Annotated in this window: 56 protein-coding genes (1 of these 56 running past the window's edge); 38 read left to right on the top strand and 18 right to left on the bottom strand. The window is 68.3% G+C overall.

Translation table 11 applies throughout. From position 1 onward, the window contains the following. Positions 1-39: 39 nt before the first annotated feature. Positions 40-1,053, bottom strand: coding sequence for a LacI family DNA-binding transcriptional regulator (locus ABZ004_RS12885; protein ID WP_355679992.1), 1,014 nt, complete (start codon positions 1,051-1,053; stop codon positions 40-42). A 173-nt stretch (positions 1,054-1,226) separates the two neighbouring features. Here ABZ004_RS12885 and ABZ004_RS12880 point away from each other — a divergent pair, with 173 nt between their 5' ends. From ABZ004_RS12880 to ABZ004_RS12855, 6 genes are all read left to right on the top strand, one after another. Continuing rightward, positions 1,227-2,132, top strand: coding sequence for an amidohydrolase family protein (locus tag ABZ004_RS12880; protein ID WP_355679991.1), 906 nt, complete (start codon positions 1,227-1,229; stop codon positions 2,130-2,132). A gap of 115 nt (positions 2,133-2,247) precedes the next feature. Next, complete coding sequence (locus ABZ004_RS12875; RefSeq protein WP_355679990.1) at positions 2,248-2,811, top strand: cysteine dioxygenase family protein; 564 nt, start codon at positions 2,248-2,250, stop codon at positions 2,809-2,811. A gap of 241 nt (positions 2,812-3,052) precedes the next feature. Further along, positions 3,053-3,811, top strand: coding sequence for a hypothetical protein (locus ABZ004_RS12870; RefSeq protein WP_355679989.1), 759 nt, complete (start codon positions 3,053-3,055; stop codon positions 3,809-3,811). Positions 3,812-3,967: 156 nt separating this feature from the next. Beyond that, entirely contained in the window at positions 3,968-4,780 is an 813-nt protein-coding gene (locus ABZ004_RS12865; RefSeq protein WP_355679988.1) for a class I SAM-dependent methyltransferase, read from the top strand. Between the two features lie 106 nt (positions 4,781-4,886). Beyond that, positions 4,887-5,393, top strand: coding sequence for a hypothetical protein (locus ABZ004_RS12860; protein WP_355679987.1), 507 nt, complete (start codon positions 4,887-4,889; stop codon positions 5,391-5,393). Between the two features lie 138 nt (positions 5,394-5,531). Continuing rightward, entirely contained in the window at positions 5,532-6,410 is an 879-nt protein-coding gene (locus ABZ004_RS12855; protein ID WP_355679986.1) for a MarR family winged helix-turn-helix transcriptional regulator, read from the top strand. A gap of 34 nt (positions 6,411-6,444) precedes the next feature. Here the strand turns inward: ABZ004_RS12855 and ABZ004_RS12850 are convergent, their stop codons facing one another. Beyond that, positions 6,445-7,554 carry a TIGR03118 family protein gene (locus ABZ004_RS12850; protein ID WP_355679985.1) on the bottom strand — a complete coding sequence of 370 codons (1,110 nt, stop codon included), beginning with the start codon at positions 7,552-7,554 and terminating at the stop codon, positions 6,445-6,447. Between the two features lie 153 nt (positions 7,555-7,707). Continuing rightward, on the bottom strand, positions 7,708-8,343 hold the full coding sequence (locus ABZ004_RS12845; protein WP_355679984.1) for a hypothetical protein: 636 nt from the start codon (positions 8,341-8,343) through the stop codon (positions 7,708-7,710). Between the two features lie 217 nt (positions 8,344-8,560). Here ABZ004_RS12845 and kdpF point away from each other — a divergent pair, with 217 nt between their 5' ends. The 7 genes from kdpF (at position 8,561) to ABZ004_RS12810 (ending at position 17,226) form a co-directional block, all read left to right on the top strand. Further along, a complete protein-coding gene (gene kdpF, locus ABZ004_RS12840) occupies positions 8,561-8,650 on the top strand; it encodes a K(+)-transporting ATPase subunit F (RefSeq protein ID WP_355679983.1) in 90 nt (29 codons plus the stop codon). After that, the gene (gene kdpA / locus ABZ004_RS12835) at positions 8,650-10,311 is read left to right on the top strand and encodes a potassium-transporting ATPase subunit KdpA (RefSeq protein ID WP_355679982.1); all 1,662 of its coding nucleotides are present in this window, start codon (positions 8,650-8,652) and stop codon (positions 10,309-10,311) included. The genes kdpF and kdpA overlap by 1 nt, the downstream gene beginning before the upstream one ends. 62 nt (positions 10,312-10,373) lie before the next feature. Continuing rightward, complete coding sequence (gene kdpB / locus ABZ004_RS12830) at positions 10,374-12,392, top strand: potassium-transporting ATPase subunit KdpB (protein ID WP_355680023.1); 2,019 nt, start codon at positions 10,374-10,376, stop codon at positions 12,390-12,392. Positions 12,393-12,404: 12 nt separating this feature from the next. Further along, positions 12,405-13,052: a potassium-transporting ATPase subunit C gene (locus tag ABZ004_RS12825; RefSeq protein ID WP_355679981.1), complete on the top strand. Its 648-nt coding sequence runs from the start codon at positions 12,405-12,407 to the stop codon at positions 13,050-13,052. A gap of 12 nt (positions 13,053-13,064) precedes the next feature. After that, the gene (locus ABZ004_RS12820; protein WP_355679980.1) at positions 13,065-15,638 is read left to right on the top strand and encodes a DUF4118 domain-containing protein; all 2,574 of its coding nucleotides are present in this window, start codon (positions 13,065-13,067) and stop codon (positions 15,636-15,638) included. Beyond that, on the top strand, positions 15,635-16,312 hold the full coding sequence (locus ABZ004_RS12815; protein ID WP_355679979.1) for a response regulator: 678 nt from the start codon (positions 15,635-15,637) through the stop codon (positions 16,310-16,312). Before ABZ004_RS12820 ends, ABZ004_RS12815 begins: the two co-directional genes overlap by 4 nt. A gap of 59 nt (positions 16,313-16,371) precedes the next feature. Next, positions 16,372-17,226: a hypothetical protein gene (locus ABZ004_RS12810; protein WP_355679978.1), complete on the top strand. Its 855-nt coding sequence runs from the start codon at positions 16,372-16,374 to the stop codon at positions 17,224-17,226. Here the strand turns inward: ABZ004_RS12810 and ABZ004_RS12805 are convergent. Then, positions 17,202-18,185 (bottom strand): DUF5937 family protein, encoded by a 984-nt coding sequence (locus ABZ004_RS12805; RefSeq protein WP_355679977.1) that lies wholly within the window; start codon positions 18,183-18,185, stop codon positions 17,202-17,204. The genes ABZ004_RS12810 and ABZ004_RS12805 overlap by 25 nt on opposite strands. A 57-nt stretch (positions 18,186-18,242) precedes the next feature. On the opposite strand from ABZ004_RS12805, the gene ABZ004_RS12800 reads away from it, so the two are divergent. Further along, the gene (locus ABZ004_RS12800) at positions 18,243-19,217 is read left to right on the top strand and encodes an NADP-dependent oxidoreductase (RefSeq protein ID WP_355679976.1); all 975 of its coding nucleotides are present in this window, start codon (positions 18,243-18,245) and stop codon (positions 19,215-19,217) included. 33 nt (positions 19,218-19,250) lie between these two features. Next, positions 19,251-20,498, top strand: a complete 1,248-nt coding sequence (locus ABZ004_RS12795) for an SGNH/GDSL hydrolase family protein (protein ID WP_355679975.1) — start codon at positions 19,251-19,253, stop codon at positions 20,496-20,498. Here the strand turns inward: ABZ004_RS12795 and ABZ004_RS12790 are convergent. The 4 genes from ABZ004_RS12790 to ABZ004_RS12775 form a co-directional block, all read right to left on the bottom strand. Further along, the gene (locus ABZ004_RS12790) at positions 20,495-21,916 is read right to left on the bottom strand and encodes an aromatic amino acid lyase (protein WP_355679974.1); all 1,422 of its coding nucleotides are present in this window, start codon (positions 21,914-21,916) and stop codon (positions 20,495-20,497) included. The two genes, ABZ004_RS12795 and ABZ004_RS12790, sit on opposite strands and share 4 nt — an antisense overlap. Before the next feature lie 234 nt (positions 21,917-22,150). Next, on the bottom strand, positions 22,151-22,669 hold the full coding sequence (locus ABZ004_RS12785; RefSeq protein ID WP_355679973.1) for a hypothetical protein: 519 nt from the start codon (positions 22,667-22,669) through the stop codon (positions 22,151-22,153). Between the two features lie 274 nt (positions 22,670-22,943). After that, the gene (locus ABZ004_RS12780; RefSeq protein ID WP_355679972.1) at positions 22,944-23,192 is read right to left on the bottom strand and encodes a type B 50S ribosomal protein L31; all 249 of its coding nucleotides are present in this window, start codon (positions 23,190-23,192) and stop codon (positions 22,944-22,946) included. Next, on the bottom strand, positions 23,189-24,295 hold the full coding sequence (locus tag ABZ004_RS12775; protein WP_355679971.1) for a GTP-binding protein: 1,107 nt from the start codon (positions 24,293-24,295) through the stop codon (positions 23,189-23,191). Before ABZ004_RS12775 ends, ABZ004_RS12780 begins: the two co-directional genes overlap by 4 nt. 138 nt (positions 24,296-24,433) lie before the next feature. On the opposite strand from ABZ004_RS12775, the gene rpmG reads away from it, so the two are divergent. Continuing rightward, a complete protein-coding gene (gene rpmG, locus ABZ004_RS12770) occupies positions 24,434-24,601 on the top strand; it encodes a 50S ribosomal protein L33 (protein WP_355679970.1) in 168 nt (55 codons plus the stop codon). A 3-nt stretch (positions 24,602-24,604) separates the two neighbouring features. Beyond that, positions 24,605-24,910, top strand: a complete 306-nt coding sequence (gene rpsN / locus ABZ004_RS12765; protein WP_355679969.1) for a 30S ribosomal protein S14 — start codon at positions 24,605-24,607, stop codon at positions 24,908-24,910. Positions 24,911-25,023: 113 nt separating this feature from the next. Here the strand turns inward: rpsN and ABZ004_RS12760 are convergent, their stop codons facing one another. Genes ABZ004_RS12760 through ABZ004_RS12750 form a run of 3 tightly spaced genes read right to left on the bottom strand, consistent with a single transcriptional unit; the run spans position 25,024 to position 26,897 of the window. Continuing rightward, positions 25,024-25,782, bottom strand: a complete 759-nt coding sequence (locus ABZ004_RS12760) for an IclR family transcriptional regulator (protein ID WP_355679968.1) — start codon at positions 25,780-25,782, stop codon at positions 25,024-25,026. Positions 25,783-25,803: 21 nt separating this feature from the next. Further along, complete coding sequence (locus ABZ004_RS12755) at positions 25,804-25,998, bottom strand: hypothetical protein (RefSeq protein WP_355679967.1); 195 nt, start codon at positions 25,996-25,998, stop codon at positions 25,804-25,806. Beyond that, complete coding sequence (locus ABZ004_RS12750) at positions 25,998-26,897, bottom strand: GNAT family N-acetyltransferase (RefSeq protein ID WP_355679966.1); 900 nt, start codon at positions 26,895-26,897, stop codon at positions 25,998-26,000. The genes ABZ004_RS12755 and ABZ004_RS12750 overlap by 1 nt, the downstream gene beginning before the upstream one ends. 75 nt (positions 26,898-26,972) lie before the next feature. On the opposite strand from ABZ004_RS12750, the gene ABZ004_RS12745 reads away from it, so the two are divergent. The 10 genes from ABZ004_RS12745 to hutI all read left to right on the top strand — a co-directional run bounded on the left by ABZ004_RS12745 (position 26,973) and on the right by hutI (position 38,289). After that, positions 26,973-27,710, top strand: coding sequence for a GNAT family N-acetyltransferase (locus ABZ004_RS12745; RefSeq protein WP_355679965.1), 738 nt, complete (start codon positions 26,973-26,975; stop codon positions 27,708-27,710). A 208-nt stretch (positions 27,711-27,918) separates the two neighbouring features. Further along, a complete protein-coding gene (gene hutH / locus ABZ004_RS12740; RefSeq protein WP_355679964.1) occupies positions 27,919-29,463 on the top strand; it encodes a histidine ammonia-lyase in 1,545 nt (514 codons plus the stop codon). A gap of 15 nt (positions 29,464-29,478) precedes the next feature. After that, positions 29,479-31,134 carry a urocanate hydratase gene (hutU, locus tag ABZ004_RS12735; protein WP_355679963.1) on the top strand — a complete coding sequence of 552 codons (1,656 nt, stop codon included), beginning with the start codon at positions 29,479-29,481 and terminating at the stop codon, positions 31,132-31,134. Between the two features lie 144 nt (positions 31,135-31,278). Beyond that, on the top strand, positions 31,279-32,283 hold the full coding sequence (locus ABZ004_RS12730) for an ABC transporter ATP-binding protein (protein WP_355679962.1): 1,005 nt from the start codon (positions 31,279-31,281) through the stop codon (positions 32,281-32,283). Next, on the top strand, positions 32,280-32,936 hold the full coding sequence (locus tag ABZ004_RS12725) for an ABC transporter permease subunit (RefSeq protein WP_355679961.1): 657 nt from the start codon (positions 32,280-32,282) through the stop codon (positions 32,934-32,936). The genes ABZ004_RS12730 and ABZ004_RS12725 overlap by 4 nt, the downstream gene beginning before the upstream one ends. A gap of 1 nt (position 32,937) precedes the next feature. Then, positions 32,938-33,588 (top strand): ABC transporter permease, encoded by a 651-nt coding sequence (locus ABZ004_RS12720; protein ID WP_355679960.1) that lies wholly within the window; start codon positions 32,938-32,940, stop codon positions 33,586-33,588. Positions 33,589-33,669: 81 nt separating this feature from the next. Then, positions 33,670-34,596 (top strand): ABC transporter substrate-binding protein, encoded by a 927-nt coding sequence (locus ABZ004_RS12715; RefSeq protein WP_355679959.1) that lies wholly within the window; start codon positions 33,670-33,672, stop codon positions 34,594-34,596. Then, positions 34,593-35,786: an allantoate amidohydrolase gene (locus ABZ004_RS12710; RefSeq protein ID WP_355679958.1), complete on the top strand. Its 1,194-nt coding sequence runs from the start codon at positions 34,593-34,595 to the stop codon at positions 35,784-35,786. Before ABZ004_RS12715 ends, ABZ004_RS12710 begins: the two co-directional genes overlap by 4 nt. Next, positions 35,783-37,096 carry a formimidoylglutamate deiminase gene (locus ABZ004_RS12705; protein WP_355679957.1) on the top strand — a complete coding sequence of 438 codons (1,314 nt, stop codon included), beginning with the start codon at positions 35,783-35,785 and terminating at the stop codon, positions 37,094-37,096. Before ABZ004_RS12710 ends, ABZ004_RS12705 begins: the two co-directional genes overlap by 4 nt. Continuing rightward, positions 37,093-38,289 carry an imidazolonepropionase gene (gene hutI, locus ABZ004_RS12700; protein WP_355679956.1) on the top strand — a complete coding sequence of 399 codons (1,197 nt, stop codon included), beginning with the start codon at positions 37,093-37,095 and terminating at the stop codon, positions 38,287-38,289. The genes ABZ004_RS12705 and hutI overlap by 4 nt, the downstream gene beginning before the upstream one ends. Positions 38,290-38,301: 12 nt before the next feature. Here the strand turns inward: hutI and ABZ004_RS12695 are convergent, their stop codons facing one another. Continuing rightward, positions 38,302-38,682: a hypothetical protein gene (locus ABZ004_RS12695; protein WP_355679955.1), complete on the bottom strand. Its 381-nt coding sequence runs from the start codon at positions 38,680-38,682 to the stop codon at positions 38,302-38,304. 292 nt (positions 38,683-38,974) lie between these two features. Between ABZ004_RS12695 and ABZ004_RS12690 the strand changes: the two genes are divergently transcribed. Together ABZ004_RS12690 and ABZ004_RS12685 are read left to right on the top strand one after the other, a co-directional pair. Next, on the top strand, positions 38,975-39,931 hold the full coding sequence (locus ABZ004_RS12690; RefSeq protein WP_355679954.1) for a sialidase family protein: 957 nt from the start codon (positions 38,975-38,977) through the stop codon (positions 39,929-39,931). Positions 39,932-40,240: 309 nt separating this feature from the next. Then, the gene (locus tag ABZ004_RS12685) at positions 40,241-40,411 is read left to right on the top strand and encodes a hypothetical protein (protein ID WP_355679953.1); all 171 of its coding nucleotides are present in this window, start codon (positions 40,241-40,243) and stop codon (positions 40,409-40,411) included. Here ABZ004_RS12685 and ABZ004_RS12680 read toward each other — a convergent pair. Further along, positions 40,408-40,794, bottom strand: coding sequence for a hypothetical protein (locus ABZ004_RS12680; protein ID WP_355679952.1), 387 nt, complete (start codon positions 40,792-40,794; stop codon positions 40,408-40,410). The genes ABZ004_RS12685 and ABZ004_RS12680 overlap by 4 nt on opposite strands. A 13-nt stretch (positions 40,795-40,807) precedes the next feature. Next, the gene (locus ABZ004_RS12675; protein WP_355679951.1) at positions 40,808-41,278 is read right to left on the bottom strand and encodes a GNAT family N-acetyltransferase; all 471 of its coding nucleotides are present in this window, start codon (positions 41,276-41,278) and stop codon (positions 40,808-40,810) included. A gap of 256 nt (positions 41,279-41,534) precedes the next feature. On the opposite strand from ABZ004_RS12675, the gene dnaK reads away from it, so the two are divergent. From dnaK to ABZ004_RS12650, 5 genes are all read left to right on the top strand, one after another. After that, positions 41,535-43,403, top strand: coding sequence for a molecular chaperone DnaK (gene dnaK / locus ABZ004_RS12670; protein WP_355680022.1), 1,869 nt, complete (start codon positions 41,535-41,537; stop codon positions 43,401-43,403). Next, positions 43,400-44,074, top strand: coding sequence for a nucleotide exchange factor GrpE (gene grpE, locus ABZ004_RS12665; protein WP_355679950.1), 675 nt, complete (start codon positions 43,400-43,402; stop codon positions 44,072-44,074). Before dnaK ends, grpE begins: the two co-directional genes overlap by 4 nt. A 24-nt stretch (positions 44,075-44,098) precedes the next feature. Next, positions 44,099-45,274 (top strand): molecular chaperone DnaJ, encoded by a 1,176-nt coding sequence (gene dnaJ / locus ABZ004_RS12660; protein WP_355679949.1) that lies wholly within the window; start codon positions 44,099-44,101, stop codon positions 45,272-45,274. Next, positions 45,274-45,729 carry a helix-turn-helix transcriptional regulator gene (locus tag ABZ004_RS12655; protein WP_355679948.1) on the top strand — a complete coding sequence of 152 codons (456 nt, stop codon included), beginning with the start codon at positions 45,274-45,276 and terminating at the stop codon, positions 45,727-45,729. The genes dnaJ and ABZ004_RS12655 overlap by 1 nt, the downstream gene beginning before the upstream one ends. Positions 45,730-45,993: 264 nt before the next feature. Further along, positions 45,994-46,530 (top strand): GNAT family N-acetyltransferase, encoded by a 537-nt coding sequence (locus tag ABZ004_RS12650; RefSeq protein WP_355679947.1) that lies wholly within the window; start codon positions 45,994-45,996, stop codon positions 46,528-46,530. Here the strand turns inward: ABZ004_RS12650 and ABZ004_RS12645 are convergent. From ABZ004_RS12645 to ABZ004_RS12635, 3 genes are read right to left on the bottom strand one after another with little or no spacing between them, the layout of a single operon-like run. Further along, on the bottom strand, positions 46,497-47,678 hold the full coding sequence (locus tag ABZ004_RS12645) for a glycosyltransferase 87 family protein (RefSeq protein WP_355679946.1): 1,182 nt from the start codon (positions 47,676-47,678) through the stop codon (positions 46,497-46,499). The genes ABZ004_RS12650 and ABZ004_RS12645 overlap by 34 nt on opposite strands. After that, the gene (locus ABZ004_RS12640) at positions 47,675-48,892 is read right to left on the bottom strand and encodes a glycosyltransferase 87 family protein (RefSeq protein ID WP_355679945.1); all 1,218 of its coding nucleotides are present in this window, start codon (positions 48,890-48,892) and stop codon (positions 47,675-47,677) included. Before ABZ004_RS12640 ends, ABZ004_RS12645 begins: the two co-directional genes overlap by 4 nt. Further along, complete coding sequence (locus ABZ004_RS12635) at positions 48,889-50,097, bottom strand: glycosyltransferase 87 family protein (RefSeq protein ID WP_355679944.1); 1,209 nt, start codon at positions 50,095-50,097, stop codon at positions 48,889-48,891. Before ABZ004_RS12635 ends, ABZ004_RS12640 begins: the two co-directional genes overlap by 4 nt. A 142-nt stretch (positions 50,098-50,239) precedes the next feature. Between ABZ004_RS12635 and ABZ004_RS12630 the strand changes: the two genes are divergently transcribed. From ABZ004_RS12630 to ABZ004_RS12615, 4 genes are all read left to right on the top strand, one after another. After that, entirely contained in the window at positions 50,240-52,162 is a 1,923-nt protein-coding gene (locus ABZ004_RS12630; RefSeq protein WP_355679943.1) for a sensor histidine kinase, read from the top strand. Continuing rightward, positions 52,159-53,934: an ATP-binding protein gene (locus tag ABZ004_RS12625; protein ID WP_355679942.1), complete on the top strand. Its 1,776-nt coding sequence runs from the start codon at positions 52,159-52,161 to the stop codon at positions 53,932-53,934. Before ABZ004_RS12630 ends, ABZ004_RS12625 begins: the two co-directional genes overlap by 4 nt. After that, complete coding sequence (locus ABZ004_RS12620; RefSeq protein ID WP_355679941.1) at positions 53,931-54,593, top strand: response regulator transcription factor; 663 nt, start codon at positions 53,931-53,933, stop codon at positions 54,591-54,593. Before ABZ004_RS12625 ends, ABZ004_RS12620 begins: the two co-directional genes overlap by 4 nt. 103 nt (positions 54,594-54,696) lie before the next feature. Further along, the gene (locus ABZ004_RS12615; protein WP_355679940.1) at positions 54,697-55,959 is read left to right on the top strand and encodes a hypothetical protein; all 1,263 of its coding nucleotides are present in this window, start codon (positions 54,697-54,699) and stop codon (positions 55,957-55,959) included. Positions 55,960-55,999: 40 nt separating this feature from the next. Here ABZ004_RS12615 and ABZ004_RS12610 read toward each other — a convergent pair whose 3' ends face one another. Then, positions 56,000-56,983, bottom strand: the end of a protein-coding gene (locus ABZ004_RS12610) for a S8 family serine peptidase (RefSeq protein ID WP_355679939.1). The gene runs 2,754 nt beyond the window's last position; only the last 984 of its 3,738 coding nucleotides appear in the window; its start codon lies off the right edge, out of view; the stop codon is at positions 56,000-56,002.

The following is a 56,983-nucleotide window of genomic DNA, read 5'->3' as shown; positions in this document are numbered from 1 at the left end:
TAGTTTCGAGGGGTGGATGCCGTCACGGGGAAGTCGTCGTCACGCCCGGCTGGGCGGGGCGGCGACCGAACCGCGCTCGATCAGGGTCGGCTCCACGGTGGTCCGGCGGACCCGGCGGTTCGTGTCGACGGCCGAGGTGACGCGGGCGACGACGTCGGCGACCAGCTCGTCGAGCGGCCAGTGGAAGGTGGACAGCGGCGGACAGAGCAGCTGGGACATCGGCTGGTCGTCGTACCCGAGCAGGGACAGCTCGTCGGGGAGCTTGATGCCGAGCTCCGCGCTCGCCGCGTAGACGCCGAAGGCCATCGAATCCGCCAGCGCGAGGATGCCGGTCGGCCGCGGCGTGCTGGTCAGCACCGTGCGGGCGACCTCGGTCGCGCCGGCCAGGTCGTGCGGGCACGGGACGATGCGGATCTTCAGCTTCAGCCCGAACGCGATCCGCTGGGCGATCTCCTCGGCCGGCCGCTCCACCTCGAACCGGCGCGACGGGCTGAGCACGGCGACGCTGCGGTGACCGGCCCCGGCCAGCCTGCGCAGCGCCGTACTGACCCCGGCCTCGTTGTCGAACAGGACCTCGGACTTCGCCTTCGCAGCCGGCAGCGCGTCGCCGATCGCGATCACGGCCGCCTGCTGAGCGATCTTGGCCCACTCCTTGGCGCCCGGGTCGATCGGGATCACCACGATGGCGTCGGCGCGATGGTCGACCAGGTGCTGGGCGAGCTGGAGTTGGCGGTCGGCGTCGCCGGCCGAGTCGATGATCCAGGCGTTCCGGTCGGGGGCGAGCAGTTCGCGGCCGAGGGCGGCCGCGAGGCGTTGCTGCCAGAGGTCCTCCAGCGACGCGCAGAGCACGCCGATCGAGCCGCTCCGCCCGGACGCGAGCGCGCGGGCCACGGGGTCGGCCTGGTAGCCGAGACGCTCGGCGGCTTCCTGCACCCGCGCCTGCGTCTCCGGCGTTCCTTGCAGACCTCGCAGCGCATACGAGACGGCCGCCATCGAGAGGCCGGTCTCCGCCGCGATGTCCTTGAGGGTCGGCCTGCGGCCTGTTCCGGACATGGGTTCGACCCTAGGGCACCGCGGGGACAAAATCCGGGCGCTGCTGGTTACGGGCTGCGGACGGGGTTGACAACCACGGCTTTGAAGCGCTTCACTACTGACATCTTGAAGCGCTTCAAAGTGGCGCTGACATCCAGTGTTGACCGAGTCAACCTCGAGCGGGAGGGCTGCCTGTGACCGGCGTGATCGACATCCACCAGCACCTGTGGCCGACCGAGTTCGTCGACCGCCTCCGGGCTCGCACCGAGCCGCCGTATCTGGCCGGCTGGACGCTGCACACGGCCGGCGAACCGGCGTACGAGGTCGATCCCGCGGCGCATGAGATCGGCAAGCGGGTCGCGCTGGAGCAGGACGCGCAGACCTCGCTGGTCGGCGTGTCGCTGTCGAGCCCGCTCGGCATCGAGCAACTCGGTGACGCGCTGCTGCTGGACGCTTGGCATCAGGGTGCGGCGTCGCTGCCCGAGCCCTTCAAAGCCTGGGCCGCTGTCGATCTGGTCTCGCCGGATCTCGAAGGCTTGGAATCCCTTCTGGGTAAGGGATTCATCGGACTGCAGTTGCCCGCACACCTGCTCGGTACGCCGGCTGCTTGGGCTGAGGTCAGCGAAGTGCTGGCCGTGGCCGAGCGGGCCGGGAAGCCGATCCTCGTTCACCCCGGTACTGCCTCGCCGGCCGGTGAGATGCCGGGGTGGTGGGCGCCGGTGGTCGACTACACGCTTCAACTGCAGGCGGCCTGGTGGGCCTGGCATGCCTTCGGCGGGCGCGCCTCCTTCCCGTCGCTGCGGTTGTGCTTCGTCGCCGCGGCCGGCCTGGCGCCGGTGCACCACGAGCGACTCGCGGCGCGCGGTGGGCGGCTCGGCACCATCGACCCGAATCTCTTCGTCGAGACCTCGAGCTACGGACCGCAGGGCATCGACGCGGTCGCCCGGGTGCTCGGAATCGACCAGGTCGTGCACGGCACCGACCGCCCGTACGCCGGGACGGTCGACCTCCGCCAAGGTGCCGCCGCGACCGCGGTGATCCGCTACAACAACCCGCATCGCCTGCTGTACGGCGTCGATCCGGCGGCGGCCGAGCGATGAACCAGCACAGACCTTCCGGCCGGAGTACGGCCGGAGACCCCGCGCTTCGTAGTACGGGGAACCATCCCATCCAGCTCTGCCGAGTGATCGGCGTCTTCTCCGAGAGGGGAGTGCAGTGACTGTTCAGCAAGTTTCCGACGCACCCGTCGTACCCGCGCGTCAGGCCAGCCGGCTCGTGGAGCTCAACGGCTGTCTGTCATTGGACAACCTTCCGGGACGTGATCTCGAACCGAGCGAGCTGGCCGAGCTGGCCGGCGGGATCGCCGCGCAGCCGCACCTGTGGGAGGACAAGGTCGCCTACAGCGACGAGGAGCGCGTCTTCGCCTCGCTGCACCGCGACGCCAACGTGGACGTCTGGCTGATCTGCTGGACCCCGGTCAACGACACCGGCTGGCACGACCATGACGTCTCCTCCGGCGCGGTCGCGGTCGCCCGCGGCAAGCTCGTCGAGCACAACCTGGCGATCGGCGTCGAGTCCGTCGAGACCGAGATCGAGGCCGGCGACGTCTACGGCTTCGGCCCCGACCACATCCACCGCGTGGTCGGCCTCGACAAGGGCAGCGTCACCGTCCACGCCTACAGCCCGCCGCTGTGGCGGATGGGCCAGTACTCCGTCAAGGACAACGTGCTGCGCCGCGTCTCCGTCTCCTACGCCGACGAACTCCGCCCCCTCGACTGACCTCGAGCTCGCGCTCCCAACGTCCGAAGAGCCTCCGGGTTCTTCGGACGTTGCCAGCCGTACTACGTACTGCCCGCTGGCCGGAAGCTGTCAGCCGGGACCTACAGACATTCTGTCCGTGGTTCGATCGATGATGCTCGCCTCTCAGTGCGCTGTCTGCGAAGCTCCGGCGGCGGTGTCCGTCGCCCTTCGCGACTACAGAACTGTCCCTGACTTCGGGGTCTGTGAGAAGCATGTCCGCGTGATCGACACGTGCACGGAGGGGAATCGCGCAACCCCAGCCACGTTACAGAGCGCGCTCTGGTACGAGTCCTGGGCTGCAGAGTGGGCGGAGAAGGCTCTGAAGCGCCTGCGGCAGCGGTTCCGGCCGAGTTGGTCCAAACTCTGGCAAGCCGACCTGGTGGTCCGATATGCCGTGGAGCCTGACGTGTTGCGAGAGGCTTACCTCTACATTGGCAAGTCCCGGCATGGTGGCTGGACCAACCGGGTGTCCGTGGCTCGCAAACTCTGCCGGCTGGGTGAACTCGACGAGGCTGAGCGGCTCCTCCGGGAGGAACTCGGCGAGGTCGAGAACCGCCGACGGAAGAAACTCGCCGGCAATCCGCATGACCCGACGACGCTTTTCGACTGGATCGACCTCTTGGTGTCTACCGGCCGCCATGACGAGGCGGAACCACATCAGAAACACCTTGCCTGGGTCAATGAGGTCGTCGACGTGCTGGACCGGGCGACGGGCACCTTGGCCTCGCTGGAGAGAAGTTGGTCAGCGCGAGCTGGGTCGTTCGTCGAGGTCATGGAGCCTGACGAGCGACCACTGAAGGCGATGTGGGCGATCGACCTTCCGATCTCACGGGGTATCGGGTTCGCCCTGCTCACCGACCGCCGGGTCATCGTCGTCCAAGATCACGATTACCTCGGCCTGAGGGACCCCGCACCGGCGGTGATCCTTGACCCGGACAGTCCGCAGGGGGCGCAACTGATCGCGCGCCTCCACCGTTGACCGTCTCACCAGGTCGACAGATCGGCGCGGCTTACTCCTCGGCCTATCTGCTGTCCAGCGCAGGAGCTGGGGCAGATGTGGACGCAGCGATCTGCCCCGGGTTGCCCCGTGATCTGCCCTGCCGCGGGAGGTGGGGTAGGCGTGAGGCTCGACTGTATGACGACCTCTGTGGAGCTTGAGACGCATTACACGACCCGGCATGACGAGGCCGGCCGGTTGGGTTCGACGTTGAAGGGGCGATTGGAACTTGCTCGGGTGCAGGATCTGCTGGAGCGGTATCTGCCGGAGCCGCCGGCGGTGGTCGGGGACATCGGTGGCGGGCCCGGCGTACACGCCAGTTGGCTGAAGCACCGCGGGTACGACGTGGAGCTGCTCGATCCGGTGGAGCGGCATGTCGACCAGGCGCGGGCGGCCGGGATCGACGCAATACAAGGGGATGCGCGGCGGTTGCCGTGGGAGAACGAGCACTTCGACGCCGTGCTGATGGCCGGGCCGATGTACCACCTGCCCGAGGCCGCGGATCGGCGGCTGGCGTTGCGGGAGGCTGTGCGAGTGGTCCGGCCGGGTGGGTTCATCGCGGTGATCGCGATCAACCGGGCGGCGAACCTGATCGGCTCGATGCTCGCGAACAAGCTGCAGCAGCGGGAGAAGATCGTCCGCGAGATCCTGGACAGCGGGTTCAGTGCCGACAACGAGCGGATGGCGCAGACGACGTACCACACCGTCGCCCAGCTCCGGAACGAGCTGACCGGCGTCGGGCTCCGCGCGGTCACTGTCCACGGCCTCACCGGCCCCGGCGGCTGGCTCACGGTCGCCATCGACGCCCACTTCAAGGACCAGCCGCTGCCGCCTTCGATCGCCGAGCCGGACCCCTTGCAGACTGCACTGGCCTGTACGCGGATGGCCGACCGCTACCCCGACCTGGTCGCCTGCAGCTCCCTCTTCTTCGCAGTAGGCCAGCGTGCGTGATTGGAACCCTTGGCGGAGGCGGCTTCGGCGGCGGGCGGTGCGGTACGTCGAGAACGGGTGGACCGTGGCGCCGCTCGCTGTGCCGAGGGGCGGCGTGTGCCTGTGCGTGCGGGGTGACTGTGTCGATCCGCACCTGGTCGGCCCGGTCGTCCGGAGCGTGCGGCAGGCGGAGGCGATCTGGGCCGAACACCCGTGGGAGATCGCGTTGATCACCGACTCGTACGACGTGGTCGACCTACCCCCGAAGTACGGTGCGCTCCTCAACCAGTTGCTCAAGGCAACCTGTCCGACCGCGATGGCGCCACTGCACCGACGCTGGTGGTTCTTCGTCGCTCCCCACTCGATCCCCGCCGCCCAGATCGAGGCAGCCGGCGGCACCCTGCACACCGGCCCAACCGACTGGTTGCCCGCCCCCGGCACCTCCACCGACACCACCGCCCGCATCCGCTGGCTAGTCCACCCCCACCTCACCCACTGGCACCCCTACCACCGCCACGACGCCATCGACCTGGTCTTGCCTCCCCATCTGAAAGCCGGCTCCCGTCAACCAACCAACTGTCAGGGGAGAATGAGCCGAAGTGCGTCGTCGTGCCGGCCGACGGTCAGCCAGTGAGAGAGCGCGCGCTGAGCCGTCGGCGGCATCTCCAACGTCGAAGGATCTGTCGCCAGGTCGAACCACCTGAGGTCGCCTTCGGTGCCGTCGGGTCGAGTCATCTGGTCCTGCCAAGGATTCTCTGACTATAGTCAGAGAATGGGTGTTGGGGAGGTTCGGCGGTTCAATCGGGTGGTGACCCAGCGGATCGGGGCGCTGAACGATGCCTATATGTCGCGGGACCGTCGGTTGGGGCAGGCGCGGGTGTTGTGGGAGATCGGTGTGGTGGGGTGCGATCTGCGCGAGCTGCGGGCGCGGCTGGATCTCGACTCGGGGTATCTGAGCCGGCTGCTCAGGGGGCTGGAGAGCGACGGGTTGGTTGAGGTCGAGCAGAGCGGGGACGACGGGCGGGTGCGGACGGCGAGGCTGACGCCGAAGGGGATTGCCGAGCGGGAGGTGCTCGATCAGCGGTCCGACGAGCTGGCCGAGTCGATCCTCGAACCGCTCAGTCCGCAGCAGCGGGACCGGCTGGTCACGGCGATGGGCGAGGTCGAGCGGCTGCTGACCGCCTCGGCGGTGCAGGTCGAGATCGTCGATCCGCGGCGGCCGGAGGCGCAGTACTGCATCCAGCGGTACTTCGAGGAGCTGGCCAGCCGGTTCGACGGTGGGTTCGACCATGCCCGGACGATCTCCGCCGACGTCGGCGAACTGACCTTGCCGGCCGGCCTGCTGCTCGTCGCCACGCTGCACACCGAGCCAGTCGGCTGCGCAGGCCTGAAACTGCATCCCGGCGAACCGGCCGAGGTGAAGCGGATGTGGGTTTCCCCGGAGGTCCGCGGCCTGGGCCTCGGTCGCCGCTTGCTGACCGAGATCGAGAAGCAGGCCAAGGCCCACAACACGTCCGCACTACGGCTCGAAACGAACCAGAGTCTCAAAGAAGCCATCGCCCTCTACCGCGCCGCCGGCTACGTAGAGGTGCCCGCTTTCAACGACGAGCCCTACGCCCACCACTGGTTCGAGAAACATCTAGTGTCCTGAGCAGTCCCCTCGGCTGCTCAGGACACTAGATGGATTACGGGTGGCGCAGTACGCCGAGGAGGCCGTGCGTCTCGTCGGCGATTCCGGCGGAGAACCAGACGGCGTCGGTGCCACCGGTGGTCGCCGTACCAGGGAGCAGCGCCCACAGACCCGGGATCACCAAGGTATGGCCGGAGCTGTTCTTGACCTGGCTGTCGATGTGGTTCGCGAAGCGGCCGTGGTTCTTGGCCTTCACCACGTTGATGCGGCCGTCACCGAAGTTGCCGATCAGCAGCGAGCCGGCGTCCTTACCCCACGCAGCCGGTGCGATCGCGAGCCCCCAGGGCGCGTTCAGCGAACCGCGGGACGCGATCCGCTCGACGAACCGGCCGTCCACGGTGTACTCGTCGACGAAGCCGAGGCCACGGCCGGCGAGCTCCTCACCGGTCTTCGGGTCGACCTTGGCGTAAGCGACGAAGATCCGGTTGTTCAGCGTCTGCACGTTGAAGGGTGAGTACCCCTTCGGGAGGGCGAAGTCCTTGAACGCCCACCACGGCTGCTTCACCGGCTGGAAGGCGTTGTCGAAGACGTCGATCCGGCCCTGCGCGAAGTTGGCGGCGTACAGCTGGTCGCCCTTCGCCGCGGTCGCGATCGCGAGACCGGTGTAGACAGCGCCCGGGGTGGTCGCCTTGATGTCGGCGGCGCCGATCAGCGGGCTGACCGGTGGGCCCCAGGCCGCGATCTGGCCGGTCAGGGTGGCGAAGATGAACCGGGCGGGCGCACTGGCGGTGCCGTTGCTGAGCACGAAGCCGGTGCCCGCGTTGTTGACCTGGCCGGTCGGGTGCGGGACATCGACGCGGACGGTCGGGACCTTGGTCGCGGTGCTCGCGCCGGGCGCCGAGGAGTACAGCGTCGAGGACGAGGTGCCCTCGTTGGATGCCCAGAGCGGGGAGGTCGCGCCGAGCGCGAGACCCCACGGGTTCACCAGGTCGGGATCCTGCAGCGCGGCCTTGCCGGGCAGGTCGGAGACCAGGTTGACCTGCTGGACGACGAGATCGTGGCCGTACGACGAGTGCGCGCTGGCGGCGGTCGGCGCCACCAGTGCCAACCCGCCGACCAAGGCGGAGGCAACAACGAGTGGTCGGCCTTTTGAACGAAGCGACATAACACTTTCCTGTCAGTGAGGAAGTGGAACACCGCCTACACGGACAGGAACAGAAGCCGGTTCAAAGCAAAACCGAGATGGGTAGCCGGACCCCCTGAAGTGGGTAGCCGACGGGCGGCGACCACCCAAAGATGGTCACCGCCCGTTCAGCTGTCAGGCCCAGGTTTCGGCGTGGGTGACGATGCCGTTCGGGGCGCTGATCTCGGTGACGACGTCGTCGGCGTCAGCCTCCAGCGGCTCGAACGGATACTCCGGTACGACGTACGCGCGCGCGCCGGCGACCAGGTCGACCCCGGGCAGCTCGAACCACGCCTCACCGACCTCGCGGCTGATCTCGTAGATCGCCTGCTCGGCCGTGTCGACCGGGTCCGGCTCGCCGGAGTCGTCCAGCTCGGCGGGGTGCCGTTCCTGCGCGGCCCGGCCGGCGTCGAGCAGCGCGTCCAGGTCGACCACCCGCAGGTCGAACCGGGAGACCACGGTGATCACGTGGTCCTGCTCGAGCAGCTCCTCTTCCTCTTCGGCCTCGTCGGTCTCCTCCTCGAGCAGCAGCGGCGCGGTGCCCGTGAGCTCGAAGACCGCGTCGTTCCAGCCCTCGACGAGCTCCTCCAGTGCGACGTTCTGCTCGTACAGCGCGTCCTGCTCGTCCGGGCCGCCGGTCATCGCCAGCAGGGCCTGGGTGTGCGCCTGGAGGCGTTCGGCCAGCAACTGGCTTGCCTCGGCCAGAGCCTTGCGGCTCTCTTCCGAGAAGAACTGGTCCCCGGAGAACTGCGGCTCATCCACTTCAGTCACTGCGTTATTCCCTAACTATCCGAGGGCGTCTCATTGCCAGGCGTAAGTATGCGCACTGGAAGCGGCAGAGCGAAGTTGGGTGGGGGGACTGTCTGCGTGAGAGGTGTGTGAGAGGTGGGTGGGCGGGTGTGAGAGGGGTGCGAGAAGGAGGCTGAGGGGGCAATCAGCGGTGTGCAGTGGGGGACATGAGGAATTTTGCCGAGTTGGGCGGACGTCTGTGAGCGCCGAGAACGTTGCCGGCCTCGTGATCGCCGCGGGGCTGGTCATGTACCTGGTCGCCGCGCTGATCTTCCCCGAGAGGTTCTGATGTCCGACACCGCCGCCGGCCTGCTCCAGGTCGGCCTCCTGGTCGCGCTACTGGCCGCCGTCTACCGGCCACTGGGCGGTTACATGGCGCACGTCTACACCACCGAGAAAGATTCGCGGGTCGAACGCGGCACCTACAAGCTGCTTGGCGTCGACGCCAAGGCAGAGCAGACCTGGGCCGTCTACGCCCGGTCCGCGATCGCCTTCTCCGCCGTCGGCGTCCTCCTGCTCTACCTGATCCAGCGGCTGCAGTCGCACCTGCCACTGTCCCTCGGCCTGCCCAACGTCGAGCCAGGCCTCGCCTTCAACACAGCCGCCTCGTTCGTCTCGAACACCAACTGGCAGTCGTACTCACCCGAAGTGACCATGGGCCACTTGGTCCAGTTCGCCGGCCTCGCCGTCCAGAACTTCCTCTCGGCCGCCGTCGGAATCACCGTCGCGGTGGTCGTGATCCGCGGCTTCGCCAGGTCCACAACGGACCGGCTCGGCAACTTCTGGGTCGACCTGGTCCGGACCGTACTACGGATCCTGCTGCCGATCGCCGTCGTCGGCGGGCTCGTCCTGGTCGCGACGGGCGTCGTCCAGAACTTCTCCGGCGGCCATGAGGTCACCTCGGTGATCGGCCAGTCCCAGACCCTCCCCGGCGGCCCGGTGGCCAGCCAGGAAGTCATCAAGGAGCTCGGCACCAACGGCGGCGGCTTTTACAACGCCAACTCGGGCCACCCCTTCGAGAACCCCAACGGCCTCTCCAACCTGTTCGAGATCTTCCTCCTACTCCTGATCCCGGTCTGCCTGACCCGCACCTTCGGCCTGATGGTCAAGGACAAGCGCCAGGGCTACGCGATCCTCGGCGTGATGGGCACCCTCTGGGCAGCCTTCACCTTTGCCGCCACCTTCTTCGAGAACCAAGGAGCCGGTACTGCGACGCAAGCGGCCGGCGCCGCCATGGAGGGCAAGGAGACCCGCTTCGGCGAATGGGCCTCGGCCCTCTTCGCCACCTCGACCACCGGTACGTCGACCGGCGCGGTGAACTCGGCACATGACTCGTTCACCCCACTCGGTGGCGGTACGGCGCTGTTCCACATGATGCTCGGCGAAGTGACGCCGGGTGGTACCGGAACCGGTCTCTACGGGATGCTCGTGCTCGCCGTCCTCACGGTCTTCGTGGCCGGGCTGATGGTCGGCCGGACCCCGGAGTACCTGAAGAAGAAGATCACCGCACGCGAGATGAAGCTGGTCTCGCTCTACATCCTGGCCACGCCGACCGTCGTCCTCGTCGGGGCGTCGCTGGCGATGGGACTGGCGACCGCGCGGGCCTCGATTTTCAACACCGATAGCCCGCACGGGTTCTCCGAGGTGCTGTACGCGTTCACCTCGGCAGGGAACAACAACGGCAGTGCGTTCGGTGGGCTCAGCGCCAATATCCCCTTCTACAACACGGCCCTCGGGCTGGTGATGCTGCTCGGCCGGTTCGTGCCGATCGTCATCGTGCTCGCGCTGGCCGGCTCGTTCGCCCAGCAGCAGCCGGTCCCGGTGAACGAAGGCACGCTGCCCACGCACAAGGCGCTCTTCGTGACGATGCTGGTCGGCGTCGTGATCGTCGTCACCGGCCTGACCTACTTCCCCGCCCTCACTCTCGGACCCCTCGCGGAGGGACTGTGACCACCCTGACCAAGCCGCCCGCTCCCAAGGCCTCGGCGGCTCCGAAGAAGGCGCCCTCGGGCCTGTTCGACCCGACGATGCTGCTCACCTCGCTGCCGGACGCGCTGCGCAAGCTCGATCCGCGGGTGATGGTGAAGAGCCCGGTGATGTTCGTGGTCGAGGTCGGCGCGATCGCCTCGACGGTGCTGGCCTTCACCGATTCCAGCGTGTTCGTCTGGTGGATCGTCGTCTGGCTCTGGCTGACGGTGATCTTCGCCAACCTGGCCGAGGCCGTCGCCGAGGGCCGCGGCAAGGCCCAGGCGGCGACCCTGCGACGGGCCAAGACCGAGACGACCGCGCGCAAGCTCAGCGAGGACCGCCTCAGTGAGGAGGAGGTGCCGGCCGCGTCGCTGCAGCTCGGCGACCTGGTCGTGGTCGAGGCCGGTCAGATCATCCCCGGCGACGGTGACGTCGTCGAGGGGGTCGCCAGTGTCGACGAGTCGGCGATCACCGGGGAGTCGGCGCCGGTGATCCGGGAGTCCGGCGGTGACCGGAGCGCCGTCACCGGTGGCACCAAGGTGCTGTCGGACCGGATCGTCGTCAAGATCACCACCAAGCCGGGCGAGAGCTTCATCGACCGGATGATCGCGCTGGTCGAAGGTGCCTCCCGGCAGAAGACGCCGAACGAGATCGCCCTGAACATCCTGCTCGCCAGCCTGACGATCGTCTTCCTGATCGCCACGGCGACCCTGCCGACTTTCGCCCTCTACGCGCACACGGACCTGAATCTCGTGATTCTGGTGGCCCTGCTGGTCTGCCTGATCCCGACCACGATCGGTGCGTTGCTGTCGGCGATCGGTATCGCCGGCATGGATCGCCTGGTGCAGCGCAACGTTCTGGCGATGTCGGGCCGTGCGGTCGAGGCCGCCGGCGACGTGAACACGCTGCTGCTCGACAAGACGGGCACGATCACGCTCGGGAACCGGCAGGCGTCGGAGTTCATCCCGCTCGCCGGTGTCAGCGAGACCGAGCTGGCCGATGCGGCTCAACTCTCAAGCCTGGCTGACGAAACGCCGGAGGGCCGGTCGATCGTCGTACTGGCCAAGACCCGGTACGAGCTGCGCGAGCGGCACACCGGTGAGTTGCCGCATGCAACGTTCATCGAGTTCACTGCGCAGACCCGGATGAGTGGCGTGGACGTGGACGGCCGGCAGATCCGCAAGGGTGCGGCCGGTGCGATCACCGCCTGGATCCATGACCAGGGCGGCACCGTGGTCGCCGAGCTCGGCGAGATCGTGGATGGCATCTCCGCCTCCGGTGGTACGCCGTTGGTCGTTGCCATCAGCAAAGAAGACGTGGCTCGGCCGCTGGGCGTGATCCACCTCAAGGACGTCGTCAAGGAAGGGATGCGGGAGCGGTTCGACCAGATGCGCGCGATGGGCATCCGGACGGTGATGATCACCGGCGACAACCAGCTGACCGCGAAGGCGATCGCCGAGGAGGCCGGGGTCGACGACTTCCTGGCCGAGGCGACGCCCGAGGACAAGATGGCGCTGATCAAGAAGGAGCAGGAAGGCGGCCGGCTGGTCGCGATGACCGGTGACGGCACCAACGACGCCCCGGCGCTCGCCCAGGCCGATGTCGGCGTCGCGATGAACTCCGGTACGTCGGCGGCCAAGGAAGCCGGCAACATGGTCGACCTGGACTCCAATCCGACGAAGCTGATCGAGATCGTCGAGATCGGCAAGCAGTTGCTGATCACCCGCGGTTCGCTCACCACGTTCTCGATCGCGAACGACGTGGCCAAGTACTTCGCGATCCTGCCGGCCCTTTTCGCCGCGGCGTACCCGGGCCTGGACAGGCTGAACATCATGCAGTTGCACTCGCCGGAGTCGGCGATCGTGTCGGCCATCGTGTTCAACGCGCTGGTGATCGTCGCACTCGTCCCGCTGGCGCTGCGAGGCGTGCGGTACAAGCCGTCCTCGGCATCCGCGATGCTGCGCCGCAACCTGCTGATCTACGGCGTCGGCGGCCTGATCACCCCGTTCATCGGCATCAAACTCCTCGACCTGGTGATCTCGCTGATCCCAGGCATCCGCTGAAAGGCGAGAGATATGGCAAGCAGACTCCCCGCGACGATGCGGCAGTTCGGGGTGGCGACCCGGGCGCTGATCGTGTTCACGATCGGCCTGGGGGTGATCTACCCGCTGGTGATGACCGGCGTGGCGCAGGTGCTGTTCCACGGCAACGCCAACGGTTCGGTGATCCAGGTGAAGGGCAAGGACGTCGCCTCCGATCTGATCGGCCAGGCGTACACCAAACAGGCGACCAAGGACGGCAAGCCCGAGGTCGATGCCGACGGCAAGCCGGTGATGGTGGCCGACCCGCTGTGGTTCCAGACCCGCCCATCGGCGGTCGACTACGACGCCAAGGGCAGCGCGGCCTCGCAGTACGGGCCTAACAACGCCGATCTGCTCGCCGCGGTCGAACAGCGGCGGAAGGATGTCGCCTCTCTGGAGGGCGTCGACCCGGCTCAGGTGCCGCCGGACGCCGTCACGGCCAGCGGCAGCGGGCTCGACCCCGACATCAGCCCCGCGTACGCCGCGTTGCAGGTGAACCGGGTCGCGCGGGAGCGCGGACTCGACGTCGCCAAGGTGCAACAGCTGGTGAAGGAGAACACCAAGGGACGCGCCCTGGGCTTCCTCGGCGAGCCCGTGGTGAACGTGGTGACGCTGAATGCCGGCCTGGCTGGGCTGAGCTGAGACGATGGCGGTATGAGTAGCAGCGGTCGTGGGCACCTGAGGGTCTACCTCGGTGCCGCGCCCGGCGTCGGCAAGACCTACAAGATGCTCGGCGAGGCGCAGCGCCGGCGGGAACGCGGGACCGACGTCGTGGTCGGACTGGTCGAGACGCACGGCCGCGAGCACACCGCCGAGATGCTCGACGGCCTCGAAGTGGTGCCGCGCAAGATCCTGGACTACCGGGGTGCGAGCTTCACCGAAATGGATCTGGACGCGGTGCTGGCCCGCCGGCCCGAGGTCGTGCTGGTCGACGAGCTTGCCCACAGCAACATCCCGGGCAGCCGGCATGCCAAGCGCTGGGAGGACATCGACGAGCTGCTGGCCGCCGGGATCGACGTGATCTCGGCGGTCAACATCCAGCACCTCGAATCCATCAACGACGTGGTCGAGAAGATCACCGGCGTACCGCAGCAGGAAACCGTGCCGGACCGGGTGGTCCGGGCGGCGGACCAGATCGAGCTGGTCGACATGACGCCGGAAGCGCTGCGCCGCCGGATGGCGCACGGCAACGTCTACCAGGCGGACAAGATCGACGCTGCCCTGGGCAACTACTTCCGGGTCGGCAACCTGTCCGCGCTGCGCGAACTCGCCCTGTTGTGGCTGGCGGACCGCGTCGACGCCGGCCTGCAGCAGTACCGTTCCCAGCATGACATCGACTCCACCTGGGAGGCGCGCGAACGGGTCGTGGTCGCGCTCACCGGCGGACCCGAAGGCGAGACCCTGATCCGGCGTGCCGCCCGCATCGCCGCCCGCTCCTCCGGCGGGGATCTGCTCGCCGTCCACATCGCCCGTTCCGACGGGCTGACCGGCGCCAACCCGGCCAAGCTCGCCCAGCAACGTCAGCTCGTCGAGAGTCTCGGTGGCACCTACCACCAGGTCGTCGGCGAGAATGTTCCGGAATCCCTGCTCGCGTTCGCGCGCGCCGAGAATGCGACCCAGTTGGTGCTCGGCGGCAGCAGGAGATCGCGGCTCGCAGCGCTGTTCACCGGTCCGGGGATCGGCGCCAGCTCGATCCGGGGCTCGGGCGACATCGACGTCCACATCGTCACGCATTCGGAGATGGGTCGCGGCCGGTTGCCTCGGGTGCGCGGCAGCATCTCCCGCCGACGGTTGATCTACGGGTACCTGCTCGCCGTACTGCTTCCGCCGGCGTTGGCCGCGCTGCTCGGGATCGGCGACGCCCTCAACCTGACCAGCAACGTGCTCGCCTTCCTGTTCGCCGTCGTCGTGGTCGCCCTCGTCGGCGGACTCTGGCCGGCGCTGCTGACCGCGATCGCGGGCACGCTCGTCCTCAACTGGTTCTTCACCCCGCCCACCAAGTCGTTCACGATCACGGAGCCGAACAACGCCCTTGCCCTCGGCATCTTCGTCCTGATCGCAGGCCTCGTCTCGTCGGTGGTCGACCGCGCAGCACGTCGTACCAGGCAGGCGGCCCGGTCCGCGGCGGAGTCCGAGACACTCGCGACCCTGGCCGGTTCCGTACTGCGCGGCGAAACCGCGCTGCCCGCATTGCTCGAACGGGTCCGGGAAGCCTTCGGTATGACCGGCGCCTGCCTGATGGAACGCCTGGAGACCGACGAGCTGACGGAGACCTGGCGCCCGATCGCATCAGCCGGTACGCCGACCTGCCGGCGCCCGGAGGACGGCGACGCCGAGATCCCCGGTCGCGACGATCTCGTCCTGGTCCTGCAAGGCCGGTCGCTCGCAGCCGACGAACGCCGCCTGGTCGGTGCCTTCGCGGCCCATGCCGCGGCATTGGTCGACAAGGCCCGCCTCAGCGAGGCCGCTGCCGAAGCCAAGCCCTTGGCCGAAGCGGACAAGCTTCGTACGGCGTTGCTGCGCGCGGTGGGCCACGATCTCCGGTCGCCGCTCGCCTCCGCGAAGGCGTCGGTGACCAGCCTGCGGAGCTCGGATGTCGACTGGAGTCCGGCAGAGCGGGACGAACTGCTCGAGACGGCGGACGAGTCGCTGGACCGGCTCACCCGGTTGGTGGACAACTTGCTCGACCTCAGTCGCCTGCAGGCCGGCGTACTGCCTGTCTTCACACGGCCGATGGCGCTCGACGAGATCCTGCCCGGCGTACTGGCTGAGCTCGGGGACGCGGCCGACGCGGTGCGGGTCGATCTGCCGCACACGTTGCCGTTGGTCGCCGCGGATCCGGCGTTGCTGGAGCGGGTGATCGCGAACCTGCTGGCCAACGCGGTCCGGCATTCACCGGCCGGTCGGGCGCCGCTGGTGACCGGGAGCTCGCTGGGGGACAAGGTCGAGATCCGGGTGGTGGATCGTGGGCCGGGGATTCCGCGGGCGGATCGCGACCGGGTGTTCGCGCCGTTCCAGCGGCTTGGTGACACCGACAACACGACGGGCGTCGGGCTGGGACTTGCGCTCGCACGTGGGCTGACCGAGGCGATGAGCGGCTCGCTGCAACCCGAAGACACCCCCGGAGGTGGGCTGACCATGGTCGTCTCGTTGCCAGTAGCAACCTTGCGGCCGGACGACGCACCTGTGCCGGGAAGTCGGGAACGCTCCGGCGAGGAGACCTCATGACCAGGATTTTGGTGGTTGACGACGAGCCGCAGATCGTTCGGGCATTGCAGATCAACCTGAAGGCGCGGCGGTATGAGGTGCACGTCGCGGGGAGCGGCACGGCTGCTTTGAAGGTGGCTGCGCAGTATCCGCCGGACCTGGTGATCCTGGACCTCGGGCTGCCGGACTTCGACGGTGTGGACGTGATCCGCGGGCTGCGCGGCTGGACCGAGGCGCCGATCCTGGTGCTGTCCGGGCGGACCGACAGCACGGACAAGGTCGAGGCGCTCGATGCCGGTGCGGACGACTACGTGACCAAGCCGTTCGGCATCGACGAGTTGCTCGCGCGGATGCGCGCCGTACTGCGGCGGAGCAACCTCGCGCAGGACCAGCCGGTGGTCGTCGTCGGTGGTGCTCGAGTGGATCTGGCGGCGAAGCGAGTCACCCTGGACAGCGGAGAGGACATCCGGCTGACCCCGACCGAGTGGCACCTGCTGGAGGTGCTGATCCGGCACCCCGGCAAGCTCCTGTCGCAGCGCCAGCTGCTGACCGAGGTCTGGGGACCGGGTTACGAGTCGGCCAGCGGCAATCTGCGCTTCTACATGGGCCAGCTACGCCGCAAACTCGAAGCCGACCCGGCCCGCCCGGTCCATCTCCTGACCGAGCCCGGCATGGGCTATCGCTTCGAACCGTAGAAACTACCGTCGTCCGATTTCTTCAAGACGGGGGGTGGGGAATGGGTAAGGGTGACGGTATGGACATCTTCACTGCTGCCAGGGACTTCGTTCGGACTGATGGGCGACTGGTTGAGCGTCGGTTGTTCGCGACGCTCTTCGAAGGGGCTGATGCGGGCGGAGTGGTCGACGCGTTGCGTGGGTATCAGAACGCCGACGGTGGATTCGGGCATGCGTTGGAGCCGGACAAGCGATGCCCGGACAGCACCGGGCTCGACGTGGAGACCGCTTTCGACGTCCTGCTCGCGGCTGGTGCGCGGGACGACGAGCTCGTACGGCGTGCGGTCGACTGGCTGCAGTCGGTCGCGACTCCCGAAGGTGCCGTCTCGTTGTGCAGTCCGGTGATCGAGAACTATCCGCGGGCAGAGCACATGGGCGACTGGACCTACCAGCCCGACCTGAACCCGACGGCCGGGTTGGTCGGCCGGCTGTACTCGCTCGGTGTCGAGCACCCATGGCGCGAACAGGCAGCGACCTGGTGTGCGAAGACACTTGCTGACGGTCTGCCCAGCGATGCGCACGGCCTGCACGAGGCGATGGAGTTCCTCGAGCACGGACCGGGCGAGGTCGACCTGGACCCGATCCGCGAGCATCTGACCAAGGTCTCCTTCTACCGCGCGGAGGCCGACGATCCGGAGTACGGCGTGACGCCTTTGCACTTTGCGCCGACGCCGGACAGCGCCTGGCGACCACTGTTCACCGACGAACAGATCGCCGGGCACCTCGACCGTCTCATCGCCGACCAGCAACCCGACGGCGGCTGGGCGATCACCTGGGAGCCGCCGGGTCCCGCCGCCAAACTCGAATACCGCGGCGTCGAAACCCTCCGTGCCCTCCGCGTCCTGAAGGCCTACAACCGCCTACCGACGAGCTGATCGCCGAGTTCCGTGCGGGCATAGAGGACCACGCGGCCGGCCCGGGCCTTGCTGACCAGGCCGTTCGCGGTCAGTGTCGCGAGCTGTTGCGAGATCGCGCTCGGGCTGACCCCGCGCCGGCGGGCCAGTTCGAGCGTCGACGCGGGCTGGTCGAGTGCGGCCAGCAGACCCGCGCGGGCCCGGCCGATCAGCTCCCCTAACGCCTCAGGACCGGCCTCGACGGTGGTCTCCCAGAGCGTGCCGATGCCGCGGGCCGGATACGCGACCGTCGGCGGCTCGTTCGCACCGACCGGGCTGATCGCATGCTTGGCGAACAACGTCGGCACCAGCCAGAACCCACGGCCTTCGACCGCGACGTCGTAGTCGAGCACGTACGACGAGACGCGCAGCCGCAATACGCCGTCCGACCAGACTGCGCTGGGATCGAGCCCGGTCAGTACTGCGGCAGCGCCGTCGCGCGCGAGCAGTCTCGCCCGGTACACCATGTCCGCTTCGAGCACGGACTGCATCCGGCGCCAATGCGGTTCGACGGCCACCTCCCAGTACGCCGCCAGTAGGTCGCTCAGCTGATCGCGCAACCGGCGTGGCTGCTCGCAGAGGCTGGCCAGTCGCGAGGGGAGCGGCCGGCCGTCGTACGCGCCGATGATGTCGCTGACGGCCCGGCTCGGTGGCGTCGCCCGTACGCGACTGAGCTCGTCCGCGACATCGGGTAGCGGCGAGTCGGGGCGCGGCGTGAGGAAGTCCGGCAGCCAACCGACCTCGGGTGCGACCAGTGCGAGCAGCAACTCCCGATCGGGCCAGTCCGCGATCAACGCCTGCGTCCGGCGGATCCAGGGCAGGTGGAGGACATGCGCGGACGGTTCCTGCAAGGCCCACAGACTGGTCGCGGCCTCCAGCAACGGGGAGCAGGCGAACCGCATGTCCGCGAGGTCGTCGACACCGAGCCGGTAGCTGATCATTTAGCTCCAGGCTAACTCTCTGGCCCGCGCGTCCCGCCGACTCGTTCCATGGTCGGCATGACCGAGATTCAACTGGTGGCCCGTCCGAACGGCGTCCCCACCGCCGACCTGTTCGCTTTCGTCGACACCGAGCCGCCCGAGGTACAGCCCGGTACGGCGTTGGTGGCGAACCTCTACCTCTCCGTCGATCCCTACATGCGGGAGTGCATGGACGACATCTGGGAGCTGAATTCACCGCTCGAAGGCCGGGCGCTCGGCCGCGTCCTGGAGTCGCGCACCCCGGAGTACAAGGTCGGTGACATCGTCTTCCATGGGAACGGCTGGCGGACGCACGCGCTCGTCACCCCGGGCGAGAGTCGGCTGATCAAGGAGGAAGCCGGGGTGCCGCTGTCCGCCCACCTCGGCATCCTCGGCGGGACCGGGCTCAGCGCCTATGTCGCGCTGGGTCGGGTCTCGAAGCTGCAGCCAGGCGAGACGATCTTCATCTCGGCCGCCGCCGGCGGAGTCGGTACTGCGGCCGGCCGGTTGGCCAAGCTGTTCGGGGCCGGCCGGGTGATCGGCAGCACCGGATCCCGGGGGAAGGCCGAGCATCTGGTCTCCGAGGTCGGATTCGATGCCGCGTTCTGCTACCGGGACGGCCCGATCGTCGACTCGCTCGCGAAGGCGGCGCCGGACGGCATCGACGTCTACCTGGACAACGTCGGCGGTGAGCACCTGGCCGCGGCGATCGACATCCTCAAGCAGCGTGGGCGGATCGCGTGGTGTGGAGCGGTCTCGTCCTACAACCACGAGGCGCCGGTCGCACCGCGGAACCTGTTCGACATCGTCGGCAAGGAGCTCCGGCTGGAAGGGTTCCTGGTCCGCGAGAACCTGGATGCCCGGCCGGAGCTGTACGACCGGCTGATCCCCGAACTGCAGGCCGGGCGGGTGGTCTCGGACGAGACGATCGTCACCGGCTTCGACGGCATGGTCGAGGCCTTCCTGGCGATGTTGCGAGGTGAGAACCGGGGAAAGATGATCGTCCGGCTGTGACAGAATCGGCGGTCGTGAGGAGGCTGACAGCGCGTGACTGGTGACACCTGGGTGCAGTCATTGGTCTCTGCGATCGCTGCTGTTGTCGCCGCCACGCAGCCGGTCGCAGCTCCGACGCCGATCGCCGGCCAGCCGCCTGCTCAGGTGCGCAAGGCCGGTGACTGGGTCGGCAGCTGGGCGACCGCGGTCACCGAGGCGGACAAGACCGGCCTGTCGGCGACCGGGGTCGCGAACACGACGTTGCGGCAGGTCGTGCATCTGTCCGTCGGTGGCAACGCGGTGCGGATCCGGCTGTCCAACCGGTTCGGAACGCGGCCGCTGGTCGTCGGCCGGACCACCGCCGTACCGCGGAAGGCGATGCCGGCACCGACTCCGAACGTCGAGATCCTGCAGGTCCTTCCGCTGACCTTCCGGGGCAAGGCCGCCGTCACGATTCCCGTTGGTGCCGAGGTGATGTCGGATCCGCTCGCGCTGCCGGTCGCGGAGGACAGCGACCTGGTGATCAGCACCTATTTCCCGGCCGCGACCGGGCCGCTCACCCAGCACCCGGCCGGCTATGCGACCGCCTTCAGCGCGTACGGCGAGCAGACCACGGGCGGCGGCGCGCAGTACCGGAAGGTGCCGGGGATGGCCCGGTTCGTCGTCTCCGAGGTCGACGTCCGGGGGTCGGCGAAGGGGGCGGTGGTGCTGTTCGGCGACTCGATCACCGACGGTGCCGCGTCGCCGATGGACCGGAATCTGCGCTATCCGGACCAGCTCGCCGACCTTCTGCTCACCCGTGGCCTCGGCGCCCTCAACGCGGGGATCGCGGGGAACCGGCTGCTCGCGAACGGGGGCAGTTCGGGGGAGGCCGGGATCGCGCGGTTCGAGCGCGACGTGGTGCGGCGTACCGGCGTACAGGCTGTGGTTGTGCTGGAGGGGATCAACGACATCCGGTTGACCCGCGGGGCGATCTCGGCGACGCAGGTGATCGCGGCGCATCGGCAGTTGATCGCGCGGGCGCATGCGGCGGGGTTGAAGGCGTACGGGGCGACCTTGACGCCGTTCTGGGCCTCGGCGCAGTACACGGTCGGCGGGGAGATCGCGCGACAGGCCGTCAACAGGTGGATCCGGACATCGGGCGAGTACGACGGGGTGGTCGACTTCGAAGGGGCACTGCGCAATCCGACGCAGCCGTTGATGCTGCTGCCCGGGTACGACAGCGGCGATCATCTGCACCCGAACGCGGCGGGCTTCACAGCGATGGCGCGGGCCTTCGACCTCGATCAGCTGACGCGTTAGCCCGACTCGGCCGGGTGCTCGACCTGGCGATCGCCCCATTGGGTGAGCAGGCCGCGGCCGATCTCCAGGTCGTCACGGAGCGAACGGTCGGCCAGGTCGTCCGGCAACGCGGCCAGCGCGTCGGCGAGCCAGGGGCCGACCGAAGCGGGCGCGAGTTGTTCCGGTGTGATGCCGGCCAGCCTTGCCGCCCGCACGGCGGTGACGAGTTCGCAGGCGAGGACGTCACGGAGGGCGTCGAGCAACTGCGCGGTCAGTACTGCGGCCTGCGGGGCGAAGCTCGCGTGGTGTTCGGCACCTCTGGAGAGCGTCGCCGTGCCCAGGGTCGCCGGTTGGGCGGTGGAGCGGACCGAGGCGAGCGCGTCGTGCGCGACGTACTCGATCATCATCACGCCCGAGCTGGCCTCGGCGCCGCTGGCCAGGAATCGGCTCAGGCCGGTGAATTCGGGATCGACCAGGTTCGCGACCCGCGAGGTGGAGAGGGTGGCGACGCTGTGCAGGCTCAGTCGCAGCGAGTCGAGGGCGAGCGCGATCGGCATCGCGTGCCAGTTCCCGTTGTGCAGAACGGTGTCGCCGGCAACCAATGGATTCTCGGCGGAGGCGTTGATGTCGATCATCAGAGCGTTGCCCAAGGCATCGACATGGTCGACGGCCGGGCCGAGGACCTGGGCGAAGGCACGCAGGCCGAAGGGGTCCTGGACGCGGGCCGGTGGGAGGGGGAGGTGGTCGAGCAGGCCCCGCATTCTTCGGGCGACCCGGACCTGGCCTGGTTGTGGGCGCGCTTCTTGGACGCGGATGTCGTACACCTCGGCGTTGCCGTGCAGGGCGACGTGGGAGAGGGCGCCGACCAGCGGTACGACGTTGATCAGGGTGGCCGCTTCGACGTACGCGAGACAGCAGTCGGCCAAGGTGAGCGCGTTGCTGGAGAGCAGGGGAAGCGCGCTGGTGCCGTCGATGACGTCGCCGAGGGCGAGGCCGAGTTCGGCGAGCGGGCCGAGGTCGCCGGTACCGATCGCGCCACCGCGGTGCAGGTCGGGGAGGGTGTCGGCGTTGAGGAGTTCGACGATCGCGTCGGCGACCTCCGGGGCCAGGCCGGATCCGCCGGTGGCGAGCTGGTTGACGCGGATCAGCAGGCCGAGGCGGACGACCTCCTTCGGGTACGACGTGGTGCCGGTGGTCGAGTGCGAGGCGAGTAGCCGGGCGCCGTGTTCGGGGTCGTTGGTGAGTACGTCGCGGTTGGCGCCGACGCCGGTGGTCCGGCCGTACACCGGGCGGTGCAGCGCGATCTCGGTCACCGCCGCGGCCGAGTCGGCCATCTTCTTGCGGGCGGTCTCGGCCAGCTGCACCGGCGTCCGCCGCTGCCCGAGCGAGACCGCGTCCAGCGGCGTCAGTCCCACCCCGGAAATCTCGATCGGCTCCACCCGCCCAGTGTGAATCCTGTCACCCGCACCACGAAGCACCTCCGCCGCTCACCCGTCTGAAACCCGAGACTGCCCCGCCGAACACCGTTTTTTCCTCCGCTGCCGCGCTTATATCCAGGCAGCGGACGAAAAAACGGTGCTCGACGAGGGCGAGGGCGAGGGCGAGGGCGAGGGCGAGGGGCGAGGGCGTCGGCGGGAGGTGCGCCGGGGAGGGGGCTGGGCGGACGGGGCGGATCAGCGCTTCCAGGGGTTGGGGAGGGCGATGACTTGGAAGGGTGGGGCTGCGGCGGGGCCTTTGGCGGATTGGCCGTTGACGACGAGGAGGCGGTTGCCGTCGGAGGCGAGCGTGGTGGGGGTGTCGAAGCGGGGATCGTCGTAGCTGCCGAGGTCGGTGGCGGTGGTGCCGTCCGGGGAGAGTCTCAGGGCGGAGAGGAAGAACTCGGCGGTTTCCAGGACGTCGCCGCGGTTGCAGACGCCGATCAGCAGGTCGTCGAGGAGCAGCAGTCCGTCGGCGGCCCACTCGGTCGTGAGGACGTGGGTGGAGCCGTCGAGCTCGACACGCAGCAGCACCTCTTCGCCTGGATCGGCGACGAGCAGGACCTCGTCGGTGAGGGCGACGATGCCGTTGGGGTAGACCTTCGGACCGGTGTCCTTGAGGTGGATCGGTTCCGGGGCGAGCTCGGTGTTCAGCAGGTCGAAGCGCCACACCACCGGCTGCGACGAGTCGGTCGCGTATGCGTGGTCGCCGATCACCCAGACATCATTGAGGTAACCGTCGATGGTTCGCCGGGAGACGAGTTCGCGAGTCGCGAGGTCGTCGCAGTAGAGGGTGCCGCTTTCCGCGCCGCAGACGATCAGCTGCGCATCGGCGTACAGGTCGAACCCGAGGACGATGGTGCGTCCGCCGCTGCCGCCGGCGGCCGAACCTAGAACGACGAGGGGTCGCCGGAGGCACGGCGTACAGGCCTGGGCATGGCAAAGGCCCGCCGTTCCCGAAGAACGGCGGGCCTGGAATGGGGCTAGCGGGTTACGAGGCTTTGCCGTAGCGCTTGTTGAACTTCTCCACGCGGCCCTGGGTGTCCATCACGCGCTGCTGACCCGTGTAGAACGGGTGGCTGGCGGACGAGATCTCGACGTCGACGACCGGGTAGGTGTTCCCGTCGTGCCACTCGATGGTCTCGTTGCTCTCGCGGGTGGAGCCGGTGAGGAAGCTGAAGTTACCGGACTTGTCCCGGAAGACGACCCGGCGGTAGTCGGGGTGGACGTCCTTCTTCATGCTGCTGCACTTCCTTCCAGATAAGGGGCGAACGGATCGGTCAGTGTCGCTGTCGACTCATCCGCACGAAGGACACAACCATCCAGGCGGCGCTCTAATTCCCAGATGTCCAGATCGATTCCGGTGATCGACAGGTACGTCGCGCGGTCGCCGTGGTCGGGGTGCCACTCCAGCGCCGAGCGGGCCTGGTGCGTCTGGCCGACCTCGGACCAGCGGTCGGCCGGCAGATCGGCCAGCCAGCGACCGAGTACGCCGAGCGAGATGTTGGTGCCGAAGCTGTCCCAGCCGAGACGGGCGTGCGGCTGCGACGCCAGCCAGACGGTGCCCTTGCCCCGAGCGGTCCCGTTGACGAGGTCCTCGAGAGCGTCGTACAGGCGTTCGGGGTGGAACGGCCGGGTGGATTGCCAGACCAGCGTCCGGACCCGGCCGCCGTCCTGCAGGGGTGCGCTGATCGCTCCGGGCTCGACCCAGGTCTCGGCCGTGTCGGGGTTGTGGAGTCTCAGGTCGAGCAGCCCGGTCGCATCGGTCCGGACCATCGCCTGCGGGTTGATCGCGCGGCTCAGCGCCTCGACCGTTTCGTCCGCGCTGCTCAGGATCACCACGTTGGCGTACTCGACCTGCCGGGCGATCACCTCGGCGATCGCCCGGCCGTCCTCGGCGGCGGTCGCGATACCCCGGTCGTGGATCAGATCCTCCCCGGTCAGATCTCTGACGACGGTTTCGGTGTCCAGGACAGTCAGTACTGCGTCCGTTCTGAGCTCGCCGCTGTCGTCCCGGGCGATCTCCTCGGCCAGCGCCTGGGTATCACCTGCGCCGGGGACCGACACGATGACCGCGTCGTACTTGCCGGTCGCGGCAATGCTGACGAGGAGCGCCACCAGCGAGCCACGCATCGCGCAGGAGACGCAGGGGTGACCCATCCGGATCTCCTCCTCGTCGATCACGCCGGAGCGGGTCCGGGCGATCCGGGTGACGGAGCCCGCGGCGAGACCGCTCACGTCGTACCGGACCAGCACTCCACGGCCGGATTCCGCCAGCAGAGTGGCCGCTACGGCGTCCCGGATGGTCTCGTCGACCCCCGTCAGCAGGGTGACCGGCAGCATGTCGTCTCCCGTCTTATTGAAAATGATAACCAGTACAATGTACACTGCTCGGGCCGGACGGGAATACCCGGCTCGTCGGTCGGTGTTCACGCTACCCAAGGGTTCGACGGCGCGAGAGCGCCTGGAAGGAAAGGTCAGATGGCCAAGCGCGACGGAGTCCGCCCGATCATCAAGCTGCGCAGTACTGCGGGCACGGGGTTCACCTACGTGACCCGGAAGAACCGGCGCAACGACCCCGATCGGTTGATCATCCGCAAGTACGACCCGAAGGTCCGTCACCACGTCGAGTTCCGCGAAGAGCGCTGACGGGTGGCCAAGACCAGCAAGATCGCGAAGAACGAGCAGCGCAAGAAGACGGTCGCCCTGTACGCCGACCGCCGGGCGGAGCTGAAGCGGATCATCGCCGACCCGGCCAGCTCCTCCGACGCCCGCGACGAGGCGCAGTTGCGGCTGCAGAAGCTCCCTCGGGACGCATCGCCGATCCGGATCCGCAACCGCGACGTCGCCGACGGCCGCCCGCGCGGCTTCCTCCGCAAGGCCGGCATCTCCCGCGTCCGCTTCCGCACCATGGCCCACCGCGGCGAGCTCCCCGGAATCACCAAGTCCTCCTGGTAAGTGCCCGCCCCGCGACGTGGATGCCGCGGCCCCGGGCAGCAAACGACGACCCCCGCTGAAGTCAGGTGGCTTGCAGCGGGGGTCGTCGTCTGTCTGTTTCGGCGGTGCAGCTTTCAGCCGTGCAGCCGTCGGGTCAGCGCGTCGGCTGCTTGCTTTGTCCTGCGAGCCAACGGTGCTACCGCTTCCGGCGGAACCGACTCGGTGCGGAAGGTGACGCTGATGGCGGCGACCGGGTGGCCGGTGTGGTCGAGGGCGGCGCTGGCGACCGAGGCGAAGCCGGGGGTGATGTGGGAGTTCTCGATCGCGTAGCCCTGGCGGCGTTCGTCGGCCAGCAGGCGGCGGAGCTGGCTGAGCGTTTGGGGGCCCTGGTCGGTACGGCGTACGAAGGTCTCCGGGTTCGGGAACAGCGCGCGGACCTGGGCTGAGGGGAGCTCGGCGAGAAGGGCTCGGCCTGAGGCGGTGAGGGTGGCGGGGAGACGTACGCCGACGTCGGTGACCAGGGTGACCGGGCGAGGTGGCTGTTCTTTCAACAGGTAAACGAGTTCGCGGCCGTGCAGGACGCCCAGATGCGCCGTTTGGCCTACGTCAGCGACCAGTTGGGCGAGCAAGGGGCGGGCGAGGCGCTCGAGCGGATCGTGGCGCAGGTATGCCGAACCGATCTCGAAGGCGGCGACGCCGAGGCCGTAGCGCTTCTCCTCCGGCAGGTGCACCACGAAGCCCTCGCCGATCATTGCCTTGAGCAAGTGATAGGTGGACGAGCGCGGCAGGCCGACCGCGGAGGCGATGCGCTCCATCGGTACCGGACCGGGCTGGGTGGCCAGGAACGTCAGCACCCGCAGCGTGCGGGTCGAGGCGGGAACGTTGCCGCTCACAACAGCGAGCGTAGTGCCCGGCTAGCGGAATTCGCTCGATTGGCGAGTCCTGGCGCGGCCCCGCCTGATCCAGAGCCGGAACGATTCGCCGATCAGCGCCAGCCCGAACAGCCCGAGCGCGACGCCCCAGGCGAACTCCCCCTTGCCGGACAACAGGAAACCGACCCCGGTGGCCAGAACGGCGAAGACACCGAGCGCGAAGAAGAATCGTTTCATCAAAGCGTTCTCTCCGCAGTCCAGGCGCCGGCCGTCGTCTCGTAGCCGAGCCAGCGATTCACCGCGAGCATCGGCACGTTGTTGCTGTCGTTGCCGGTGAACGCGGTGACGAATCGGGCATCCCGGCTGCGGTTCAGCGCGGCCGACTTCACCACCTTGGCCAGCCCACGTCCGCGGTACGCCGGAATCGTGCCGGTCAGATTCGACCAGATGACCCGGCGCTCCGGGTCGGCCGTGGTGCTGACGAACGAGACGACAACTCCATCTTCGGCGAGAAGGGCGATGCTGAGGTCGCGTCGCAGGTCCGGGTGGTTCCAGTCGGTGGCGAACCAGTCGTCGTACGCCGGCGTGTGTGACAGGCCGCTCGGATCGCCGTCGGCAACCGCACCCCAGGCCGCCCAGATCCGGCGCGGATCGACCTCGTCGAAGGTCGCCAACCGCAGACCGTCCGGTACTGCGACCGGCTCGGGCACCTGACTCAGCTCTGCCCGCGCATGACTCATCTGCCTCGACAAGGTGAACCCGTGCGTGGCCGCGAACCGCTTCGAGTCGTCATCATCCGCGACGACGATCAGCAGCCCTCCGGCGCCGGCGTCCGACGCAGCCCGGGTGATCGCTTCGAGGAGCGCAGTGCCGATCCCACGCCGACGTTCAGCCGGAGGCACCTGCACCGTCACCCTCAGCCGCGGCGCCTCTTCCTCGGGTGCCGGCAGATAGACGTTGCCGTAGCCAACGACCTCGCCGCTCTCCACCGCGATCAGCACAACCCGCGAAGTACTACTCCGCAACTCGGCTTCGACCCCACGCGCAGTCTTCACCAGATGCGGCATCGCCGCCGCCCACACCCCCGCGATCCCCACCGCGTCCGCGGGCAACGCCGCCCGGATCTCAAACCCCATCCCCCGACCTTAGAGCCGCACAGGGTCGCGAATAACTGTTGGAACCGTTGCGCGATCCAGCCTTAACGTCATTGCATGGCGATCACGGTCACGCGGCTCGACGAGCACTGGATCGCATCCCGCGACGACGAAGTCATCGGTGAAGTGCACCCATGGTCAGCACCGAACGGCAAGCTCCGCCTCTTCTTCGACCGGACCGACCCCTCGGCGTACGAGGCTCTGATCGCCAGGATCAACGGTCCCTGCCTGACGACTGTCAACGAAGCGGATCAGCCCGCGGTCGACGCCTTGACCGCCCTCGGGTTCGTCCCGGTACGCCGTGAGGTGCTGCTGGAGATTCCGGTCGCACGAACTGCCTTCGAGGTGCCGCCCGGGTATCGCGTGATCAGCGCCGCCGACACCGGGATCAGGAAGCTGATGGCGCTGGACGATGCGCTCCGGGACGAAGTACCCGGCGCCGAAGGATGGGAGTCGGATGAGACCTCATTCCGGGAGCAGACCTACGACTCCCCGTACTTCGACCCTGAGACCTATTTGGTCGCACTCGCTCCTGACAACTCATACGCCGCCCTGGTCAGAATCTGGAACGGACCGCGCCCACTGCCCCGCCTCGGTCTGATCGGAGTCCTTCCGGCGCATCGACGCCACGGCCTCGCCCGCGCACTGCTCTCCGCCGCCTTCAACGTCCTCGCCGACCGCGGCGCCCCCCTCGCCATCGCCGAAGCCGACGACTCCAACACCGCCTCCCTAGCCCTCCTCCGCACCTTCGGCGCGACCGAAACCGGCGCCGAACTCGAGCTCGCCCGCCCCTGACCGCCAACCCCACCCGGTGCCGCCCGCGGACCCACGCTTTTGGGGGTTATCCCCTGAAACTGTGGGTTGCCTACGTGCATACCGGGTGCCAACCCACGCTTTGAGGGGATAACCCCTCGAACGGCAGGTCAGCGGATGTCTCGGGTTTGAGACAGGAAGTGGGGTGGCGGTGGTGGCCGGGGTGGGTGGGGCGCGGTGCAATGGGCGGGTGCAGACAGCAGAGGTAGTAGTTGGCGTCGGGCCGTTGAGTGCGGCTGACGTCGTCGCGGTGGCGCGGTACGGCGCGCCGGTGCGGATCGATGACCATGCCCTCGAGCAGATCGCGAAGTCGCGGGCTGCGATCGAGGCGCTCGCCCACGCGGAGACCCCGCACTACGGCGTGTCCACCGGCTTCGGGGCGTTGGCGACGCGACACATCGCGCCTGAGCTCCGGGCCCAGCTCCAGCGCAGTCTGGTCCGGTCGCATGCGGCCGGTTCCGGGCCTGAGGTCGAGACCGAGGTGGTCCGGGCGCTCGCGCTGCTGCGGCTGTCGACGCTCGCGACCGGGCGCACCGGGGTCAAGCTCGAGACGGCTCAGGCGTACGCCGGACTGCTCAACGCGCACCTGACTCCGGTCGTCCACGAATACGGCAGCCTCGGTTGCTCCGGCGACCTCGCTCCGCTGTCGCACGTCGCGCTGGCGGTGATGGGTGAGGGCAAGGTTCGCGACGCCGACGGCAATCTCCTCGACGCGGCCGACGCGCTCGCCAAGAACAACCTGAAGCCGGTCGTGCTGGCCGAGAAGGAAGGTCTCGCGCTGATCAACGGCACCGACGGCATGCTCGGCATGCTGGTGCTCGCGCTCGCCGACCTCGACCGCCTCCTCAAGACCGCCGACATCGCCGCCGCCATGAGCGTCGAAGGACAGCTCGGCACAGACCGCGTCTTCGCGGCCGACCTGCAAGCACTCCGCCCGCACCCCGGGCAGGCCGCTGCAGCCGCCAACCTGCGCGCAGTACTGGCCGACAGCCCGATCGTCGCCAGCCACCGCGGACCGGACTGCAACCGGGTCCAGGACGCCTATTCTCTGAGGTGTTCGCCGCAAGTGCACGGTGCTGCGCGCGACACGTGCAGCCATGCGGCAACGGTGGCCGGTCGTGAGTTGGCGGCCGCGATCGACAACCCGGTGGTCCTCGAAGACGGCCGGGTCGAGTCCAACGGCAACTTCCACGGCGCCCCGGTCGGCTACGTCCTCGACTTCCTCGCGATCGCGGTCGCCGATGTGGCCAGCATCAGCGAGCGGCGTACGGACCGGTTCCTCGATGTCGCCCGCAACCACGGTCTGAACGCCTTCCTGGCCGACGATCCCGGTGTCGACAGCGGTCACATGATCGCGCAGTACACGCAGGCCGCGATCGTCTCCGAGCTCAAGCGGCTCGCCGTACCGGCCAGTGTCGACTCCATCCCGAGCAGCGCGATGCAGGAGGACCACGTCTCGATGGGCTGGTCCGCCGCACGCAAGCTCCGCAAGAGCATCGACGGTCTCCAGCAGGTGCTGGCGGTCGAGATCCTCACCGCCGCGCGCGCCCTCGACCTGCGCAAGCCGCTCGAGCCGTCGCCCGCCACCGCCGCAGTACGGTCCGTACTACGTGAGCTTGTCGAGGGACCCGGGACCGACCGGCACCTCGCCCCCGAGATCGCACACTCCGTCCAGCTCGTTGCTGACGGCACCTACTTGTCCGCTGTCGAGGCCGTCACCGGCCCACTGTCCTGAGGAGCTGGATCACACATGTCCGGACCACGTCCCGTTCGCGCCCCCCGCGGTACCACCCTCACCGCCCGTGGCTGGCAGCAGGAAGCCGCGCTGCGGATGCTGCAGAACAACCTCGACCCCGAGGTCGCGGAACACCCTGACGAGCTGGTCGTGTACGGCGGCTCCGGCAAGGCTGCCCGTGACTGGAACTCGTTCGACGCGATGGTGCGCACGCTGACCACGTTGAAGGACGACGAGACGATGCTGGTGCAGTCCGGCCGGCCGGTCGGCGTCATGCAGACGCACGAGTGGGCGCCGCGGGTGCTGATCGCGAACTCCAACCTGGTGGGCGACTGGGCGAACTGGGAGGAGTTCCGCAAGCTGGAGGCGATGGGGCTGACGATGTACGGCCAGATGACGGCCGGCTCGTGGATCTACATCGGTACCCAGGGCATCCTGCAGGGCACCTACGAGACCTTCGCCGCGGTGGCGACGAAGAAGTTCGGCGGCACGCTCGCCGGGACGATCACCTTGACCGCCGGACTCGGTGGCATGGGTGGCGCGCAGCCGCTCGCGGTGACGATGAACGACGGCGTCGCGATCTGCGTCGACGTGGACGACTCCCGGATCAAGCGCCGGATCGAGCACCGCTACCTCGACGTACAGGCTTCTTCTGTCGACGAAGCGCTCCGGTTCGCCGAGGAGGCGAAGGCTGCCCGCAAGCCGTTGTCCATCGGCGTTCTCGGCAACGCGGCGTCGATCGTGCCGGACCTGTTGCAGCGTGGTGCGCCGATCGACATCGTCACCGACCAGACCTCGGCGCACGACCCGTTGATGTATCTACCGGTGGATGTGGAGTTCGAGGACTGGACGACCGCTCGGGAGAAGGACCCGGCCGGCTTCACCGAGCGCGCGCAGAAGTCGATGGCGCGGCACGTCGAGGCGATGGTGGGCTTCCAGGACGCGGGCGCCGAGGTGTTCGACTACGGCAACTCGATCCGCGACGAGGCCCGGAAGGCCGGGTATACGCGGGCCTTCGAGTTCCCCGGGTTCGTTCCGGCGTACATCCGGCCCTTGTTCTGTGAGGGAAAGGGCCCGTTCCGGTGGGCGGCGCTGTCCGGCAATCCGGCCGACATCGCCAAGACCGACCAGGCGATCCTCGAGCTGTTCCCGGAGAACGAGCACCTGACTCGCTGGATCAAGATGGCGCAGGAGCGGGTCGCGTTCCAGGGGCTGCCGGCCCGGATCTGCTGGCTGGGCCAGGGTGAACGGGACAAGGCGGGCGTGCGATTCAACGACATGGTTGCCTCCGGCGAGCTGGAAGCACCGATCGTGATCGGCCGGGACCACCTCGATACGGGCAGCGTCGCCTCGCCGTACCGGGAGACCGAAGGCATGCTCGACGGCTCGGACGCGATCGCGGACTGGCCGTTGCTGAACGCGATGGTGAACGTCTCCAGCGGTGCCTCCTGGGTCTCCATCCACCACGGTGGCGGCGTCGGGATGGGCCGGTCGATCCACGCCGGTCAGGTATCGGTTGCTGACGGCACCGACCTGGCCCGGCAGAAGCTGGAACGCGTACTCACCAACGACCCGGGGATGGGTGTGATCCGGCATGTGGACGCCGGATACGCACGCGCTGAAGAAGTTGCCGTCGAGCAGGGGGTCAGGATCCCCATCCGGGAGAGCTGAAAATCCTTGCACTGCGCTACGGAGTCAATCCATAGCGCTAAGGTGCACATTCGTTAGGAATGAGATTCGGCCAACTGGGGTGGCACCGGGCTCTCGTTCACCTAGGATCGTCTGGGCGATCTCCGACGAGCGCGAAGGGGCGCCATGATCGAGTTCGAAGATGTCACCAAGCAGTATCCGGACGGCACCGTCGCCGTCGAGCAGCTGAGCCTGCGGATCCCGAGCAACGAGATCACCGTGTTCGTCGGGCCCTCGGGCTGCGGCAAGACGACCTCGCTGCGGATGATCAACCGGACCATCGAGCGCAGCAGCGGCCGGATCTCGATCGACGGCGAGGACATCAACGACAAGGATCCCGTCGTCCTGCGGCGCGGCATCGGCTACGTGATCCAGCATGCCGGGCTGTTCCCGCACAAGACGGTCGTCGACAATGTCGCCACCGTGCCGAAGCTGCTGGGCTGGGACAAGAAGAGGTCCCGGTCGGTCGCGATGGAGCTGCTCGAACGGGTCGGTCTGGATCTCAAGCTGGCCGAGCGGTACCCGGCCCAGCTGTCCGGTGGCCAGCAGCAACGAGTCGGGGTGGCTCGTGCGCTGGCCGCCGACCCGCCCATCATGCTGATGGACGAACCGTTCAGTGCGGTCGACCCGATCGTCCGCCACCAGTTGCAGGAGGAACTGCTCCGGCTGCAGCGCGACATCGGCAAGACGATCGTCTTCGTCACCCACGACATCGACGAGGCGATCAAGCTCGGCGACAACGTCGCGATCCTCCGGGTCGGCGGCAAGCTGGCCCAGTTCGCGCCGCCGGCCGAGCTGCTGGCCAACCCGGTCGACGACTTCGTCCGCGGGTTCGTCGGCCAGGACCGCGGCTACCGGGCACTGACGTTCGTGCATCCGGACGCGCTGCCGGTGAAGCCGTTGCCGCCGGAGCTCGCTCTGCAGGACGGCGTACCGATCGGGTGGCGCAACGGCAGCGCGTCGGCGGAGCTGCTGCCGGTTGGCGCAGTGTTCAAGCAGGGCGATTCACTGCGCGCCGCGCTCGACAGCGTCCTCACGTCGCCGCGCGGACTGGGCGTCTGCGTCGACGACGACGGTCGTGCCATCGGGGTCGTCGACCAGGGCACCGTCGCGGAGGCGCTGCGGCCATGACCTGGATCGGTGACAACCTCGGGCTGATCTGGGAACAGTTGCGCGAACACCTCTACCTGGCGATCCTGCCGGTGATTCTCGGGCTGATCATCTCGGTGCCACTCGGCTACATCGCCACCCGGTACTCCTGGCTGGCGAACCCGCTGATCGCGTTCGGCGGCGTGTTGTACTCCTTGCCGTCGATCGCCCTGTTCATCGTGATTCCGGCGATTCTCGGCACCAAGGTGCTGTCCACGATCAACATCATCGTCGCGTTGACCATCTATACGGTCTCACTACTGATCCGCAACGTGATCGACGGACTCCGTTCCGTGCCACCCGACGTCCGCCAGTCGGCCGTCGCGGTCGGGTACAGCACGTTGCACCGGGTGATCGCGGTCGACCTGCCGATCGCCGTACCGGTGATCTTCACCGGCCTGCGGGTGGTCACCGTGGCCAACATCTCGATGGTCAGCGTCGGCGCCGTGATCGGTATCGGCGGCCTGGGTGAGCTGTTCACGCTCGGTTTCCAGAAAGACTTCCTCACCCCGGTGGTGGTGGGCGTGGTGCTTTCGTTGCTGCTGGCCCTGGTGGCCGACCTGGTCCTGGTCACCTTGCAGCGGATCCTGACGCCATGGGCGCGGGTCGTGACTCCGGTGGGAGAGGTGGCCTGACATGTGGGAGTACCTCACCGACTCGTACAACTGGTCCGGGACCGAGGGCATCTGGGCCCGGATCCTGGAGCATCTCTGGTACACGTTCGCCGCTCTCGGGCTGTCCGTGGTGATCGGCCTGCCGATCGGCCTGCGGATCGGGCACACCCGCCGGGGCGCGTTCCTGGCGATCAACCTCGGCAACGCCGCCCGCGCCCTGCCGAGCCTCGGCCTGCTGATGATCGCCGTCCTGCTGACCAACCAGATCGGCTTCCTGCCGGTGCTGATCGCGCTGGTCGCCCTCGGGATCCCGCCGATCCTCGCCTCGACGTACGCCGGTCTGTCCGGTGTCGATCCGGCCACGATCGACGCGGCGCGGGGGATGGGCATGACCGGCCGGGAGATCCTGACCAAGGTGGAGATCCCGATCGCGCTGCCGCTGATCATCTCCGGCGTCCGCAGCGCCACCCTGCAGATCGTCTCGACCGCGACGATCGCGGCGCTGGTGTCGCTCGGCGGCCTCGGCCGCTACGTGGTCGACGGGCTGAAGCTCCGTGACTTCCCGCAGATGTTCACCGGCGCGCTGCTGGTGGCCCTGCTCGCCATCCTGCTCGACGCGATCTTCGCGCTGATCGGCCGGATCACCGTGTCCGAGGGATTGAAGATCGGCTGAACTGTCCGACGTACCTGCTGAACTGGGAACCTGGAACATCCATCGGCACCCGCCGGTGGCTACGAGACTCTGGAGGCTCTCGTGTTGAGATCCACACTCATCCGTACTGCGATCGCCGGGGCGGCGGTGCTCGGCCTGGCTGGTTGTGGGGGTGGGGACCAGCTCGGTAGCGACAACGCGGGCACCTCGCCCGCACCGTCGAAGGTGTCGAGCATCACCGTCGGCTCGGCCGACTTCTCCGAAAGCCAGTTGATCGCGGAGATCTACGGCCAGGCGCTTGCCGCCAAGGGGATCGAGGTGAAGAAGAAGCCGAACATCGGCAACCGCGAGACCTACATGGCCGCGATCAAGGACGGCTCGGTCGACCTGGTACCGGAGTACACCGGTGCCGCCCTGGCGTACTTCGACAAGAACTCCACCGAGACCGACCCGGACAAGGCGTACGACGCACTGAAGGCGGCCCTGACGCCCGGGCTCGAGGTGCTGGACAAGTCGCCGGCCGCCGACGAGGACACCATCGTGGTGACCAAGGCGACCGCGGACAAGTACAGCCTGAAGTCGCTGGCCGACCTGAAGGCGGTCGGCAAGGAGCTGGTCGCGGGCGGCAGCTCGGAGTTCAAGGTCCGCGCAGCCGGTCTGAAGGGGCTGAAGGAGAAGTACGGCGTCGAGTTCAAGGAGTACAAGACGCTGGACGCGGGCGGCCCGCTGAGCATCAAGGCGCTGGAGGACAACAAGATCCAGGTGACGAATCTGTTCACCACCCAGTCGGTGATCAAGGAGCAGGGGCTGGTCCAGCTGGACGACCCCGAGCACATCCTGCCGCCGAACAACGTCGTTCCGCTGATCCGGACCGACCACAAGTCGGACGAGATCGCCGCGACGCTGAACGCGGTCGACGCCAAGCTCACCACCGACGCGCTGACCGACCTGGTCAAGCGCATCGACGTCGGCAAGGAGAGCGCGGACGCGGTCGCCAAGGACTGGCTGTCGAAGAACCCGCTGTCTTGACCGACTCCTTCGAGGCGATGTGGGCGGATCTGGCCGCCATCGGCAAGGACCCCGCCACCGGCGGCTACCACCGAGGCGGCTGGACCCCCACCGAGCGGGCGGCGACCAACTGGTTCACCGACCAGTGCGCCACCCGTGGCCTTTCCCTGGAATCAGACGGTCTCGGCAACCTGGTCGCTTGGTGGGGTTCGTCTGATGCGCCTGGTGTCGTGACTGGGTCTCATCTGGACTCTGTCATCGATGGTGGGGCGTTTGATGGGCCGTTAGGGGTTGTTTCTGCTCTGGCGGCGGTGGATCGGTTGCGGGCTGAGGGGTTTGTGCCTTCGGTGCCGATCGGGGTGGGGGCCTTCGTCGAGGAGGAAGGGTCGCGGTTCGGGATGCCTTGTCTGGGGTCCCGGGTCGCGACCGGAGTGCTTCCGGCGGAGAAGGCTCTGGCGTTGAAGGATCGGGCCGGTACGCCGTTGTCGGAAGCACTCTCCAAGCTGGGGATCGACCCGGCCGGAGTCGGACCGTCGCCGTTGCTCGAGCGGATGGGGACGTTCGTCGAACTGCATGTGGAACAAGGGCGCGCGTTGACCGCGCCGGTGGGAGTGGCGAGCTCGATCTGGCCGCACGGGCGGTTCCGGTTCACCTTCACCGGCGAGGCGAACCATGCCGGTACGACGTTGATGGAAGACCGGCACGACCCGATGATGACCTACGCGATGACCGCCCTCGCCGCCAACAAACAGGCCCGCCTGGCCGGCGCCCGCGCCACCTTCGGCCGGCTCTCGGTCGAGCCGAACGGGACCAACGCGGTGCCCTCGCAGGTGACCGCCTGGCTGGACGCCCGTGCCGCGACCGACGAGGTGCTCCAGTCGTTGCTCTCGGCAATCACCCGGCAGGCTGTCGAGCGAGCCGAGCGGGACGGGACGAGCGTCGAGGTGACGCCTGAATCGGTCTCGCCGATCGTGGAGTTCCAGCCGGGACTCCGTGACCGGCTGGCCGCAGTACTGGATGATGCGCCGGTGCTGCCGACGGGCGCCGGGCACGATGCGGGCGTGTTCTCGGATGCGGGGATCCCGACCGCGATGCTGTTCGTGCGGAATCCGACCGGGATCTCGCATTCGCCGGCCGAGTATGCGGAGATGGACGACTGCCTGGCGGGAGTCGACGCGCTGGCCGCAGTACTGAAGGATCTCGCGAAATGACGGCGTACTGGTGTGAACAGGCCTTGCTCCCAACCGGGCTGGCCTCCGGCGTCCTCGTGACGGTTGTGGACGGGCGATTCACCTCTGTCTCCGCGGATGCTGTCGCCGGCGACGCGGTGCGGTTGAACGGAATTGTCGTTCCTGGGTTGGCGAATTGCCACAGTCACGCGTTCCATCGGGCGTTGCGTGGTCGCACCCAGACCGAGCGCGGGACGTTCTGGACGTGGCGAGAGCAGATGTACTCCGTGGCGTCGGTGCTCACGCCGGACAGCTACTACCAGCTCGCTCGCGCCGTCTACGGCGAGATGGTGCTGGGCGGGATCACTGCGGTGGGGGAGTTCCACTATCTTCACCACGCGCCCGGTGGCAAGCGGTACGACGATCCGAACGCGATGGGCCAGGCGTTGATCGCGGCGGCGCAGGATGCCGGGCTGCGGATCACCTTGCTCGACACGTGTTACGTGGCAGGCGGAATCGACCAGCCGCTGAACGAGACGCAGCAGCGCTTCAGCGACGGAGACGCGTCCGCATGGGCTTCCCGGGTGCTGTCGCTGACCGGCTTTTCGGAGGACGTCGTGATCGGGGCAGCCGCCCATTCGGTGCGTGGGGTTCCGCTCGAGCAGTTGGGTGCGGTGGCGGCCGCGTTGCCGACCGCGCCGTTGCACATCCACATGTCCGAGCAGGTCGCGGAGAACGAGGCGTGTTTGGCGGCGTACGGGCGTACTCCGGCGCAGGTGCTCGACGAGACCGGCTTCCTCGATGCGCGGACGAGCGCTGTCCACGCGACCCACTTGACGCCGGTCGACGTCGGATTGCTCGGCAGCTCCGCGACGTACTCGTGTTTCTGTCCGACGACCGAACGGGATCTCGCGGACGGCATCGGGCCGTCGGTCGCGCTGCGCGACGCGGGGTCGCGGCTGACGTTGGGGTCCGACAGTCACGCGGTGATCGACCTGTTCGAGGAGATGCGTGCGGTGGAGCTGGACGAACGGCTTGCTTCGCAAGAACGCGGGCACTGGTCGGCCGCCGAGTTGCTGACCGCCGCGACGGTTGATGGGCATCGGTCGCTGGGGTTCGCCGATGCCGGGGTGATCGAGGTCGGAGCGCGCGCGGATCTGGTCGCCGTACGGACCTCTGGTGTGCGGACGGCCGGAACTGGTGCTTCCGTGGAGACTTTGGTGTTTGCTGCTTCGGCTCTCGATGTGTCCGACGTCATCGTGTCCGGGCGGCAGGTGGTTGCTGATGGCAATCATGTGAAGCTGGATGTGGCGGCCGAGCTGGCCGCGTCGATCTCGGCGGTGACGCGATGAGCTCGCTGTTGCTGACCGGGATCGGATCCCTGGTGACCAACGATCCCGCGAGGGGTGCACTGCCCGGCGGCGCGGCTGCTGACGGAACGGCCGCCCTCGGTGAGGTGCGCGACGCGGCGGTCGTGATCGAAGGGTCGCGGTTCGCCTGGGTCGGGTCGCGCCGGGATGCGCCCGCGGCGGACGCCTCGCTGGATCTCGGCGGCTGCGCGGTGATCCCGGGCTTCGTGGACTCGCATTCGCACCTGGTGTTCGCGGGGGACCGGGCCGAGGAGTTCGCGGCGCGGATGGCCGGTACGCCGTACAGCGCGGGCGGCATCCGTACGACGGTCGCCGCGACCAGGGCTGCCTCGGACGAGCAGTTGACCGCGAACGTGGCGCGGCTCGTCACCGAGATGCGCCGGCAGGGTACGACGACCGTGGAGATCAAGTCCGGCTACGGACTCACCGCCTTCGACGAGGCACGCGCGTTGGCGATCGCGTCGGACTTCACCGAGGAGACGACCTATCTCGGGGCGCATGTGGTGCCGCCTGAGTTCGCGGACGACCCGGCCGGCTACGTCTCGCTGGTGACCGGCGCGATGCTGGAGGGCGCCGCGAAGCACGCGAAGTGGGTCGACGTGTTCGTCGAGAAGGGCGCCTTCGACGCGGACCAGGCGCGGGCGATCCTGACCGCCGGGGCCGCCAAGGGACTCGGCCTGCGGGTCCACGCGAACCAACTGGGCCAAGGCCCCGGCGTCCAACTCGCCTGCGAACTGGGTGCAGCCGCCGCCGACCACTGCACCCACCTCTCCGACGCCGACGTCGACGCCCTCGCCTCCTCCGGCGTCGTCGCGGGTCTCCTTCCGGCCGTCGAGTTCTCCACCCGCTCGCCGTACCCCGACGCCCGCCGCCTCCGCTCTGCTGGCGTCACCATCGCCCTGGCCAGCGACTGCAACCCCGGCTCCTGCTACTCCTCCTCGATGCCCCTCTGCATCGCCCTGGCCGTCCGCGAGATGCACCTAACCCCCGCCGAAGCCCTCTGGTCAGCCACCGCCGGCGGCGCCACCTCCCTCCGCCGCCCCGACCTGGCCCAGATAACCCCCGGCACCCAAGCCGACCTAGCCGTCCTGGACGCCCCCACCTACCTACACCTCGCCTACCGCCCCGGCGTCCCTTTGGTAACCCAGACCTACGTCAAGGGCCGCCCGGTGTGAACCGCCACGCCATCAGTACTGCGCCTCGGCACGCAGTTGCCCCGGTGGACGACGCTCAGACCTGGCAGATCCGGGTCGGGATTCCCTGGAGTACCGGATCATTCGCCAGCCGAGGAGAGTCAGGTTGGTATACCGGCGGCAATCCCGGGCCAGCGCGGCGCGAGTGCTGTGATGGGCGAAGCCGTCGGTCTCCAGCCCGATCCGGCCGAGCGGATCACCGATGTCGATCCGGGCCAGGAATCGGCCGTGCCGGACGGTGACCTGCGGGCTGAAGCCTTCGATGCCGGCCTCGAGCAAGATCGCTCGCAGGACGGACTCGAGTGCTGACTCGGCTCGCCCGTCGGCGACCTCGGCGACCCGTCGCGCCGCCGCCCGGCCCGGGCCGTGCACCATCGGCCATGCTGAAAGGCTGCCGCAAAGTGGCTGGCCGCCGCGGAGGTTATCCACAGGCGGACCGCGACGCCATCAGCAGGCGGACCGTCACGCCATCGGCACAGGCGGACCGCCACGCCATCAGTAGGCCGGAATTTGGCGGCGCCGCCCGCTGGTCTTGCGCTGGTGTGACCGCCTGCGGGCGGTGGCGAGCGGAGTACTGATGGTGTGGCGGTCCGGTTAACTGGGCTCCATGTCGCGAATCGTGGTCGCCAGGAGCGTCCGGGGGCAGTTGGCTTACTTTCCGAGTGCGGTGCGGACTCGGGATGGGCGGGTTGTGGTGGTGTGGCGGGAGGGGGCGGAGCATGTGCGGAGTGTGGGGCGGATCGTGCTGGCGGAGTCTGCCGACGGGATGGAGTGGTCGGAGTCTCGGGTTGTGGTGGACAGCTTGTACGACGACCGGGATCCGATGGTGGTGGAGCTTGCCAATGGGGAGTTGTTGCTGAGCTGGTTCCAGATCGACTGGTCGGTGCGGCCGTATGTGTGTCCGGGGGTCCTCGTCGCGCGGTCGACCGATGGTGGGCTGACCTGGGAGGAGCCGGTGGCTGTCGGGTCGCAGATGGTGCAGGAGACCGAAGAGGTTTGGCACAGGTTTCGCAGCGGGCACATCGTGGCGCACGGGCAGATCCTCGAGTTGCCCGACGGGGATCTGCTGGCACCGGTTTACGGGGTGTTCCCCGGCGACGCGTGTCACTCGGCGAGCGTGGTGCGGTCGACCGACGGTGGGCGGACTTGGCCCGCGCACACGGAGGTGCTGCTGGGCAGGCAGAAGGATCGTGAGTACCTCGAGCCGGTGCTGACCCTGTTGCCCGGCGGACAGGTGGTTGCGTTGTTGCGGACCGACGAAGAGGCCGCGCTCGTGAGGTCCGACGACAACGGGCTGACCTGGTCCGACCCCGAGCCGTGTGGGCTCCATGCCGCTTCGGCGGACACGCTGACCTTGTCCGACGGCGCCGTACTGGTTGCCTTCGGCGACGTCTCCAAACGCTTCAACCCCGGCCGCCCGACCGTCGCGACGATCGTCAGGGACCCCCTCGGACCCTGGGACGCCGACCCGCTGCGCCTGGTCATCGATGCCGGCCAAGACACCTGGGATCAATCGAACCCAGCCGTGGTCGAGCTCCCCGGCGATCGCCTGCTGATCATCAGCTACGACATCTTCACCCGCGAGATCGTCGGCGAGATCCTCCCTCGCGCCGCGCTCCGATAAACCGGGTGCGCCAACGACCGGCACTGGTCATCCTGGTCGCATGAACATCGCGAAGCGCCTCATCGCCAACTTCAGCTGGACCTGAGACCGCAGCGTCTACTCCGGGTACGCCGACCTGACCGGCTGGTGGCGCGACCCCGAGCTACTCCGTGAGCTCGGCCCCGCCCTGGGCAGCCTGTACGACGTACGCCCCACCGTCGTCCTCGGACCGGTGTCGCGGGGTTCCCTGGTCGGTGCCCTGACCGCCGCGGCGCTCGGGGTCGGCTTCGTCGAGGTCCGCAAGAACGCGGGACCGGCGACCGGGTACTGATGGTCGACGACTGGGCTGCGACCGGAGAAACGGCGCGGGTGGTCCGTGGGTTGGTGGACGACTGCGGCGCTGAGTGGATCGGCGCCGCGTGCATCGTCGACGCTCTACGCGATGCACGCTTTCGCCGCGACCTACCGCTGAGGGCCCTGCTCGACGTACGGACGCTCTAGCGAAGGTAGCCAGGGGCAGCGGTCACGCCGCTGTACGCCGAGAGGGTCTGCGTCTGCGTGTTCCGCACCTGGTGCGGGCCGCTGGTGGAGACCGTGATGAGCGCGAGTTCCCGCCACTCGATGGACCAGGAGCCGCACGGGTCGAGCCAGCGGATCCCGGTCGCATCGACTGCGAGCTGGCGTCGGCGGAAGAACGTTCTGGCTCGGAGCAGCGGAATTGCGGCAGGCAGCATGCACAGCGCGGCGGAGACGAAGAAGGTGACCCGGACGCTGCCGGCTGCCAGGACGCCTCCGGCCAGGCAGGCAACGCCAAGCAGACCGAGCAGGATGCACCCGGTCAGGATCTTCTTGGTATTACCAGCGGAGACGTCGACCGTAGTCATCCGCTCAATGTAGCTACTCGGCGAGTTCCTTCGAGAGCATTGCGCTGGTGGTGTGGTTGGGGCGAGTGAGTTTGCCGACCTCGACGAAGCCGCGGGCGGCGTGGAAGGCGAGCGATGCGATGTCGGGCGGGTCGGACTGGACCCGGGCGACCAGCCGGTCGAACGGCTTGGCGGCCCGTTCGACGGCGCGGTAGACCGAGGTCGCGATCCCGGTCCGGCGGTGGGCCTCGGCGACCACGATCCGGTCCAGGTGCAGGAACCGGTCGGCGTACGTCGCGTTGAACCACTGGAAGTCGAGGCTGTCATGGGCGGAGCCGGGGGCGAAGGTGAGGACGAAGGCGGCGACCTCGTCCTCGATCTCCACCACGGCGGCATGGGCGGCGATCAGCCGGAGCCAGTCCAGCCGGTCGGGGCCCAGCGGGTCCGTCTGCTCGACCGCGGCTGCGTTCAGCGCGAGCACGGCCGGCTCGTCGGCAGAGGTCATGGGGCGGAGTTTCACAGGCCCCACCCTCCCACGCGCGGTGCCTTCCGCGGCAGGGGTCTGATCAGGGCAGAACGCGCCGGCGCCCTGACCGATCCCCGAAAAACCTGGCCCGGGGTTGGGAATGACCTCGGGGTACGGCAATGTTGAGCCAGGTGAACTCAAGTCTTGCCGATCGGACCTAGGTCCTGATTTGAATCCGGACCCCCGGAGAGGCAACATTGAGTCTGCATCACTCAACTTCGTGGAGGTAACGCACATGGCCCGCGCGGTCGGTATCGATCTCGGTACGACGAACTCTGTCATCGCCGTACTGGAAGGTGGCGAGCCCACCGTCATCCCCAACGCCGAGGGAGCGCGTACGACGCCCTCGGTCGTGGCCTTCGCCAAGAACGGCGAGGTCCTGGTCGGCGAGGTGGCCAAGCGCCAGGCCACCACGAACGTCGACCGCACCATCCGGTCCGTCAAGCGCCACATGGGCGAGGACTGGTCGGTCAGCATCGACGGCAAGAAGTTCACCCCGCAGCAGATCAGCGCCTTCGTGCTGCAGAAGCTGAAGCGGGACGCCGAGGCGTACCTCGGGGAGCAGGTCACGGACGCGGTCATCACCGTGCCGGCCTACTTCTCCGACGCGCAGCGCCAGGCGACCAAGGAGGCCGGCGAGATCGCCGGTCTGAACGTGCACCGGATCGTCAACGAGCCGACCGCGGCCGCGCTGGCGTACGGGCTGGACAAGGGCACCGAGCAGACCATCCTGGTCTTCGACCTCGGTGGCGGCACCTTCGACGTGTCGCTGCTGGAGATCGGCGACGGCGTCTTCGAGGTGAAGGCGACCAGCGGTGACAACCACCTCGGTGGTGACGACTGGGACCTGCGCATCGTCCAGTGGCTGGTGACCCAGTTCAAGAACAAGAACGGCACCGACCTGTCCGGCGACAAGATGGCCATGCAGCGTCTGCAGGAGGCCGCCGAGAAGGCCAAGATCGAGCTGTCCAGCGCTGCTGAGACGTCGATCCACCTGCCGTACCTGAGCCTGACCGACTCCGGCCCGCTGCACCTGGAGGAGAAGCTCTCCCGGGCCGAGTTCCAGAAGCTCACCAACGACCTGCTCGAGCGCGCCCGCGCCCCGTTCAAGGCCGTCATCAAGGACGCCGGCATCGACGTGAGCAAGATCGACCACGTCATCCTGGTCGGTGGCTCCACCCGGATGCCCGCCGTGGCCGAACTGGTCAAGGAGCTGACCGGTGGCAAGGACCCGAACAAGGGTGTGAACCCGGACGAGGTCGTCGCCGTCGGCGCCAGCCTGCAGGCCGGTGTGCTGAAGGGTGAGGTCAAGGACGTCCTGCTGCTCGACGTGACCCCGCTGAGCCTGGGCATCGAGACGAAGGGTGGCGTGTTCACCAAGATCATCGAGCGCAACACCACGATCCCGACCAAGGGTTCGGAGATCTTCACCACGGCCGAGGACAACCAGCCGTCGGTGATGATCCAGGTCTACCAGGGCGAGCGCGAGATGGCCCGCGACAACAAGTCGCTCGGCAACTTCGAGCTGACCGGCCTGCCGCCGGCGCCGCGGAACGTGCCGCAGATCGAGGTCACCTTCGACATCGACGCGAACGGCATCGTGCACGTGAACGCCAAGGACCTGGCCACCGGCAAGGAGCAGCGGATGACGGTGACCGGTGGCTCCGCGCTGCCGAAGACCGACATCGACCAGATGGTCCGCGACGCCGAGCAGTACGCCGAGGAGGACCGCAAGCGCCGCGAGGCCGTCGAGTCCCGCAACCAGGCGGAGGGCTTGGTCTACCAGACCGAGAAGTTCCTGCAGGAGAACGAGGACAAGATCCCCGACGACGTCAAGACCGAGGTCAAGGACGGCGTCAGCGAGCTGAAGAAGGCGCTCGAGGGTGAGGACGCCGACGTGATCAAGACCGCGTCGGAGAAGCTCGCCCAGTCCAGCCAGAAGATGGGTGCCGCGATGTACGCGAACGCCCAGGCCGCCGGCACCGCGGACGAGAGCACCTCGAGCGACGAGAGCACGAACAGCAGCACCGACGACGACGTGGTCGACGCGGAGATCGTGGACGAGGACCGCCCGCAGGACAGCAAGCCTGAGGACACCAAGTGACCGATCGCCCGAACCCTGGCAGCGAGTTCGGTGACGGCGAGCCCGTCATCCGCGACAAGCGCCGGATCGACCCGGAGACGGGGAACCTGCGGGAGCCCGAGGCTCCCGCAGGGGCGGCAGCGCCCGGTACGCCGGGCGCACAGCCGCCGCGCGACCCGTCCGACCTGATCGGCGGGCCATCGGCGCAGGAGGCCCTGCTGACCGAAGCCCTGGCGGAACGTACCGCCGACCTGCAGCGCCTGCAGGCGGAGTACGTGAACTACAAGCGCCGGGTGGACCGCGACCGGGAGGCGAACCGCGAGGTCGTCATCGGTTCGGTGCTGACCGAGTTGCTGCAGACCCTGGACGACATCGGGCGGGCCCGCGAGGCGGGCGAGCTCGAGGGTGCGTTCAAGGCGGTGGCCGAGTCGGTCGAGCGGGTCACCGAGAAGCTCGGCCTGACGAAGTACGGTGAGGTGGGCGACCCGTTCGACCCGCGGATCCACGAGGCCCTGCTGCACAACTACTCCGACGAGGTGGACGGTCCGACCGCGACGCTGGTGATGCAGCCGGGGTACCGCCTCGGCGACCGGATCCTGCGGGCGGCAAGGGTCGCCGTCTCCGAGCCGACCGAGCAGTTGCCCGAGGCAAAGCCTGATGAGTCGGGCGACAGTGAAAAGCCTGCTGAGTAGGCGAATCGAGGAGGTGGGGCGTCGATGAGTACGAAAGACTGGTTGGAGAAGGACTTCTACAAGGTTCTCGGCGTCTCCAAGACCGCTGAGCAGGACGAGATCAAGAAGTCGTACCGCAAGCTGGCGCGCAAGTACCACCCGGACTCCAACGCCGGGGACGCGTCGGCCGAGGCGAAGTTCAAGGAGGTCTCCGAGGCGTACGACGTGGTCGGGGACCCCAAGAAGCGCAAGGAGTACGACGAGGCGCGCCGGTTGTTCGGCAGCGGCGGGTTCCGGATGCCGGGCAGCGGTGGCACCACCGGCGGCCAGGGCGGTTTCGGCTTCGACGTCGGTGACCTGTTCAACCGGTCGGGCTCGACGAGTGGCGGCGGGCTCGGCGACATCCTGGGCGGCATGTTCGGCGGTGGTGGCCGGACCACGACCACCACGTCGACGGCCCGGCCGCGGCGCGGTGCCGACATCGAGACCGAGGCGACGATCGAGTTCGCCGAGGCCGTCAACGGTGTCACCGTCGCGCTCCGGATGACCAGCGACGAACCCTGCAAGACGTGCCGCGGCACCGGCGCGAAGTACGGAACTGTTCCGAAGGTCTGCCTCAAGTGCGAAGGCACCGGTATGCAGACCTCGGTCCAGGGCGGTGTCTTCGCGATGACGGAGCCGTGCACCGAGTGCAAGGGGCGTGGCCTGGTCGTGGACCAGCCTTGTGAGACCTGCCACGGCTCCGGCCGCGGCCAGTCGAGCAAGACCATGCAGGTTCGCATCCCGGCGGGTGTGCAGGACAACCAGCGGATCCGGTTGAAGGGCAAGGGTGCGGCCGGCGAACGAGGTGGCCCCGCGGGTGACCTCTATGTCAGCGTGCACGTGAAGCCGCACCGGATCTTCGGGCGGCAGGGCGAGCACCTGACGCTGGCGGTGCCGGTGAGCTTCACCGAGGCCGCGCTGGGTGCCGAGATCAAGGTGCCGACCCTGGACGGGCTCCCCGTCACCGTGCGGATCCCCGCCGGTACTGCGAACGGCAGCAAGCTGCGCGTCCGTGGCAAGGGATCGGTCCGGCGGGACGGCACCAAGGGCGACCTGCTGCTCACCATCGAGGTGCAGGTGCCGCACGAGTTGACCGACGAGCAGCGCGAGAAACTGCAGGAGTTCAACACGGCATCGGCCCAGCCCGACCTGCGCGCCGGGTTGTTCGGGAGCTCCTGATGGGGATCCCGTTCAGCCAGGTGCCGACCTGGGACGACCGCACCCCGATCTACGTGATCTCGGTGGCGGCGCAGCTGGCGGGCATGCATCCGCAGACGCTGCGGCAGTACGACCGGCTGGGGCTTGTCACGCCCAGCCGGGCGTCCGGCCGCGGCCGGCGCTACTCGGCGTACGACGTGGCGAAGCTGCGGTACGTGCAGCATTTGTCACAGGAAGAGGGTGTGAATCTCGCGGGGATTCGGCACATCCTCGAGCTACAGTCGGAGGTGGAAGGTCTGCGCAAGCGGGTCAACCAGCTGCTGGCTGAAGTCCAACGGGGTGTCGGTGTCTCCCGCCAGCACACCAACAGCCGGGTCTTCTCGGCTGGGCCGGCCGGCGACGTGATCGCGATGGGCCGGCAGCAGACCACCACCCGGTGGATCCGCACCCAGCCGCTGGAACTCGGCCGCCACTGAACCTCCGGAACCCCTTCCTCCGAAGGAGTTCCGGCTCCCCCCGGAGGCACCCCATCCCCCCAGGCGCCTCCGGGCCCGGAGACAGTCGACCCCACGACAGTCCCCGGATGAACCGGAGACAGTCGTACCCCCCACGACATCTCCGGACGGCCGGAGGTCGTCCATCCCCCAGGACACCTCCGGCCACCCCCGTTCACCTGTTGATCACCTAAGAGTTCACCGCGAACCTGTCGCGCCGGGTCGTCTGCCGCCTACTCTGGCGAAGTGACGCTCACCTTGGAGACCGACCGGTTGCTGATCCGGGACTGGGAAGAAGACGACGCCGAAGCCGCCCAGGAGATCTACGGATCCGCCGATGTGGCGCAATGGCTGTCGCCCGCGATCGAGAAGGTCACCGACGAGGCGACCATGCGGGCCATCCTGCGGGCCTGGATCGAGGCCCAGCCGAACTTCGTCGTCCCGGCCGGGCGCTTCGCGGTGGTCCGCAAGGACGACAACGAGGTGATCGGCGGACTGCTGATCCGGCTGCTCCCGCCGTACGAGGAGGACCTGGAGATCGGCTGGCAGTTTCGGCCGTCGGCCTGGGGTAACGGTTTCGCCAGCGAGGCGAGCAAGGCACTGATGGGCTGGGCCTTCAGCACCGGTGACGTGGACGAACTGTTCGCCGTCGCCCGGCCGAACAACAAGCGCGCGATCGGCACGGCCCGCCGGCTCGGGATGGAATGGGTCGGCGAGACCGACAAGTACTACGACCTCAACCTGCAGGTCTACCGGATCCGCGCCGCCGACTTCAAACCCTGACGGACAACGGCCGGCCGCGGCAAGAAGGCAGCAACGATCAGGAAAGCCAGCCCGATCAGCACGTACCCCGAACCCAGAAGGTGCTCAGGCAACGACCATCCGCGCCCTTCGGGATTCAGGAACTGATGCGGCCCGGTCACGAAGTCGGCCAGTACGACGATCGTCGCCGCCAGCATCCACTTGCTCTGCCGCGCGTGCTTGATCAGCAGCAGCGAGGCGGGCGCGATCCACACCCAGTGGTGCGACCAACTGACCGGCGACGACAGCAGTCCCCAGACAGCGATCACCAGCAACGCCAGTACATCCTTCCCGGCCGTCCTGGCCCGATAGGCACCAACAGCAGCCAGTACGCCGCTAGCCAGCACCAGAGCCACCCAAGTGAGAGTCCGTAGCGGCCCATCCGTCATGGTCCGCTGCAGCACCGCCTGGAAACATTGGTTGAACGCGTACGTCGCTCCGCCGATCCGGTCGGGGTCGAAGAGCACACCGAACCAGTACTGCGCGGAGTCGGCCGGCGCGAGTAGCCAGCCCAGCAGGCCGAGGCCGGCGAAGGTCCCGAGCGCGACGGCCGCCTCACGAAACTGACGCCGTACCAGGAAATAGAGGACGAAGACTGCCGGGGTGAGCTTGATCGCCGCCGCGAGGCCGATCAGCATCCCGCGCGGCCAGCGGGTCTGCGGCAGCAGGCAGTCGAGCGAGACCAGGCCCATCAGGATCAGATTGATCTGGCCGAACCCGATCGTCGAGCGGACCGGTTCGAAGGCCAGTCCGAGGACGACGATCAGCAGGCCGAGCATCGTCGCGCGCCGACCGTCGCCGTACAGGCGCTGTGCGACGAGCACCATGGTCGCGCTGAAGGCTGCCGTACTGGCCACGCACATCACGAGCGAGGCCAGTGGAAAGGGAAGGAGGTGCAAGGGAACGAACAGCACCGCCGCAAGCGGGGGATAGGTGAACGGCAGCGCGATGCCGGGCACGTGCTTCCCGAAGTCCTCCGAGTAGAGCCTGACGTCATGCAGCCAGGCGTAGCCACCGGTGCGGTAAACCTTCAAGTCAAGTGCACCGGAGATCAGCAGGTAGAGCAACGGAGTGACCGAGACGGCTATCAGCAAGAGGCGGTAGAGCTGCTTGTCCTGCAGGGCTTTCATGAGGTGACCTTTCGGCGGGTGAAGACCAGAGCGCCCGCGATCGCTAGGACTGCGCAGAGGGCATAGGCGTTGGTGCTCAGCGCTCTGCTGCTGAGCGGTTCGTGCGGCTCGTACTGCGCCTTCCAGGGCAGGCCGACGGTGAAGGTGATGCTCCACAGCAGCGCAGCCGTGCCCAGGCCGGCCGCAAGCCTGGTGTGGCGCGCCCGGAAGGCCTCGTACGTCCGCAGCCAGCCGACGATGCCGATCGGCAACGCCCACACCCAGTGGGTCGTCCAGGAGATCGGCGAGATCAACAAACCGGTGGTTGCCGCAAGCAACATCGCCTCGAAGGTGTGGCCGCGCTCGTGGACGCGGCGCGCCGCCAGCAGCCCGAAGACACAAACGGCCGGTACCACGAGCAGCAGAAGCGGCGCGGAACCACCGGCCAGCCGCGCTATGACGCCGCGCAGCGACTGGTTGCTGGCGAGCTCGCCGTGTCCAGCGCGGCCCGGATCGAACAGATAGCCGGTCCAGTAGTTCAGCGAGGCGGTCGGCATCGCCAGCGCGCCGGCGACCACCGTTCCGGCCGTCGCCGCGGTGGCGACGGAGGCCTCGCGGTATTTGCGGACGACCAGCAGATAAAGAATGAAGATGCCCGGCGTCAGCTTGATCCCGGTGGCGATCCCGATCAGTACTCCCCGGAACCGGTACGGCGTAATGCCGAGCAGGTCGACGAGCACCATCGCCATCAGGACCAGGTTCACCTGGCCGAGGTCGAACGTGGACGCCACCGGCTCGACCTTCACGGCGATGGCGGCACAGGCGATCGTCGCAAGCACGATGCGGTGACGCGGCCACGCCGGACGGACGGCCCGCGTGATCAGCCAGCCGATGAGCAGCAGACTGACCATCGAGGAGCCGAACATGAGCGCCCGGCCACCTGCCGTCCCGGCCAGCACCAGGGGCACGAAGCAGAGCACGGCGAAGGGTGGGTAGGTGAACCCGAGCTCGAGCTTCGAGACCAGGTGGCCGGTGTAGATGTCCGACCCGGTCAGGAACTCCTTGGTGGCCACCACATAGACGTTCAGGTCGTAGCGGAAGTCGGTCGGCGGCCAGCGATGACAGCAGTAACCGAGGACAACGATCAGGCCGGCGACGGCGACCAGCACACGGCGTACGGACCGCGCACCGGTCCGTCGCCGCGGCTGTTCGACGCGGGTGGGGGCAACGGTCACCGGACGACCGGCGGCTTGGCCGTGGTGAACCAGGCGACGGCCAGCAAGGCGATGCCGGCGAGCGTGTAGGAGTTGCCGACCAGCGCCTGCAGGAAGGTGTGGTGGTACTCCTTGTCGTCGGCCCATGGCGCCATCCAGGGCAGACCCAGCGCGAAGACGACCGTCCACGCGGCGGCGAAGACCCGGCCGCCGCTACCCAGCCGGTACGCCGAGGTCGCCCAGGACCAGACCACGGCGGTCGCGGGCAGTGCCCAGACCCAGTGGTTCGACCATGAGATGGGCGAGACGAGCAGTCCGGCGAAACCGGTGACCACGAGCGCGTCCAGCGGACGTCCGAGCCCGTGCAGACGCTTGGCGACGGCCAGTCCGGCGACGGCAGTGACCGCAGCCGCGAGCAACCAGAGCAGTCCGGTGAGGTCAGAGTTCCGGGTGATCCGTGTGATCGCTCCGCGGAGTGACTGATTGCTGATGTACTGCGCGGGTCCCGGGCGGCTCGGGTCGAAGATGTATCGGGTCCAGAAGGCGACCGTCGGCCCGGGCATCACCAGGTAGCCGAGCAGGATGGTCGCCGCGGTAGTGGCGGAGGCGATCGCGGCCTCCCGGAAGCGGCGGGTCACCAGTAGGAACACGATGAAGATTCCCGGCGTGAGTTTGATGCCGGTGGCAACACCTACGAGGACGCCGCGGAACCGGCGCGGGGTGTGGCCGAGCAGGTCGGCCATCAGCAACGCCATCAGCAGCAGGTTGACCTGGCCCATGCCGAAGGTGGCCGAGACCGGCTCCAGTAGCAGGCCCGCCGCCGCGCAGACGAGACCGGCCAGCATCAGCCGGTCCTTGCTCCACTGCGGGCGGAGCGCGCGGGCGATCATCGATCCGATCGCGAGCAGGGAGATGCCGGACACCAGGGTCAGCAGTAGCTTGGCGAACTCCTGGCCGACCGCGAGCGGGGCCAGCAGGATCGCGGCGAACGGCGGGTAGGTGAACCCGAGCAGCATGCCGGGATACTGGTGGTGGACCTCGTAGATGTTCTGGCCGTCGACGAAGCCACGAGCGGCAGCGAAGTAGACCCGCAGATCGGACATCGACGAGGTGGGTGGCCAGATCAGCAGGATGCCGGCGAGCAGGGCCAGAGCGCCCGCGACCGACCCGATCGGCCGGAGCCGGGAGCGGGCCGGCGCGGGCCGGAGTACGGGACTTGTGGTCATGTTTTCGACTCTGCTGGCCGGGCACCCCCGGCCACATCGCCGTCAAGTGCCCTCCGAGGTCACCGCGACGAATGACGCGGCACGAGTCGGTGTCACTCCAAAGAGTGACGGCCTGGGCCTCCCGGGGCCGCAGAATGAAGGGGTGAACGAAGCGATCGCGCCTGCCCGGCTCCGGCCCGGGGACGGACGCCGGCTACCGGCTGCCATCAGCCGGCGGTTGGCGCGGGACGCCTTCACGCTGGACGCCCTGCTGGCGATCGCCGGGCTCGCTATCACCCAGGTGCGGATCGTCCAGTCCGACCACGGCTGGCCGTACGCACCGATCGCGTTCCAGGTGATCGTTGCCGTCGCGCCCGCGTTGGTTGCGATCCGTCGGGTGGATCCGGTGCTGGCCGCGGGAGGGCTGGCGCTCGGCGCCTACACCTCGTTGCTGCTCGGGCAGACCGACTGGGTGTTGTTGATCGGCTGCGCGCTCGCGTTGTGGTCGCTGGCCGAACGCTGCCGTCCGGTGTTCACCATCGGCGTCACGGCGGTCGTGGTCATCGCCCCGCTGCTGGCTTCGGGATCGATCGGGCTGCTCGCCTGGAACCTCTACCCGGACATCTTCCAGGAGTTCACGGATCCGGACGGAACTCAGGGCTCGGCCGGCCGCACCCCATCAGCCGTGTTCGACCAGATCGAGACCATGTCCTGGCCGTGGTGGATCTCCGCCGCGCTGGCACTCGCCGGGTTGGCCGGACTCGCCTACCTGCGCCGGCGAAAGCGGCCGCAGGCCCTCGCCACCATCGGCGAACGCTTCGACGACATCCGCCGGGTGCTGGGCGAGCCCGACCACGCACTCGCGGTCGACCTGCTGCTCGGCACGGCGATCACCTCGCTGGTGCTGATGGACGTCTGGCACGGGAAGAACATCGGCAACTGGTGGAGCGCGCAGCACTGGATGCCCTACGCGATCGGATTCTCACCGCTCACCCTCGTACTCCGGCGGCGCTTCCCTGAGGTGCCCGTCGTGGTGATGACCGCAGCCGGCCTGCTGACCTACTGGCAGACGGAGGAGCGCTGGACCCTGCTCATCGGCCTGGTGATCGCGCTGTACTCGCTGGCGGTCCAACGCCCGCTGGTGATTGCGTTGCCGGTGGCAATCATCGCCCTGGCGGCACCGCCGGTCGTCGCGGCCACCGCCGGATTCGGACTGCTCTCGACGCTCTTCCCGGTGGTCAAGAACAGCTTGTTCGAGTCCGACGGGACCGAATTCAACTGGAACTACCAGGAGCTGGCCGGGCGTCAGTGGCCGTTCACGCTCTCGTTGAGCCTGTTGTTGCCGGTGTGCCTCGGGGTCGTCGGCCGGCTGTACCAGCGAACCAGGATCGCCCGGTTGCGCGAGGTCGAGCTCGAGGAGCAGAACAAGCAACGGGAGCAGACCCAGATCCTGCTCGAAGGCCGGTCGCAGATCGCCCGGGACCTGCACGACGTGGTCGCGCACCACGTGAACCTGATGGTGATCCAGGCCGAGACCGGACCGGACCTGGCTCAGCGCGACCTCGACGAGGTGCTGGCCGGGTTCCAGCGGATCGGCGACGCCGGCCGCCGGGCGCTGGGTGAGCTGGACCGGATGCTGTCGGCGCTCCGGGACGCCGACGGCCGGCCCGACCCGGCGCTGGCTCCGCAACCCGGGCTGGCCGAGATCGGCGAACTGGCGACCGGCCTGGCAGAGCAAGGGGTACCGGTGGAGGTCGAGATCCGGGGCAGCTTCGACGAGGTGCCGGCCGGCGTCCAGCTCACGGCGTACCGGCTGGTCCAGGAGGCGCTGACCAATGTGGTCAAGCACGCGGGGGCCGATGCGGTTCAGGTGCTGGTCGATCTCGGCTCGGGGGACGGCGTCCGGGTGTGGGTCACCGACGACGGCAAGGGCTTCGACCCCGACGGCGAGCGGGACGGCCGGCATGGGCTGACCGGGATGCACGAGCGGGTCCGGATCCACCACGGGACGCTGACGATCACGTCCAGCCCGGGAAGCGGGACCAAGGTCAGCGCCTGGCTGCCGACTCGTGAGGCGGCCGGGTGACGCTGTTACGAAGGTTCTTCGTCCACCGGTCGGCCGACGTCGTGCTGGCGGTGATCGGGCTGGCTGTCCTGCAGTACCGGATCGTCCAGGCGGCCCCGACCTGGCAGCACTCCCGGTCGTACCTGCTCGTGATCGTGGCGCTGGCCCCGGCGCTGATCGCGATCCGCCGCGTCGATCCGGTCACAGCGTCCATCGGCCTGACCGTGGGGGCGATCGGCTCCCTCCTGCTCGGGCAGATCGGCTGGGTGTCACTGGTCGGCCTCGCCCTTTCCTTGTGGTCGCTGCCTTCCCGGTGCAGGCTCGCGGTCTCCGTCCTGGTCACAGCTGTGGTCACCGCGTTGATGGTGGCCGCTGCGTTCTGGCACGCCGCGACGTCGGACCTGAAATGGTGGCAAGCAGGTCTGGTGCTGGTGATCGGACTCGCGGCCTTGCTTTTCCGGCGCCATGAGGTCAGGTCGGCCGGGACCGCCTGGCAGCGGCTGGACGACGTACGGGCCTTCGTACTGGATCCGGAGCGCCGCTGGGCCTTCGATCTGCTGCTCGCCTTCGCTGCCGCCTCGCTGGTGCTGCTCGAACTGCAGCACGACCGGGTGATCGGCAACTGGTGGAGCGCCCCGCACTGGATGCCGTTCGCGATCGGATTCTCGGTGATCATCCTGGCGCTGCGCCGGTACCGGCCCGTCGTGCCGGTGGTTGTGCTGACGGTCGCCTCCTTGCTGGCCTACTGGCAGACCTCTTTGTGCTGGACGCTGCTGGCTGCGCTCGCGTTCGCCCTGTTCTCGCTGGCCGTGCACCGGTCGCTGCGCTTTTCGTTGCCGATAGCAACGGGAGTGCTGGTTGCGGCCCCGTTGGTCGCGTGGCTGGTCCGCTATCCACAGATGGTGCTGATCTTCCCGGCGCTGAAGCATCAGCCGCTGACGAGTGGCGAGATCCACAACCCGCCGGATTTCCACTATCACAACGACATCTACGAGGGCATCGTCGATCGGCAGTGGCCGGTCAGCTTGTCGCTGGTGCTGGCGCTGGTCGTCCTGGCCGGGGTGCTGGTCCGGCTCTACCTGCGCAACCGTACGTCGGCGGCCCGCGAAGCAGCTCTCGAACAGCGGGCCGTCGAGCAGGATGCCGCGCAGGCCGTGCTGACCGAGCGGTCCTACATCGCCCGGGACCTGCACGATGTCGTGGCGCACGCGGTGAACTTGATGGTGATCCAGGCCGAGACCGGTCCGGACCTGCTGAAGCGTGGCGACGAGGAAGCGCTCGCCGGGTTTCAGCGGATCGGTGACGCCGGCCGGCGCGCGCTGGGTGAGCTGGACCGGATGCTGTCGGCGCTGCGAGATGCCGACGGCGTACCGGATCCGGCGTTGACCCCGCAGCCAGGACTCGGCGAGCTCGCCGGGCTCGCGGAGACGATGTCGGAGCAAGGATTGCCGGTGCGGCTCGAGGTCCGAGGTGAATCGGGCGGTGTGCCGGACGGGATCCAGCTCACGGCGTACCGGCTGGTGCAGGAGGCGCTCACGAATGTGGCGAAGCACGCCAAGGCGACCGCGGCCGCGATCCTGGTCGAGCGGGCCGCGACCGGTGTCGCGGTCTGGGTGCGGGACGACGGGCAGGGCTTCGACCCGGCCGTTCGGCCGGAGGGCCGGCACGGCCTGACCGGTATGCAGGAGCGGGTCCGGATCCATGCCGGCACCCTGACCATCACCTCCGCCCCCGGTGAAGGCACCACCATCAGCGCCTGGCTGCCGCTGGGAACGAAGGAGATGGCCGAGTGATCAAGGTGATGGTGGTCGACGACCAGGACCTGGTCCGGGACGGGATCTCGATGATCCTGGACGGGCAGCCGGACATCGAGGTGGTCGCGCAGGCCGTCGACGGATCGGATGCGCTGCACCAGGCGGGCGCGATCCTCGACCTCGGCGTGGTCCTGATGGACGTCCGGATGCCGGTGATGGACGGGATCGAGGCGACCCGCCGGCTGGTCGGTCGGCCGAACGCGCCGCGGGTGCTGATCCTGACCACCTTCGACCTGGACGAGTACGTGTACGACGCGTTGCGGGCCGGCGCGAGCGGTTTCCTACTGAAACGGTCGTCGCGTGACGAGCTGATCAACGCGGTCCGGGTGATCGCCGACGGGGACGCGCTGCTGGCGCCCCCGGTGACCCGGCGGCTGATCGACCGGTTCGCCGACAACCACCTGGATCCGGCAGTGGCGGAGCGGCTGGATGTCCTCACCGCCCGCGAGCGCGAGGTCCTGGTATTGGTTGCCAAGGGCAACTCGAATGCGGAGATCGCCGCCGCCCTGCACCTCACCGAACACACGGTGAAGACGCACGTCAGCCGCATGCTCACCAAGACCGGCCTCCGCGACCGCGTCCAGGCGGTCATCCTCGCCTATGACGCCGGCCTCGTCTCAGCCGGCCAACGGACCTAGTTCTGTCCTGTTCTCACCGTTGGCAGCAAAGTCATTGACTCGAACTGACGGCGGGCAAAAGGATCTCTGCTACGCCCCTTCCGCCCGAGAACGAGGTCTGCCTGTGCGTAAGTTCGCTGTGGTTCCTCTTGCCCTCCTCTTACTGTCTGTTGGATCGATCGCTCATGCCGCGCCTGCCGCGGCCACCTACTACGTCGATGCGGCAGCCGGTAACGATGCCGCCAACGGGATCACGGCCGGTACGGCGTGGCGCAGTCTGGCCAAGGTCAACACTGTCGCCCTGCACCCGGGCGACACGATCAGCTTCAAGCGTGGTGGGTCCTGGAACGGGACGCTGACACTGTCGGCCTCCGGGACCGAGGAGGCGCCGATCGTCGTCGGGGCCTACGGCACCGGCAATCTGCCGAAGATCGGCGGGCCGGTGACCAACTGCGTGCACGTCACCGGATCCCACCTGGCGATCGGCGACCTGCGGGCCAGTGGCTGCGACTGGGCCGGGTTCGAGCTGGCCGGTGACGACATCGTGCTGGACACGGTCCAGGCCGACGCCAACGTGGTCGGCGTCTCGATCGTCGACGGCTCCGACAGCAACACGATCCGCTGGAGCACGATCAAGGACAACACCAAGATGAGCAAGCTGACGCCGAAGGAGGTCAATCCCGACGACGATTCGGGAGCCTTCGGCGTACTGGTGCACGGCAACGACAACGTGATCAGCCGCAACGTGATCAGTGGGCAGTACGCGTTCAGCTACGACTACGGCTTCGACGGTGCCGCGGTCGAGATCTTCAACGGCAACCGGAACCTGATCGAGTACAACACCACCAGCGACAACGAGTCGTTCACCGAGCTGGGCCGCAACGGCACCGGCAAGACCGCCGACGGCAACGTCTTCGCCTACAACAGCGTCACCTCGACGAAGGCGCAGGGCGCCTTCCTGGTGACCCGCGGCGCGCGCAGCAACATCGGCCCGGTCCGCGGAACCGTGGCGGTGAACAACTCGGTCTCGATCCCGAACGGCGACGGCTGGAGCTGCGACGCCGGCTGCGGCGCGGGCATCCTCAAGCTCCGCAGCAACGTCATCAAGGTCGGCAAGAAGGTCGGCTACGAGGACGCGTTCGACAGCGGCGACCCCGCCGAGAGCGCCGACGAGGACCGCAGCGTGTACGCCGGGAGCGTCTACCAGTTCGCGCTCGGGCCGAACTCGGTGAAGGCCGATCCGCTCTTCACCAGCAGCACCGATCTGCGCCTGAAGGCCGGCAGTCCGGCGATCGGCCGTGGTGAGAACGCCGGCTTCCCGTACGACCTGGCCGGCAAGCCGCTGGCCGGGATCACCAGGTTCGACGCCGGGGCATACCAGTTCTGAGTAACGGGTGGAGCCGGGGGAGCGGCTCCACCCTTCGGCGCTACTTCAGACCGTAGGCCTTGGTGATCTGCTGCTCCAGCTTGTTGCCATCGGCATCGGATGCGGTCAGTCGCAGCGACGGTGCGTGGCCGGCCTGAGCGGTCGGATGCGTCACCGTCGTCGTGTAGCTGCCGTCCGAAGCCCTTGCCAGCGGCAACTTCGTCCACGTCGTGCCGTCGTAGGAGAGCTCCAGCGTCGGCACGGCGAACTTGGCGGTGGCATTCGACCCCACCTGGTGCCGCAGCCCCAGCGTGAGCTTGACGGGCTGACCGGTCGGCACCCGGTTGAGGTCATCGGCCTGCGGTACGTCGAGGTCCGCGAGCACCAGCGGCATCAGCTCGTCTTCGCCGCCCTTCGACTTGAACGTCCAGACCGACTTGATCTGCGTGGAGTACAGCCAGTAGTCGGTCTCCCGTTTGGCGTCCAGAGTGAACTTGTACTCCGCCGCGTCCGCCGGTACGTCGACGAAGACGCCGGCCTCCTCGGACGACGACCCCACCTCGACACCGTTGCGCTCCAGTGAGGCGTTGTATTCACCGGCGCCGTAGAAGTCGGCGTACTCGTCCGGGCCGTGCCGGAACGGACTGACGGCGACCGACAGCCCGCCGTACATGCGGCCGACGCCCACGACGGACTTCCGCGTCGGCAGGCCGCTGTTCTCCACCGGAGCCACCCAGCGCTCGGTGGTACGGCTCCCGGCCCGGTAGGTCTTCTCCGGAGTGTTGACCCCTCCGTTGTCTCCGCCGTTGTCGAGGACGAGGAGGCTCGACCAGGTGAGGTTGCCACCGCCCAGTACGTACGACGTCCGGTGGAACGGAGCATCGAGGACCGGCGGCAGCCAGCTGCCGAAGTCGATGCCGCCCGGTGAGCGAGCGGTCCGGCTCTCCGAGACCTTGGTCCCCGGCGTGTGGGCACCGAAGACCTCGTCGACTCGCGCCAGCTGGTCCGGCCGGGCGTCGATGCCGGCGCCGGCCGGGATCCGGTT

The sequence above is a fragment of the Kribbella sp. NPDC006257 genome (assembly GCF_040613535.1).
In the GTDB taxonomy this organism is placed as follows: Bacteria; Actinomycetota; Actinomycetes; order Propionibacteriales; family Kribbellaceae; genus Kribbella.
Note: the sequence above shows the minus strand (reverse complement) of the source record. Positions and strands in the feature narration are given on the sequence as shown.

Bases quoted from the DNA above. Each gene is read 5' to 3' on its own strand.
- ABZ004_RS12800 (WP_355679976.1), top strand. From the start codon at position 18,243: ATGACCGAGATTCAACTGGTGGCCCGTCCGAACGGCGTCCCCACCGCC.
- rpmG (WP_355679970.1), top strand. From the start codon at position 24,434: ATGGCCAAGCGCGACGGAGTCCGCCCGATCATCAAGCTGCGCAGTACT.
- kdpA (WP_355679982.1), top strand. From the start codon at position 8,650: ATGTCCGACACCGCCGCCGGCCTGCTCCAGGTCGGCCTCCTGGTCGCG.
- ABZ004_RS12850 (WP_355679985.1), bottom strand. From the start codon at position 7,554: ATGTCGCTTCGTTCAAAAGGCCGACCACTCGTTGTTGCCTCCGCCTTG.
- ABZ004_RS12685 (WP_355679953.1), top strand. From the start codon at position 40,241: ATGGTCGACGACTGGGCTGCGACCGGAGAAACGGCGCGGGTGGTCCGT.
- hutU (WP_355679963.1), top strand. From the start codon at position 29,479: ATGTCCGGACCACGTCCCGTTCGCGCCCCCCGCGGTACCACCCTCACC.
- ABZ004_RS12805 (WP_355679977.1), bottom strand. From the start codon at position 18,185: ATGATCAGCTACCGGCTCGGTGTCGACGACCTCGCGGACATGCGGTTC.
- ABZ004_RS12825 (WP_355679981.1), top strand. From the start codon at position 12,405: ATGGCAAGCAGACTCCCCGCGACGATGCGGCAGTTCGGGGTGGCGACC.
- ABZ004_RS12645 (WP_355679946.1), bottom strand. From the start codon at position 47,678: ATGAAAGCCCTGCAGGACAAGCAGCTCTACCGCCTCTTGCTGATAGCC.
- ABZ004_RS12815 (WP_355679979.1), top strand. From the start codon at position 15,635: ATGACCAGGATTTTGGTGGTTGACGACGAGCCGCAGATCGTTCGGGCA.
- ABZ004_RS12655 (WP_355679948.1), top strand. From the start codon at position 45,274: ATGGGGATCCCGTTCAGCCAGGTGCCGACCTGGGACGACCGCACCCCG.
- ABZ004_RS12680 (WP_355679952.1), bottom strand. From the start codon at position 40,794: ATGACTACGGTCGACGTCTCCGCTGGTAATACCAAGAAGATCCTGACC.
- dnaK (WP_355680022.1), top strand. From the start codon at position 41,535: ATGGCCCGCGCGGTCGGTATCGATCTCGGTACGACGAACTCTGTCATC.
- hutI (WP_355679956.1), top strand. From the start codon at position 37,093: ATGAGCTCGCTGTTGCTGACCGGGATCGGATCCCTGGTGACCAACGAT.
- dnaJ (WP_355679949.1), top strand. From the start codon at position 44,099: ATGAGTACGAAAGACTGGTTGGAGAAGGACTTCTACAAGGTTCTCGGC.
- ABZ004_RS12885 (WP_355679992.1), bottom strand. From the start codon at position 1,053: ATGTCCGGAACAGGCCGCAGGCCGACCCTCAAGGACATCGCGGCGGAG.
- ABZ004_RS12820 (WP_355679980.1), top strand. From the start codon at position 13,065: ATGAGTAGCAGCGGTCGTGGGCACCTGAGGGTCTACCTCGGTGCCGCG.
- ABZ004_RS12705 (WP_355679957.1), top strand. From the start codon at position 35,783: ATGACGGCGTACTGGTGTGAACAGGCCTTGCTCCCAACCGGGCTGGCC.
- ABZ004_RS12755 (WP_355679967.1), bottom strand. From the start codon at position 25,998: ATGAAACGATTCTTCTTCGCGCTCGGTGTCTTCGCCGTTCTGGCCACC.
- ABZ004_RS12780 (WP_355679972.1), bottom strand. From the start codon at position 23,192: ATGAAGAAGGACGTCCACCCCGACTACCGCCGGGTCGTCTTCCGGGAC.
- ABZ004_RS12695 (WP_355679955.1), bottom strand. From the start codon at position 38,682: ATGGTGCACGGCCCGGGCCGGGCGGCGGCGCGACGGGTCGCCGAGGTC.
- ABZ004_RS12775 (WP_355679971.1), bottom strand. From the start codon at position 24,295: ATGCTGCCGGTCACCCTGCTGACGGGGGTCGACGAGACCATCCGGGAC.
- ABZ004_RS12810 (WP_355679978.1), top strand. From the start codon at position 16,372: ATGGACATCTTCACTGCTGCCAGGGACTTCGTTCGGACTGATGGGCGA.
- ABZ004_RS12720 (WP_355679960.1), top strand. From the start codon at position 32,938: ATGTGGGAGTACCTCACCGACTCGTACAACTGGTCCGGGACCGAGGGC.
- ABZ004_RS12730 (WP_355679962.1), top strand. From the start codon at position 31,279: ATGATCGAGTTCGAAGATGTCACCAAGCAGTATCCGGACGGCACCGTC.
- ABZ004_RS12725 (WP_355679961.1), top strand. From the start codon at position 32,280: ATGACCTGGATCGGTGACAACCTCGGGCTGATCTGGGAACAGTTGCGC.
- ABZ004_RS12865 (WP_355679988.1), top strand. From the start codon at position 3,968: ATGACGACCTCTGTGGAGCTTGAGACGCATTACACGACCCGGCATGAC.
- ABZ004_RS12675 (WP_355679951.1), bottom strand. From the start codon at position 41,278: ATGACCTCTGCCGACGAGCCGGCCGTGCTCGCGCTGAACGCAGCCGCG.
- ABZ004_RS12750 (WP_355679966.1), bottom strand. From the start codon at position 26,897: ATGGGGTTTGAGATCCGGGCGGCGTTGCCCGCGGACGCGGTGGGGATC.
- ABZ004_RS12855 (WP_355679986.1), top strand. From the start codon at position 5,532: ATGGGTGTTGGGGAGGTTCGGCGGTTCAATCGGGTGGTGACCCAGCGG.
- ABZ004_RS12635 (WP_355679944.1), bottom strand. From the start codon at position 50,097: ATGACCACAAGTCCCGTACTCCGGCCCGCGCCGGCCCGCTCCCGGCTC.
- ABZ004_RS12745 (WP_355679965.1), top strand. From the start codon at position 26,973: ATGGCGATCACGGTCACGCGGCTCGACGAGCACTGGATCGCATCCCGC.